Annotated in this window: 54 protein-coding genes, 2 tRNA genes and 1 riboswitch (1 of these 57 running past the window's edge); of the genes, 34 read left to right on the top strand and 22 right to left on the bottom strand. The window is 69.6% G+C overall.

What is annotated here, in order from left to right; all coding sequences use genetic code 11:
- The 5 genes from ACT3SQ_RS12420 to rpmH form a co-directional block, all read right to left on the bottom strand.
- Positions 1-801 carry the 5' portion of a Jag family protein gene (locus ACT3SQ_RS12420; RefSeq protein ID WP_444601173.1) on the bottom strand. The gene continues 6 nt to the left of window position 1, outside the view, so only the first 801 of its 807 coding nucleotides appear in the window; its start codon is at positions 799-801; its stop codon lies off the left edge, out of view.
- A 67-nt stretch (positions 802-868) separates the two neighbouring features.
- Positions 869-1978 carry a membrane protein insertase YidC gene (yidC, locus tag ACT3SQ_RS12415; RefSeq protein ID WP_442332263.1) on the bottom strand — a complete coding sequence of 370 codons (1110 nt, stop codon included), beginning with the start codon at positions 1976-1978 and terminating at the stop codon, positions 869-871.
- 85 nt (positions 1979-2063) lie between these two features.
- Positions 2064-2360: a membrane protein insertion efficiency factor YidD gene (gene yidD / locus ACT3SQ_RS12410; RefSeq protein WP_441444898.1), complete on the bottom strand. Its 297-nt coding sequence runs from the start codon at positions 2358-2360 to the stop codon at positions 2064-2066.
- Positions 2357-2725 carry a ribonuclease P protein component gene (gene rnpA / locus ACT3SQ_RS12405; protein WP_444502057.1) on the bottom strand — a complete coding sequence of 123 codons (369 nt, stop codon included), beginning with the start codon at positions 2723-2725 and terminating at the stop codon, positions 2357-2359. The genes yidD and rnpA overlap by 4 nt, the downstream gene beginning before the upstream one ends.
- Before the next feature lie 52 nt (positions 2726-2777).
- Positions 2778-2915, bottom strand: coding sequence for a 50S ribosomal protein L34 (gene rpmH, locus ACT3SQ_RS12400; RefSeq protein ID WP_442332264.1), 138 nt, complete (start codon positions 2913-2915; stop codon positions 2778-2780).
- Between the two features lie 388 nt (positions 2916-3303).
- Between rpmH and dnaA the strand changes: the two genes are divergently transcribed.
- The 11 genes from dnaA to ACT3SQ_RS12345 all read left to right on the top strand — a co-directional run bounded on the left by dnaA (position 3304) and on the right by ACT3SQ_RS12345 (position 18982).
- A complete protein-coding gene (gene dnaA, locus ACT3SQ_RS12395) occupies positions 3304-4992 on the top strand; it encodes a chromosomal replication initiator protein DnaA (protein ID WP_444601172.1) in 1689 nt (562 codons plus the stop codon).
- A 608-nt stretch (positions 4993-5600) separates the two neighbouring features.
- Positions 5601-6725: a DNA polymerase III subunit beta gene (gene dnaN / locus ACT3SQ_RS12390; RefSeq protein WP_441444902.1), complete on the top strand. Its 1125-nt coding sequence runs from the start codon at positions 5601-5603 to the stop codon at positions 6723-6725.
- 19 nt (positions 6726-6744) lie between these two features.
- The gene (gene recF, locus ACT3SQ_RS12385; RefSeq protein WP_441444903.1) at positions 6745-8004 is read left to right on the top strand and encodes a DNA replication/repair protein RecF; all 1260 of its coding nucleotides are present in this window, start codon (positions 6745-6747) and stop codon (positions 8002-8004) included.
- A 218-nt stretch (positions 8005-8222) separates the two neighbouring features.
- On the top strand, positions 8223-8894 hold the full coding sequence (locus ACT3SQ_RS12380) for a DciA family protein (protein WP_441444904.1): 672 nt from the start codon (positions 8223-8225) through the stop codon (positions 8892-8894).
- A gap of 168 nt (positions 8895-9062) precedes the next feature.
- Positions 9063-9192, top strand: a riboswitch (FMN riboswitch).
- Positions 9193-9318: 126 nt separating this feature from the next.
- Positions 9319-10377: a bifunctional diaminohydroxyphosphoribosylaminopyrimidine deaminase/5-amino-6-(5-phosphoribosylamino)uracil reductase RibD gene (gene ribD, locus ACT3SQ_RS12375; protein ID WP_444502054.1), complete on the top strand. Its 1059-nt coding sequence runs from the start codon at positions 9319-9321 to the stop codon at positions 10375-10377.
- A gap of 123 nt (positions 10378-10500) precedes the next feature.
- Positions 10501-11115 carry a riboflavin synthase gene (locus ACT3SQ_RS12370; RefSeq protein ID WP_442332266.1) on the top strand — a complete coding sequence of 205 codons (615 nt, stop codon included), beginning with the start codon at positions 10501-10503 and terminating at the stop codon, positions 11113-11115.
- Positions 11112-12362 carry a 3,4-dihydroxy-2-butanone-4-phosphate synthase gene (gene ribB, locus ACT3SQ_RS12365; protein ID WP_444601171.1) on the top strand — a complete coding sequence of 417 codons (1251 nt, stop codon included), beginning with the start codon at positions 11112-11114 and terminating at the stop codon, positions 12360-12362. The genes ACT3SQ_RS12370 and ribB overlap by 4 nt, the downstream gene beginning before the upstream one ends.
- A complete protein-coding gene (gene ribH, locus ACT3SQ_RS12360) occupies positions 12359-12868 on the top strand; it encodes a 6,7-dimethyl-8-ribityllumazine synthase (protein ID WP_441444908.1) in 510 nt (169 codons plus the stop codon). The genes ribB and ribH overlap by 4 nt, the downstream gene beginning before the upstream one ends.
- A gap of 429 nt (positions 12869-13297) precedes the next feature.
- Positions 13298-15442, top strand: a complete 2145-nt coding sequence (gyrB, locus tag ACT3SQ_RS12355) for a DNA topoisomerase (ATP-hydrolyzing) subunit B (RefSeq protein WP_444592046.1) — start codon at positions 13298-13300, stop codon at positions 15440-15442.
- Positions 15443-15526: 84 nt separating this feature from the next.
- Positions 15527-18421 (top strand): DNA gyrase subunit A, encoded by a 2895-nt coding sequence (gene gyrA / locus ACT3SQ_RS12350; protein WP_444592047.1) that lies wholly within the window; start codon positions 15527-15529, stop codon positions 18419-18421.
- A gap of 3 nt (positions 18422-18424) precedes the next feature.
- Positions 18425-18982 (top strand): DUF3566 domain-containing protein, encoded by a 558-nt coding sequence (locus tag ACT3SQ_RS12345; RefSeq protein ID WP_441444911.1) that lies wholly within the window; start codon positions 18425-18427, stop codon positions 18980-18982.
- A gap of 33 nt (positions 18983-19015) precedes the next feature.
- On the opposite strand, the gene ACT3SQ_RS12340 is transcribed toward ACT3SQ_RS12345, so the two are convergent.
- Positions 19016-19504 (bottom strand): aminoacyl-tRNA deacylase, encoded by a 489-nt coding sequence (locus ACT3SQ_RS12340; RefSeq protein ID WP_442332270.1) that lies wholly within the window; start codon positions 19502-19504, stop codon positions 19016-19018.
- 34 nt (positions 19505-19538) lie between these two features.
- Positions 19539-19979 carry a GNAT family N-acetyltransferase gene (locus ACT3SQ_RS12335; RefSeq protein ID WP_441444913.1) on the bottom strand — a complete coding sequence of 147 codons (441 nt, stop codon included), beginning with the start codon at positions 19977-19979 and terminating at the stop codon, positions 19539-19541.
- 128 nt (positions 19980-20107) lie between these two features.
- On the opposite strand from ACT3SQ_RS12335, the gene ACT3SQ_RS12330 reads away from it, so the two are divergent.
- Positions 20108-20896 carry a hypothetical protein gene (locus ACT3SQ_RS12330; RefSeq protein ID WP_441444914.1) on the top strand — a complete coding sequence of 263 codons (789 nt, stop codon included), beginning with the start codon at positions 20108-20110 and terminating at the stop codon, positions 20894-20896.
- Between the two features lie 79 nt (positions 20897-20975).
- On the opposite strand, the gene ACT3SQ_RS12325 is transcribed toward ACT3SQ_RS12330, so the two are convergent.
- The 4 genes from ACT3SQ_RS12325 to ACT3SQ_RS12310 all read right to left on the bottom strand — a co-directional run bounded on the left by ACT3SQ_RS12325 (position 20976) and on the right by ACT3SQ_RS12310 (position 24925).
- Positions 20976-22538, bottom strand: a complete 1563-nt coding sequence (locus tag ACT3SQ_RS12325; protein WP_441444915.1) for a molybdopterin-dependent oxidoreductase — start codon at positions 22536-22538, stop codon at positions 20976-20978.
- Positions 22538-23467, bottom strand: a complete 930-nt coding sequence (locus ACT3SQ_RS12320; RefSeq protein WP_444601170.1) for an anti-sigma factor — start codon at positions 23465-23467, stop codon at positions 22538-22540. Before ACT3SQ_RS12320 ends, ACT3SQ_RS12325 begins: the two co-directional genes overlap by 1 nt.
- Positions 23464-24027 carry a sigma-70 family RNA polymerase sigma factor gene (locus ACT3SQ_RS12315; RefSeq protein ID WP_441444917.1) on the bottom strand — a complete coding sequence of 188 codons (564 nt, stop codon included), beginning with the start codon at positions 24025-24027 and terminating at the stop codon, positions 23464-23466. The genes ACT3SQ_RS12320 and ACT3SQ_RS12315 overlap by 4 nt, the downstream gene beginning before the upstream one ends.
- Before the next feature lie 160 nt (positions 24028-24187).
- Complete coding sequence (locus tag ACT3SQ_RS12310) at positions 24188-24925, bottom strand: fasciclin domain-containing protein (protein WP_444601169.1); 738 nt, start codon at positions 24923-24925, stop codon at positions 24188-24190.
- Positions 24926-25150: 225 nt separating this feature from the next.
- Here ACT3SQ_RS12310 and ACT3SQ_RS12305 point away from each other — a divergent pair.
- The 5 genes from ACT3SQ_RS12305 (at position 25151) to nagE (ending at position 28681) form a co-directional block, all read left to right on the top strand.
- A tRNA-Ile gene (locus ACT3SQ_RS12305) sits at positions 25151-25224 on the top strand.
- Positions 25225-25245: 21 nt separating this feature from the next.
- The gene (locus ACT3SQ_RS12300; protein WP_441444919.1) at positions 25246-25431 is read left to right on the top strand and encodes a DLW-39 family protein; all 186 of its coding nucleotides are present in this window, start codon (positions 25246-25248) and stop codon (positions 25429-25431) included.
- Positions 25432-25480: 49 nt separating this feature from the next.
- Positions 25481-25553 (top strand) — tRNA-Ala (locus ACT3SQ_RS12295).
- Between the two features lie 82 nt (positions 25554-25635).
- Positions 25636-26544: a MurR/RpiR family transcriptional regulator gene (locus ACT3SQ_RS12290; RefSeq protein ID WP_441445967.1), complete on the top strand. Its 909-nt coding sequence runs from the start codon at positions 25636-25638 to the stop codon at positions 26542-26544.
- Between the two features lie 187 nt (positions 26545-26731).
- The gene (nagE, locus tag ACT3SQ_RS12285; RefSeq protein WP_441445966.1) at positions 26732-28681 is read left to right on the top strand and encodes an N-acetylglucosamine-specific PTS transporter subunit IIBC; all 1950 of its coding nucleotides are present in this window, start codon (positions 26732-26734) and stop codon (positions 28679-28681) included.
- 166 nt (positions 28682-28847) lie between these two features.
- Here nagE and ACT3SQ_RS12280 read toward each other — a convergent pair whose 3' ends face one another.
- Together ACT3SQ_RS12280 and ACT3SQ_RS12275 are read right to left on the bottom strand one after the other, a co-directional pair.
- Positions 28848-29984 carry a glucose-1-phosphate adenylyltransferase family protein gene (locus ACT3SQ_RS12280; RefSeq protein WP_444592049.1) on the bottom strand — a complete coding sequence of 379 codons (1137 nt, stop codon included), beginning with the start codon at positions 29982-29984 and terminating at the stop codon, positions 28848-28850.
- Positions 29985-30021: 37 nt separating this feature from the next.
- Positions 30022-30630, bottom strand: coding sequence for a flavodoxin family protein (locus ACT3SQ_RS12275; RefSeq protein ID WP_442332632.1), 609 nt, complete (start codon positions 30628-30630; stop codon positions 30022-30024).
- A gap of 269 nt (positions 30631-30899) precedes the next feature.
- Here ACT3SQ_RS12275 and ACT3SQ_RS12270 point away from each other — a divergent pair, with 269 nt between their 5' ends.
- From ACT3SQ_RS12270 to ACT3SQ_RS12260, 3 genes are read left to right on the top strand one after another with little or no spacing between them, the layout of a single operon-like run.
- The gene (locus tag ACT3SQ_RS12270; protein ID WP_444502049.1) at positions 30900-31679 is read left to right on the top strand and encodes a hypothetical protein; all 780 of its coding nucleotides are present in this window, start codon (positions 30900-30902) and stop codon (positions 31677-31679) included.
- A 1-nt stretch (position 31680) separates the two neighbouring features.
- Positions 31681-32454, top strand: a complete 774-nt coding sequence (locus ACT3SQ_RS12265; RefSeq protein WP_444601168.1) for a class F sortase — start codon at positions 31681-31683, stop codon at positions 32452-32454.
- Positions 32455-32463: 9 nt separating this feature from the next.
- The gene (locus tag ACT3SQ_RS12260; RefSeq protein ID WP_441445961.1) at positions 32464-33960 is read left to right on the top strand and encodes a PepSY domain-containing protein; all 1497 of its coding nucleotides are present in this window, start codon (positions 32464-32466) and stop codon (positions 33958-33960) included.
- Here the strand turns inward: ACT3SQ_RS12260 and ACT3SQ_RS12255 are convergent.
- Entirely contained in the window at positions 33938-34366 is a 429-nt protein-coding gene (locus ACT3SQ_RS12255) for an Lrp/AsnC family transcriptional regulator (protein WP_441445960.1), read from the bottom strand. The two genes, ACT3SQ_RS12260 and ACT3SQ_RS12255, sit on opposite strands and share 23 nt — an antisense overlap.
- Before the next feature lie 160 nt (positions 34367-34526).
- Between ACT3SQ_RS12255 and ACT3SQ_RS12250 the strand changes: the two genes are divergently transcribed.
- Entirely contained in the window at positions 34527-35147 is a 621-nt protein-coding gene (locus ACT3SQ_RS12250) for a LysE family translocator (RefSeq protein ID WP_441445959.1), read from the top strand.
- Positions 35148-35332: 185 nt separating this feature from the next.
- Positions 35333-35722: a barstar family protein gene (locus ACT3SQ_RS12245; RefSeq protein WP_345075928.1), complete on the top strand. Its 390-nt coding sequence runs from the start codon at positions 35333-35335 to the stop codon at positions 35720-35722.
- Positions 35723-35734: 12 nt separating this feature from the next.
- On the opposite strand, the gene ACT3SQ_RS12240 is transcribed toward ACT3SQ_RS12245, so the two are convergent.
- Entirely contained in the window at positions 35735-37252 is a 1518-nt protein-coding gene (locus tag ACT3SQ_RS12240) for a helix-turn-helix domain-containing protein (RefSeq protein ID WP_345075929.1), read from the bottom strand.
- A 269-nt stretch (positions 37253-37521) separates the two neighbouring features.
- On the opposite strand from ACT3SQ_RS12240, the gene aceA reads away from it, so the two are divergent.
- The 3 genes from aceA (at position 37522) to ACT3SQ_RS12225 (ending at position 42188) form a co-directional block, all read left to right on the top strand.
- Positions 37522-38799: an isocitrate lyase gene (aceA, locus tag ACT3SQ_RS12235; RefSeq protein ID WP_444502074.1), complete on the top strand. Its 1278-nt coding sequence runs from the start codon at positions 37522-37524 to the stop codon at positions 38797-38799.
- Positions 38800-38896: 97 nt separating this feature from the next.
- Positions 38897-40606, top strand: coding sequence for a malate synthase A (gene aceB / locus ACT3SQ_RS12230; RefSeq protein ID WP_444601167.1), 1710 nt, complete (start codon positions 38897-38899; stop codon positions 40604-40606).
- Positions 40607-40706: 100 nt separating this feature from the next.
- The gene (locus tag ACT3SQ_RS12225; protein WP_444601166.1) at positions 40707-42188 is read left to right on the top strand and encodes an Hsp70 family protein; all 1482 of its coding nucleotides are present in this window, start codon (positions 40707-40709) and stop codon (positions 42186-42188) included.
- A 103-nt stretch (positions 42189-42291) separates the two neighbouring features.
- Here ACT3SQ_RS12225 and ACT3SQ_RS12220 read toward each other — a convergent pair whose 3' ends face one another.
- From ACT3SQ_RS12220 to fdxA, 4 genes are all read right to left on the bottom strand, one after another.
- Positions 42292-43428, bottom strand: coding sequence for an RNA polymerase sigma factor (locus ACT3SQ_RS12220; protein WP_444601165.1), 1137 nt, complete (start codon positions 43426-43428; stop codon positions 42292-42294).
- Positions 43429-43438: 10 nt separating this feature from the next.
- Positions 43439-43846, bottom strand: coding sequence for a YciI family protein (locus ACT3SQ_RS12215; protein ID WP_441445954.1), 408 nt, complete (start codon positions 43844-43846; stop codon positions 43439-43441).
- Between the two features lie 178 nt (positions 43847-44024).
- Positions 44025-44414, bottom strand: coding sequence for a MerR family transcriptional regulator (locus ACT3SQ_RS12210; RefSeq protein ID WP_441445953.1), 390 nt, complete (start codon positions 44412-44414; stop codon positions 44025-44027).
- 116 nt (positions 44415-44530) lie between these two features.
- Positions 44531-44860, bottom strand: a complete 330-nt coding sequence (fdxA, locus tag ACT3SQ_RS12205) for a ferredoxin (RefSeq protein ID WP_441445952.1) — start codon at positions 44858-44860, stop codon at positions 44531-44533.
- A 136-nt stretch (positions 44861-44996) separates the two neighbouring features.
- On the opposite strand from fdxA, the gene soxR reads away from it, so the two are divergent.
- From soxR to ACT3SQ_RS12180, 5 genes are all read left to right on the top strand, one after another.
- Positions 44997-45485 (top strand): redox-sensitive transcriptional activator SoxR, encoded by a 489-nt coding sequence (gene soxR / locus ACT3SQ_RS12200; RefSeq protein ID WP_441445951.1) that lies wholly within the window; start codon positions 44997-44999, stop codon positions 45483-45485.
- A gap of 58 nt (positions 45486-45543) precedes the next feature.
- Complete coding sequence (locus ACT3SQ_RS12195; RefSeq protein ID WP_444598861.1) at positions 45544-46173, top strand: superoxide dismutase; 630 nt, start codon at positions 45544-45546, stop codon at positions 46171-46173.
- A gap of 252 nt (positions 46174-46425) precedes the next feature.
- Positions 46426-46596: a hypothetical protein gene (locus ACT3SQ_RS12190; RefSeq protein ID WP_441446042.1), complete on the top strand. Its 171-nt coding sequence runs from the start codon at positions 46426-46428 to the stop codon at positions 46594-46596.
- Between the two features lie 99 nt (positions 46597-46695).
- Positions 46696-48069, top strand: a complete 1374-nt coding sequence (locus tag ACT3SQ_RS12185; protein ID WP_442332878.1) for a sensor histidine kinase — start codon at positions 46696-46698, stop codon at positions 48067-48069.
- A complete protein-coding gene (locus ACT3SQ_RS12180) occupies positions 48066-48707 on the top strand; it encodes a response regulator (protein ID WP_444502040.1) in 642 nt (213 codons plus the stop codon). Before ACT3SQ_RS12185 ends, ACT3SQ_RS12180 begins: the two co-directional genes overlap by 4 nt.
- 155 nt (positions 48708-48862) lie before the next feature.
- Here the strand turns inward: ACT3SQ_RS12180 and ACT3SQ_RS12175 are convergent, their stop codons facing one another.
- Complete coding sequence (locus ACT3SQ_RS12175) at positions 48863-49411, bottom strand: AMIN-like domain-containing (lipo)protein (protein WP_444601164.1); 549 nt, start codon at positions 49409-49411, stop codon at positions 48863-48865.
- Between the two features lie 253 nt (positions 49412-49664).
- Here ACT3SQ_RS12175 and ACT3SQ_RS12170 point away from each other — a divergent pair, with 253 nt between their 5' ends.
- Positions 49665-50165 (top strand): flavodoxin domain-containing protein, encoded by a 501-nt coding sequence (locus tag ACT3SQ_RS12170; RefSeq protein ID WP_444601163.1) that lies wholly within the window; start codon positions 49665-49667, stop codon positions 50163-50165.
- Positions 50166-50203: 38 nt separating this feature from the next.
- Here ACT3SQ_RS12170 and pdxT read toward each other — a convergent pair whose 3' ends face one another.
- Both pdxT and pdxS read right to left on the bottom strand, forming a co-directional pair.
- Positions 50204-50842, bottom strand: a complete 639-nt coding sequence (pdxT, locus tag ACT3SQ_RS12165) for a pyridoxal 5'-phosphate synthase glutaminase subunit PdxT (RefSeq protein WP_444601162.1) — start codon at positions 50840-50842, stop codon at positions 50204-50206.
- Between the two features lie 32 nt (positions 50843-50874).
- Complete coding sequence (gene pdxS, locus ACT3SQ_RS12160; RefSeq protein ID WP_441446048.1) at positions 50875-51783, bottom strand: pyridoxal 5'-phosphate synthase lyase subunit PdxS; 909 nt, start codon at positions 51781-51783, stop codon at positions 50875-50877.
- Between the two features lie 165 nt (positions 51784-51948).
- Between pdxS and ACT3SQ_RS12155 the strand changes: the two genes are divergently transcribed.
- The 3 genes from ACT3SQ_RS12155 (at position 51949) to ACT3SQ_RS12145 (ending at position 56014) form a co-directional block, all read left to right on the top strand.
- Complete coding sequence (locus ACT3SQ_RS12155; protein WP_444601161.1) at positions 51949-53286, top strand: aminotransferase class I/II-fold pyridoxal phosphate-dependent enzyme; 1338 nt, start codon at positions 51949-51951, stop codon at positions 53284-53286.
- A gap of 66 nt (positions 53287-53352) precedes the next feature.
- Complete coding sequence (locus ACT3SQ_RS12150) at positions 53353-54114, top strand: TSUP family transporter (RefSeq protein WP_442332626.1); 762 nt, start codon at positions 53353-53355, stop codon at positions 54112-54114.
- 658 nt (positions 54115-54772) lie between these two features.
- Positions 54773-56014: an ROK family protein gene (locus tag ACT3SQ_RS12145; RefSeq protein ID WP_442332625.1), complete on the top strand. Its 1242-nt coding sequence runs from the start codon at positions 54773-54775 to the stop codon at positions 56012-56014.
- The last annotated feature ends 4 nt before the right edge of the window (positions 56015-56018 follow it).

Raw genomic sequence — 56018 nt, 5'->3', positions numbered from 1 at the left:
TGCCGGGTAGATCACGACGTGGCGGTTCTTGCCATCACCATCGGACTCCGAGCGCAGACCCTCGCGCTTGGCCACGTCATGCACGACCTTGCGCTCGAACGGGTTCATCGGCCGCATCGAGACCGGTTCGCCGGACTCCTTGGCCTCGGCGATCGCAGTCGCGGCGAGTCCCTCGAGGCTGCCCTTGTGCTCCGCACGGAAGCCGCCGATGTCGAGCATGAGGCGCGAGCGGTTCCCGGTCCGGGTCTGCACGGCCAATCGCGTGAGCTCCTGCAGCGCATCGAGCAGCTCGCCCTTGGGCCGGTTCAGGCGGGCCAGCTTGTCGGCGCCGGCGATCTCCACGGACGCCCGGTCGCCATCCACGTCGATGTCGATGTCGCCATCGAGGTCGGCGATGTCCAGCAGCTCCTCGAGGTAGTCGGCGGCGATGTCGCCCTCCTCCTCGAGCCGTCGCATCCGCTCCTCAGTGGTCTCGACGGTCGCCTCCGGATCCTCCGGGTCCTCCGAGGACTGTTCGTCGCCCTCCACGGGGGTGCTGTCAGCAGACGCACTCCCGGAAAGTGCGGCCTCGGCCTCCACGGCGTCGTCGGCCGCGGATTCGTCGGCCGCGGATTCGCCGGCCACGGATTCGTCGGGTGCAGTCGCGTCGGGTGCGGACATGTCGGAGGCTGGCGCGTCAGCCGCAGCCTCGTCGGGCGAGGACGCAGTGGCAGCGGGCGCAGCCGCCTCGAGCGGCGCGGTCGACGCCTCCCCGCCCTCGTCGGTCACAGGAGCATCAGCGATGGGGTCATTCAGGTTCATCAGGAGTCCTCCGGAAATGCGGGATGTGGGGTGCTCCCCGGGAGCGGCTGTGCTCCCGGGGGCGAGGTCACTTCTTTCGCTTCTTCTTCGCGCCCTTGTTCAGGGCGTTCGATCCCTGCGAAGGAGGGGGCGGAGTCTCGCCCGCGGCCTCCAGCGCCTTCCGACGCTCCTCGGCGGCCTGGGCACGCAGAGCCCGAGCACGTTCGAGCTTCTCCTCGTCGGAGAGCTTCTTGCCGCTCTTGCCCTTCGAGGGCTGCACCCGGATCGGAGCCTCGGGCTCCGGCTCGGCGGAGATCTTCTTGGGCGGGGTGAAGTCCAGCGGCTCGAGGCCCTTCTTCGCCCGCTTGGCGTTGATGCGCTCGTGCTTCGCCTTCTCGGCCTCGGTGCCGGGAGTGGGGGTCGCACGGATGACGATGTACTGCTGGACGAAGGTCCACACGTTGGTGGTCAGCCAGTAGACGAGCACACCGATCGGCATACCCGGCCCCGTGATCACATAGATGAACGGGAGCATGTACAGCATCATCTTCTGGGTGCTGGCCATGGGGCCCTCGAGGGCCGCCTTGGGCATGTTCTTCATGGTCAGCGACTTCTGGGTGAAGAACGTGACTCCGGACATGCACGCGATGATGAGGCCGGAGACGATCATCGTCGTCATCCCGCCGTCACCGGGCTTCAAGAAGGAATTGGCAATGGTGACGTCGCCGAAGAAGGTCGCGGTGCTCGCGCTCTCCGCGAGCGACTGGGTGAGCGGGCCGAAGCCGTCGCTGCCCTCCGCAGCGGCCTCGGGAAGCTTGTTGAACAGCACCCGGAACAGGCCGAAGAAGATCGGCATCTGCAGCAGCACCGGCAGGCACGAGGAGAACGGGCTGGCGCCGGCGTCCTTGTAGATCGCCATGGTCTCGTTCGCCATCTTCTGGCGGGAGTCCGGGTCCGTCTTTCCCTTGTACTTCTTCTGGACGGCCTGGAGCTCCGGGGAGACCATCTGCATCGCGCGCGAAGCACGGATCTGGCGCACGAACAGCGGGATGATCAGCGTTCGCACCACAACGGTGAGGCCGACGATCGAGAGCACCCAGGTGATGCCCGCGTCCTTGTCCATGAACAGGGACAGCAGCGCATGGAACTTCACCATGAGCCATGCGACGGCCCACTCGATGGGATACAGGGGGTTCATCGGCCTGGTCTTCCTGCCGCACGGATGCGCATGACGTTCATACGAGGTGTCGGCTGTGGTCGGGAATCTGAGATAAGGGTAGGCCCTAGTGGGCCGGGTGCCGCAGTCGGCGTGGATTCGTCCACATGCCGGGGGCGGGGACCGGGTCGGGGCCCCCGCGGGTGAAGGGGTTGCACCGCAGGATCCGCCAGCCGGTGAGCAGCGTTCCCTTCAGCGCACCGTGCACACGCAGGGCGTCCATGCCGTACTGCGAGCACACCGGATCGTAGCGACAGGCGGGCGGCGTATAGGGCGAGATGCCCACCTGATAGCCGCGCACCGGGAGCATCAGCAGCCGGCGAGGCAGGCGGGTGAGGGCATGAATCCCTCGCCGCTGGCTCATCCGGCGTGCTCCAGGCGCCGGGCGAGCTTGCGCTCGGCGGCGGCGAGGGCGGAGTCCACGTCGTCCTTGAGTGCAGCGAACTCCTGGTCCTGGATGCCGGGCAGGGTGCGCAGCACGATCGCCGACCCTGCCGGAAGGGTCTCGAAGTGCGGGCGGACGATCTCCCGCAGCCGCCGTGTGACGCGGTTGCGCACCACGGCGTTGCCGACCTTCTTGGACACGACGAATCCCACGCGGGGTGCTTCTCCTCCCTGCGTCAGCAGGGCGAGATGCACGACCACGTGGGATCGGGCGCTGCGCACTCCACCGCGGGTGACCGCTCGGAACTCGTCACCGGAATGGAGCCGGTGACTGGACCAGCTCACGGTGCCACGAGTGTCACGAGGAGTGCGCCGGGAATCGCCTCGACGAGTCGCCTCAGGCGGAGAGCTCGGCGCGGCCCTTGGAACGACGGGCGTTCAGGATGGCGCGGCCTGCACGGGTGCTCATGCGTGCGCGGAAGCCGTGCTTCTTGGCGCGACGACGGTTGTTCGGCTGGAACGTGCGCTTGCTCATGGTTCTCCTCGATCGTGGGCACGGACATGCCCCTCGCGGTGGTCTGTGGTCTGCTGCACGAACGGGAAGTCCGGGCGCACCCGCCGAGGCGGGGCGGCTGCCGAGGTCCGATCCGATGCCGGAGTGGGCCCGCAGTGGATCCGGGAAGCGTATCGGGACGGCGCGCAGCGCTGACTGCACGATGTTAGGCGCGGGGGTGCGTGGGGTCAACGGCTTGAGCCCTCAGGAGGCCGGTTGTGGCCGGATTCTCACTCTTCCCGGGCGTTTCGGGGTGATCGGGCCCGTGGGAGGTGTCTCCCGTCCCGTTGTCCACATCCTCGATCCACAATACAGAAGCTATTGTGGAAAACTGTCCCGACCGCCCGCTCTACCTGTAGGGAGAGACCTGATGAACGAGGCGAATGCCGACGCGATCTGGGAGCGCACGCTCCAGACCCTGCGCCGCGACGACACGGTGTCCCAGCGTGTCATCGCCCTGCTCACGCTCTCCCGGCTGATGGCCGTGGTGGCGGACACCGCGCTGGTCGCAGCGCCTTCTACCTCGGCGAAGGAGCTGTTCGAGCATCGGGTCGCCGGGTCTCTCAAGGCTGCCCTCAGCGAGGCCACCGGGCGTGACATCCGCTTCGCCGTGACGGTGGACGAGTCCCTGCTGCTCGAGGAGGACACCGATCAACCGGCCTCCCCGCCGCTGACCTCCTCCTCCACTGCTGGCAGTGCACATTCTGTGGACAGAAATGTGGACAACGCCCCTCACGACCTCCACAACGCCCCGTTCCGCCGCAACGAGGGCTCGATCCTGCCCTCGACCGGGCACGTCGGGCGGCCCGCCCTGCCGGGCAGCAGCTCGGCGAGCTCCGCCGGAGGTTCCTCCGCTGCGGACCGCTTCGCCACCCACCCGGGCTACCGCGGCCGCGCCGCAGACGATCCCAGCGCCTACTCCGGTCTGACCGGCCCCTCGGCGCCCTCTCCCGGGCCTGCGCCGCGCCGTCCCACCCGCAGCGGTGCTTCGCGGATGGGCGAGGATTCGCGGTTGAACAGCAAGTACACCTTCGACACCTTCGTGATCGGTGCCTCGAACCGGTTCGCGCAGGCAGCAGCGTCGGCAGTCTCGGAGACTCCCGCCAAGGCCTACAACCCGCTGTTCATCTACGGCGGCTCGGGTCTGGGCAAGACCCACCTGCTGCACGCCGTGGGCCACTACGCCCAGAGCCTCTATCCCGAGGTGGTGGTGCGTTACGTCAACTCGGAGGAGTTCACCAACGACTTCATCAACTCGGTGCAGTCCGGCCAGTTCGGCAAGGCTCAGGAGTTCCAGAGCCGGTACCGGGACATCGACATCCTGCTGATCGACGACATCCAGTTCCTGCAGCGGGCGCCGGAGACCATGGAGGCGTTCTTCCACACCTTCAACACGCTGTACAACTCGGACAAGCAGATCGTGATCACCTCCGATCTGCCGCCGAAGGAGCTGGGCGGGTTCGAGGACCGCATGCGCTCGCGCTTCGAGATGGGCCTGATGACCGACGTTCAGCCACCGGACCTCGAGACCAGGATTGCCATCCTGCGCAAGAAGGTCGCGCAGGAGAACACTGGGGAAGTGCCCCATGACGTGCTCGAATACATCGCCTCGCACATCGCCACCAACATCCGTGAGCTGGAGGGGGCGCTGATTAGGGTGCAGGCGCTGCACTCCCTCTCACGGCAGCCGATGGACGTCACCCTCGCCGAGACCGTGCTGAAGGATCTGCTCTCCCACGATGACGGTGCGCAGATCACCGCGTCGACGATCATCGTCCAGACGGCGACCTACTTCGGCCTGTCCGTCGAGGAGATCGTGGGCACCGGTCGCTCCCGCCGCCTGGTCTCCGCGCGTCAGATCGGCATGTACCTGTGCCGAGAGCTCACAGATATGCCGCTGATCCGCATCGGTGACGAGTTCGGTGGCCGCGACCACACCACTGTGATGCACGCGAACAAGAAGATCAGCGAGCTGATGAAGGAGCGTCGGGCGATCTTCAACCAGGTCACCGAGCTCACAGCCCGCATCAAGAGCTCGAGCTCCGCGTCTCGTCAGTGAGGCGGCGCCCGCTTGGAGCGGGCAGCTGGGCGAGGAGAAGAACAGGGCAGGTCAGCACGGAGTTCTCCCCAATTGTGGATAACTCTGTGGAAACTGTGGAACTACAGCTGTTCCTGCAGGAGCCGATGTGCACGGGCGAATGACAAGAATTCCCTCGATCAGTGCCTCCATGCACAGCCGACGCACGACGCGCTGACACTCCTCAACGATCCGTCCACGCCGATGGAGATCGTAGTGACCTGCAGTGATGACGGTTATCCACCAGATCCACAGTCGTGAAGAAGAGGACTGTAAGTACTTGCTCGACGGGGATGTGGACGGGGAGGGCTGCTCGGGAGCGACCGCAGAGCCTGTGATTCTGGGTGCTGGGGAACGACAGGAAGCCGGGACCAGGAGGGGTCGGCTCCCGGGGAACACGGCGGGATGAGTGCGCGAGCAGAAGTTCTCATTACGGCTGAAGCGGGGTCCGGTGACCATGGAAGTCAAGGATCCTTCCCGGTGTGTCGGCGGGAGTCCTCAGGAACCGATACGCTGTGCTCGGTTCGGCCGCGGCACATGACGCGGTCGATCTGATTCCGTCATTCGACCACTGCGAAGGAGTGGCAACGGTGAAGTTCCACCTCGATCGCGGCGTCCTCGGCGACGCCGTCTCCTGGGCCACCCGTACCCTCCCCGTCCGTCCGGCGATGCCGATCCTGCAGGGGGTGCGGATCGTTGCCGAAGCCGGCGGCGAACTGCAGTTCTCGACCTTCGACTACGAGGTCAGCGCCCAGATCCGGCTCGAGGCCGAGATCGAGCAGCCCGGTGAGGTGCTCGTCCAGGGACGGATGCTCTCCGACATCGTCCGGGCCCTGCCGAACAAGGACGTCTCCATCGCGCTCGAGGGGACCAAGCTCCAGGTCCGCTGCGGCAGCGCCCGCTTCGCCCTGGCGACCCTCCCCGTCGAGGAGTACCCGCAGCTTCCGAGCATGCCCCCGGTGGCCGGCTCCGTCGCGGCGGACGTGTTCGCCGAGGCGATCTCGCAGGTCACCGTCGCGGCTTCGAAGGACGACACCCTCCCGCTGCTGACCGGCGTGAAGGTCGAGATCTCCGGCGAGACGATGACGCTGATGTCCACCGACCGCTACCGCCTGGCATTGCGCGAGCTGACCTGGAACCCGTCGACCCCCAGCACCGAGCTCACCGCCCTGGTCCGAGGCCGCACCCTCCACGAGGTGGCACGCTCGCTCTCCACCGGCGGCAGCGTCGAGATCGCACTGTCCGATGACTCCTCGGCGAACCTCATCGGTTTCGAGGCCGGCGGTCGTCGCACCACCTCCACGCTGGTCGACGGCGATTACCCGCCCGTGCGTCGCCTGTTCCCGGACACCTCGGCGATCACCGCCGTGGTCTCCACCGGCAGCCTGATCGACGCGGTCAAGCGCGTCTCCCTGGTCGCCGAGCGGAACACCCCCGTGCGGCTGTCCTTCACCGAGGGTCAGGTCGCCCTTGAGGCCGGCGCCGGCGACGACGCCCAGGCCAGCGAGGTGCTTGAGGCGCATCTCCAGGGCGAGGACCTCGTGGTCGGCTTCAACTCCGGGTTCCTGCTCGACGGCCTCGGTGCCCTGGGCACCGAGTTCGCCCGGCTCACCTTCACCGACTCGATCAAGCCCTCCGTGATGACCGGTCAGGACTCCCTCGAGGGTGAGCCCGACAACTCGTACAAGTACCTGATCATGCCGATGCGGATCTGAGGGAGGGAGTGCTCCCTCCGTGCAGCTGACCTCGCTCGAACTCACCGATTACCGCTCCTACCAGCGGCTCTCCCTGCCGGTTCAGCCCGGCATCACCGTGCTGGTGGGGAAGAACGGGCAGGGCAAGACCAACATCGTCGAGGCCCTGTGGTACCTCGCGACCCTGTCCAGCCATCGGGTCCCGCACGACGCCGCCCTCGTCCACCGCGGCGAGAGCACCGCGATCATCCGTGCGAGTTTCCTGCGTGCGGGTCGGCCGCTCCAGATCGACCTCGAGATCACGCCGGGCAAGTCCAACCGGGCACGGCGGCAGGGACAGAACATCTCCCGCCTGCGCGATCTGCTCGGCGAGGTCCGGGCGGTGCTCTTCGCCCCCGAGGACCTGGGCCTGGTGAAGGCCGATCCCGAAGGCCGCCGCCGATTCCTCGATGAGCTGCTGTTCGTCATCGCCCCGCGCTACGCCTCGGTCAAGGCCGATTACGACCGGGTGCTCAAACAGCGCGGCAACCTGCTCAAGCAGATGCGGTCGATGCGCCGCGGCGGAAGCGGCCGCAGCGTCGGCGGGCTGGATCCCGCAGACACCGCTGCCTCGACCCTCGAGGTCTGGGACCAGCAGCTCGCCCGCCATGGCGCGGAGCTGCTGCGCGCCCGCCTCCATCTGGTCAACCGCCTGCGCCCCCACCTCGGCTACTCGTACCTGCGCGTCGCCACCGACGAAGGCGCAGACCAGGCGCTGGATCTCCCTCCTGATCAGCGGGGCGAGGTCAGTTCCCCGGCGGACATCCTCTACCGCTCCGAGGTGCTCGACGGACTGGGCACCCTGCCGGGCACCCTCCCCGCCACGCGCGAGATCCACGACCGGATGCTGGAGATGCTCGCCGCCCGGCACGACGAGGAGATCGATCGCGGGGCCACCCTCACCGGACCCCACCGCGACGACATGGAGATCCGGCTGCACGAGTTCCCGGCCAAGGGCTATGCGAGCCATGGCGAGTCCTGGTCGCTCGCCCTCGCCCTGAGGCTGGCCTCCTACGATCTGCTGCGTCTCGAAGAAGGGGATCTCGGTGACGGCGAGCCGATCCTGATCCTCGATGACGTGTTCAGCGAGCTCGACGCCTATCGCCGCGAGCGGCTGGGTCGGATCGTCACCGGTGCCTCCCAGGTGCTGATCACCACCGCCAACGATTCCGACATCCCAGATTCTCTGGACGGCGAGATCCACGTGGTCGAGGTGAGCCTGGGAGAGGCAGTGCCACGTCAGAACGGCGGCGGGCTGTGACGGGCCGTGCCGGTGGAACGAGCCGAAAAGGCGGTGCTGGCCGCGGTGACGGAACTGCCCGTCCCCGCCTCGCGAACCCCTATGACCTGGGCACCTGGTCCGGCGGGAACAGCTCAGCCGCCGAGACTGAGCGCGGATCCACGCCTCCGCCCGCGCGGCGATCTGCGGCGGATCAGTCCGCGACCCGGCCGGGTCGTGACCGCCCGGAGGTCCGCCGGATGCCGGACCACGAGCCGGATCGTGCATCTGGATTCGAGCCGAGCATCCGCTCGTTCGATCCGTACGACGCCGACGACCACACCGCCGACGATTATGCGAACCGCTCTGGCGCTGCCGTCGAGGTGCTCTTCGATCCGCCGCAGCTTCCCACCCCGCAGGATCCCTTCGAGCTCGCCCGGCGCACGGTGAACCGCTCTCGGGCCGCGGCTCGGGACCGCGGACTGTTCCCCATCTCCGCGAAGACGCAGGCCAGGGACGTGCGAGACCGTTCCGGCCGGGCCCCAGGCTATTCTGGATCCCGGCCCGACCCGCGCGATCCGCAGGGGATCGAGAACGTGCTGAAGAAGGTGCTGGGAAACCTCGGCTGGAATGCGGGGATGAACGCCGGGCGGGTGCTCGAGGAGTGGGACGAGATCGTCGGCGAACGGCTCGCCACCCACTGCCGCCCGGTGTCCCTCGACGACGGTGTGCTGGTGGTCAGCGCGTCCTCCTCTGCCTGGGCCTCGCAGCTGCGGATGCTCACTCCCCAGCTGATCACCACGATCGAGGAGCATGTGGGCTCCCATGTGATCTCCGAGCTGAAGGTGACCGGTCCCGCCGCGGCCGAGCGCACCTGGAAGAAGGGCCGCCGCACCGTGACCTGGCGCGGCCCCCGGGACACCTACGGCTGATCGACGTGCTGTGAGGGACGAACGGCAGGAGATCAGCGGATGAGGCAGTGCCTGATCGACCTGCTGTGAGGGAAGGGGACGATGTCCCGGCTGATGTGATGCGCAGTTCACGCCCCGTCATCTCCCGGCGGCGCCCTGCTACGGTGGCTCCTGACGAGCTGATGAAGCTCGCGTGCACTGGGGTCGGTGAAATTCCGAGCCGGCGGTGATAGTCCGCGACCCGATGGCCTCTGGCCCTCGGCTGACCAGGTGAAACTCCTGGACCGACGGTCAGAGTCCGGATGGGAAGCGCACGCGAACGACGTCCTCGGGCGATCCGTCTTCGCGCACCCCGGCGCGCCGTACGGTGACCCCTGGGTGACGTCGTCTCCGCACACCCTTCCTCTCCCTCCGGGACCGCGAGCAGCGGACCGGAGGAGAGACCATGTTGAAGGATGCCGAGCGGCAGGCTCTGCGCCGAGCCCTCGAGATCGCGGCCGATCCCGTGGTGCCCCTGGGCCCGAACCCCCGTGTGGGCTGTGTGCTGCTGAGCCCCGCCGGAGAGGTCCTCGCCGAGGGTCACCATCGAGGCGCCGGCACCCCGCACGCCGAGGCCGACGCCCTCTCCCGCGCGACCGTCCCCGTGACCGGTGCGACCGCCGTGGTCACCCTCGAGCCCTGCAACCATGTGGGCCGCACCGGCCCCTGCGCCGAGGCGCTGATCGAGGCCGGCATCCACCGGGTGATCATCGCCCGCCGCGATCCGAACCCCGTCGCGAGTGGCGGCATCCAGCGCCTGCGCGAGGCCGGGATCGACGTCGTGCTCGACGTACCGGACGATCTCGCCGGCGCTGCGGCAGCCCTCAACCGAGGCTGGGAACACGGACTGCGGCACGAGCGTCCCCTGGTCACCGCCAAGATCGCCCTCACCCTCGATGGCCGCGCGGCCGCCGCCGACGGCACCAGCCAGTGGATCACCGGCCCCGCAGCCCGCGAAGAGGTCCACCTCCTGCGCACCACCTGCGACACCGTGCTGGTGGGCACCGGCACGGCCCGGATCGACCACCCAGCCCTCACGGCCCGTCGGCCCGACGGGACACTGCATCCGCGACAGCCGCTGCGGGCCGTGATGGGCATCGGCGAGGCGCCCACGCTGCCCGCCATCGACGGTGCCGGCGAGGAGATCCGGCTGCTCACCCGCGACCCGTCGGCCGCCCTCGCGGAGCTGTTCGATCGCGGTGCCCGGCATGTGCTGCTCGAAGGAGGGCCCACCCTCGCCGCCGCCTTCCTGCGGGAGGGCCTGGTGGATGAGCTGATCCTCCACCTCGCCCCGACGCTGCTCGGGACCGGCCGCCCCGCCGTCGCGGACCTCTCCATCACCACCCTCACCGACCGGCTCGATCTGGACCTGGTCGATGTCACTCCGCTGCGCTCACCGGAGGGGCCGACGGATCTGCGCCTCACCCTCCGCCCCCGCATCCGGCCCTCTCCACCAGCCAACTAGCGCCGTCTGACGTGCAACGCCCGAACCGCAGCGCCCGAACCGCAGCGCCTGAACCGCACCGTCTGATCCCCACCGTTTGATCCCCATCGTCTGAACCACCCCGCCTGACCTGGAAGGATCCTCATGTTCACCGGCATCATCGAAGAGCTCGGCACCGTCGAGTCGCTCACCCCGGGCGCCGATCCCACCCGCCTGCAGATCCGTTCCCCGCACGTGCTCGACGGCATCGCCCTCGGCGACTCGATCGCCGTGAACGGCTGCTGCCTGACCGTGACCGCGCACGAGGGCGAGCTCTGGAGCGCGGACGTCATCTCCACCACCCTCGCCGCGACCTCCCTCGGCGACCTCGCGCCCGGGGACCGCGTGAATCTCGAGCGATGCGTGCGGGCGGGCGGCCGCCTGGACGGCCACATCGTGCAGGGCCACGTCGACGGCGTCGGCGAGGTCAGCGGGCGTGAGGAGGCGGAGGGGACCACCCTGCTGCACCTCGCGCTGCCTGCCGGTCTGGCGCGTTACGTCGTGGCGAAGGGCTCCCTCGCCGTGGACGGCGTGAGCCTCACCGTCGCCGAGATCGAGGGAGACCAGGTCACGATCGGCCTGATCCCCGAGACCCTCGCCCGCACCACCCTCGGTGGCCGCGACGTCGGCGACCGCGTGAACCTCGAGGTGGACGTGCTGGCGAAGTACGTCGAGAAGCTCACCGCAAGCCTGCTGCCCACCACTGAGGAGACCCGATGACCGCCCTGCGCCTGGATCCCGTCGAGGAGGCGATCGCCGCGATCGCCGCCGGTCACGCCGTGGTCGTCGTCGACGACGAGGACCGCGAGAACGAGGGCGACCTGATCCTGGCCGCCTCCGCCGCGACCCCCGCCCTGATCGGCTTCGCCGTGCGCCACTCGAGCGGTCTGCTGTGCGCCCCGATGAGCGGAGAGCGGGCCGACGCCTTCGAGCTGCCGCTCATGGTGCGGGAGAACGCCGACCCGCTGCGCACCGCCTACACCGTGAGCGTCGACGCTAGCGAGGGCGTGACCACCGGCATCAGCGCCTCCGACCGTGCCCGCACCCTCCGGGTCCTCGCCGGAGCGGACACCGTGGCCGGAGACCTCATCCGTCCCGGTCACGTGCTCCCTCTGCGCGCGAAGCCCGGCGGCGTGCTCGAACGTCGCGGCCACACCGAGGCGGCCGTCGACCTCACCCGCCTCGCCGGCCTGCCCGCGGTGGGGATGATCGTCGAGCTCGTCCACGACGACGGCGAGATGATGCGCGGCCCCGCCCTGCGCGAGTTCGCCGACCAGCACGGTCTGGTGATGATCTCGATCGAGCACCTCGCCGCATACCGCAGGCGGGAGGATCAGCCAGCCCTCGAGATCACGGCGCCGGTCCCGCTGCCCACCCCTCACGGCACCTTCCAGGCGCTCGCCGTGCGCGAGGGCACCGCCGAGCACCTGGTGCTGGTGCGCGGAGACGTCACCGCCGGTGGCCCGGTGCTCACCCGGGTGCACTCCGAATGCGTCACCGGGGATGTCTTCGGCTCCCGCCGCTGCGACTGCGGTCCCCAGCTGCAGGAGTCCCTGGCCCGCATCGACGCGGCCGGGCGAGGGGTGCTGATCCTGCTGCGCGGCCATGAGGGCCGCGGCATCGGCCTGGTCGAGAAGCTGCGCGCCTACGCCCTGCAGGACGCAGGGCGGGACACCGTCGACGCGAACCTCGACCTCGGCCTGCCGGTGGACGCCCGCTCCTTCGCCGCGGTCCCCGGCATCCTCGCCCACCTCGGGGTGCGCGCCGTCGAGTTGCTCACCCACAACCCCGAGAAGGCCCACGCCCTGGTGGGCGGGGGCGTCGAGGTCGCCGGCACCACCGACCTCACCACCCATCCGACCCCTGAGAACCTCACCTATCTGACCACCAAGCGGGACCGACTGGGACATCGCCTCCGCGATCTCCCCGACCTCCCCACCACCCACCTCGAAGGAGAGACCGCATGAGCGGCCACGGAAGCCCCACCACCCAGATCCCCCACCAGCCCACCACCCGGCTCGCGATCGTCGCGGCGTCCTGGCATGAGCAGGTCATGGACGGACTGCTCGCCGGCGCTCTGCGAGGCGCCGCCGAAGCCGGCATCACCGCCCCGACCGTCGTGCGTGCCCCCGGCTCCTTCGAGCTGCCGGTGATCGCGGACGCCCTGGCCCGCGAGCACGACGCGGTCGTGGCGCTCGGCGTCGTGATCCGCGGCGGCACCCCGCACTTCGAGTATGTGTGCTCCGCGGCGACGGACGGCCTGAACCGGGTCGCCCTGGATCACGGCGTGCCGATCGGATTCGGCCTGCTGACCTGCGACGACGAGGAGCAGGCGCTCGATCGGGCGGGGCTTGCGGACTCGCGCGAGGACAAGGGCTACGAGGCGGTGGCCGCTGCGCTGATCACCGCGAGCGTGCTGAGAGAGCTGAACGGGAGCGGCGCCGGAGCCTCCTCGGAGCTCCCGCGAGGCTGAGGGGAGCTCCCGCGAGCCCGAGGCTATCGGGGCGTCTGGTGCGAGCACGCCAGGCGCCCCTGTGCCGCGACAGGACCCGGGGAGGGGTACGGGACCCCGTCCCACGGAGGTTGATGTCGAAATCGAGGGGGTTCCAGGCCATCTGAGGGCCGTTCCGGGTCGCGTTGTCCACAGAACTGGCCATGAGAATAGGTTCAGGAGACGATTTCCGCTAGAATCAGGGAGGTTCGGCCGACGTCCTCCGACGTCCTCGTGGACTCGATGCTGTCGGCTCGATCGCCGTGGCCTACGGATGTCTCACGCGCGCACGCGCGCGGGCATCAGTGGGCCGCCTGTGCGAAGAGTCGGCGGTCCCGTCCGCCTGGTCTGCTGAACCACCCTCGGCGCTCTCCCGACCGAGGGACCCTGGACTGCGAGGAGCCACATCAGGTGAGCGACAGCGACCGCCCCATGCCCGATCAGGACGTGCCCGTGGGCACGACGGACCCAACCCCCGTGCCGGGCGAGGGTGCCGTGCCGGTCGAGTCCGGCTCGACGGAGCCCACCGCCGGAGAGCGTGCGGCCCGTGCGCCCGAGCACTACGAGGCCTCGGACATCACGGTCCTCGAGGGCCTCGAGGCGGTCCGCAAGCGTCCGGGCATGTACATCGGCTCCACTGGTGAGCGCGGCCTGCACCACATGGTCCAGGAGATCGTCGACAACTCGGTGGACGAGGCGATGGCCGGTCACGGCGACACCATCGAGGTCACGCTGCTGGCCGACGGCGGCGTGCGCGTGGTGGACCACGCCCGCGGCATCCCGGTGGACATGCACCCCACCGAGGGCAAGCCTGCGGTCGAGCTCGTGCTCACCGTCCTGCACGCCGGCGGCAAGTTCGGCGGCGGCGGCTATGCGGTCTCCGGCGGTCTGCACGGCGTCGGCTCCTCCGTGGTCAACGCCCTGTCCATCCGGATGGAGGTCGAGATCCGCCGCCAGGGTTACGTCTGGCGCCAGGCGTACAGCCGCGGCGTCCCGCTGGCCCCGCTCGAGAAGGGCGAGGAGGCCACCGAGACCGGCACCACCATCAGCTTCTGGGCCGACGACGAGATCTTCGACGAGACCGTCTACGACTTCGAGACGCTGCGCAAGCGGTTCCAGCAGATGGCGTTCCTGAACAAGGGACTGCGCATCACCCTGACCGACGAGCGCCTCCCGGAACAGGGAGACGACGGCGAGGACGACATCGTCGACGTCGAGCTCGAGGCGGAGGGCGCCGAGAAGGACAAGGGCCCCCGCACCATCTCGTACCACTACGAGCGCGGCCTGCAGGACTTCGTCGAGTTCATCAACACCTCCAAGCGGGCCGAGGTGATCCACCCCGACATCATCTCCTTCGAGTCCGAGGACACCGACGCGCACATCAGCGTCGAGGTCGCGATGCAGTGGACCGGCGCCTACTCGGAGTCAGTGCACACCTACGCCAACACGATCAACACCCACGAGGGCGGCACCCACGAGGAGGGCTTCCGCTCCTCGCTCACCTCGATCGTGAACCGCTACGGCCGCGCCCAGGGCCTGCTCAAGGAGAAGGACGCCAACCTCACCGGCGAGGACATCCGCGAGGGTCTGACCGCGGTCATCTCCGTGAAGCTCGGCGAGCCGCAGTTCGAGGGCCAGACCAAGACCAAGCTCGGCAACACCATCGCCCGCACCTTCATGGTCAAGGTGATGACCGATCAGCTGCAGGACTGGTTCGTCTCCCATCCGCAGGAGGCCAAGTCCATCGTCATGAAGGGCCAGGCCGCCGCGGCCGCCCGCGAGGCGGCCCGCAAGGCCCGCGACGCCACCCGTCGCAAGTCCCCGCTGGAGACCGGCGGCATGCCCGGCAAGCTGCGCGACTGCGCCTCGCGCAACCCCGCCGAGTCCGAGATCTTCATCGTCGAGGGCGACTCCGCCGGCGGCTCGGCCGTGATGGGCCGGGATCCGCGCACCCAGGCGATCCTGCCCATCCGCGGAAAGATCCTGAACGTCGAGAAGGCACGCCTGGACCGAGCCCTGGACAACCAGGAGGTCAGGTCCCTGATCACCGCCTTCGGCACCGGCATCGGCGAGGACTTCGACGCCACCAAGCTGCGGTACCACAAGATCATCCTGATGGCGGATGCCGACGTCGACGGCCAGCACATCTGCACCCTGCTGCTCACGCTGCTGTTCCGCTACATGCGGCCGCTGATCGAGCTGGGCCACGTGTTCATCGCGATGCCGCCGCTGTTCCGCCTGAAGTGGACCAACGCCCCGCACGAGTACGTCTTCAGCGACGTCGAGCGGGACGAGCGCCTCGAGGCCGGTCGCGCGGCGGGCCGTCGGATCCCCCGGGACAACGGCATCCAGCGCTACAAGGGTCTGGGCGAGATGGACTGGAAGGAACTCCAGTCCACCACCATGGACACCAACACGCGCACGTTGAAGCAGGTCACGGTCGATGAGGCCGCCGATGCGGACACCATCTTCTCCGTCCTGATGGGGGATGACGTCGAGTCCCGGCGCCGCTTCATCCAGGAGAACGCCAAGGACGTCCGCTTCCTCGACATCTGATCGTCGGACCCCGGGGCGGCGCCGGCCGCCGTGCGCCCCCGGGGGCCCTGACCCATCGGCCCCATCTGAAAGGCCTTGTGCCCCATGAGTGACACCCCGCAGAACCCAGACGAGACCCCGCGCCCCGACCAGGACCCGAGCCCGGAGCAGACCCCGGGCGAGGAGACCACCCCCGCGCAGAGCGCCGGCATCGGTGGCCAGGAGACGCCCGAGGGCGCCCACGAGATCTCCGCCGAGGAGGCCGCCTCGCGCACGGTCACCCTGGTGGATCCGTTGGACGAGCACGAGGTCGACCGGATCACCCAGGTCGACCTGAACCAGGAGATGCAGCGCTCCTATCTCGACTACGCGATGAGCGTCATCGTCTCGCGCGCCCTGCCGGACGTGCGCGACGGGCTCAAGCCCGTCCACCGCCGCATCGTCTACGCGATGTACGACGGCGGCTACCGGCCCGACCGCTCCTTCTCGAAGTCCGCGAAGGTCGTCGGCGAGGTCATGGGCAACTACCACCCCCACGGCGACAGCGCCATCTACGACGCCATGGTGCGCCTCGTGCAGCCCTGGTCGATGCGCTACCCGCTGATCCTGGGACAGGGCAACTTCGGCTCCGCCGGTGATGACGGCGCCGCCGCCCCCCGGTACACCGAGTGCAAGATGGCCCCGCTGGCCCTCGAGCTCGTGCGTGACATCGACCAGGAGACGGTCGACATGCAGGGCAACTACGACAACACCGTCGACGAGCCCACCGTGCTGCCCGCCCGCTTCCCGAACCTGCTGGTCAACGGCTCTTCCGGGATCGCCGTCGGCATGGCCACGAACATCCCGCCGCACAACCTGCGCGAGGTGGCCGAGGCCGCCCAGTGGCTGCTGACCAACTACGAGGCCACCAAGCCTGAGCTGCTCGAGGCCTGCCTGCGCCTGATCAAGGGCCCCGACTTCCCCTCCGGCGCCACCATCGTGGGCACCTCCGGCATCGAGGATGCCTATCGCACCGGGCGCGGCTCGATCACCCAGCGCGCCGTGGTCTCCACCGAGGAGATCAACGGCCGGATGTCCCTCGTGGTCACCGAACTGCCCTACCAGGTCAACCCCGACAATCTTGCGCGGAAGATCGCCGAGATGGTCAAGCTCGGCAAGATCCAGGGCATCGCCGACATCACCGACGAGACCTCCGGCCGCACCGGCCAGCGCCTGGTCATCACCCTCAAGCGCGACGCCGTGGCGAAGGTGGTGCTGAACAACCTCTTCAAGCACACCCAGCTGCAGGAGAACTTCTCCGCGAACATGCTGGCGCTTGCGAACGGGGTGCCGCGCACGCTGTCGATCGACTCCTTCGTGCGCGAGTGGACCAAGCACCAGATCGACGTCATCGTGCGCCGCACGAGGTTCCGTCTGCGCAAGGCCGAGGAGCAGATCCACGTCTTCCGCGGCTACCTCAAGGCGCTCGACGCCCTGGACGAGGTCATCGCGCTGATCCGCCGCTCTCCGGACGTCGACGAGGCCCGCACCGGCCTGATCGACCTTCTCGAGATCGACGAGATCCAGGCCAACGCGATCCTCGCGATGCAGCTGCGCCGCCTGGCCGCCCTCGAGCGCCAGAAGATCATCGAGGAGCACGACAAGCTGCAGGCCCTGATCGAGGAGTACACCGCGATCCTGGCCTCGCCCGAGCGGCAGCGCGAGATCGTCTCCGAGGAGCTCGCCGAGATCGTGGACCGCTACGGCGATGACCGTCGCACCCAGATCCTCCCCTTCGCCGGAGACATGGCGATGGAGGACCTGATCCCCGAGGAGGATGTGGTCGTCACCATCACGCGCGGCGGCTACGTCAAGCGCACCCGTGAGGACCAGTACCGCGCCCAGAAGCGGGGCGGCAAGGGGGTCCGCGGCGCGTCGCTGCGCGAGGACGACGTGGTCGAGCACTTCTTCACTACGACCACGCACCGCTGGCTGCTGTTCTTCACCAACCAGGGCCGTGTCTACCGCTCCAAGGGCTACGAGCTGCCCGAGGCGCCGCGGGACGCGAAGGGCCAGCACGTCGCGAACCTGATGGCCTTCCAGCCGGACGAGCACATCGCCTCGGTGCTCGCGATCGACAGCTACGAGGACGCCCAGTACCTCGTGCTCGCGACCGAGTCGGGCCTGGTCAAGAAGACGGCTATGTCGGCCTTCGACTCGAACCGCACCGGCGGCATCATCGCGATCAACCTGCGCGAGGTCGACGGCGTCGACGGCACCCGCCCGGACCGCGTGATCGCGGCCCGCGCCGTGAACGCCGACGACGAGATCCTGCTGGTCTCCCGCAACGGCCAGTCCGTGCGGATGCCTGCGGATGACGGCACGATGCGCCCGACGGGCCGCGCCACCAGCGGCGTCACCGGCATGAAGTTCCGCCATGACGACCAGCTGCTGGCCATGGACGTGGTGCGTCCGGACACCTTCGTGGTCACCGTGACCGACGGCGGCTTCGCCAAGCGCACCAGCGTCGACGAGTACCGCCTGCAGGGTCGTGGCGGCCTGGGCATCCGGGTCGCGAAGCTGCCCGACGACCGCGGCCACCTCGTCGGTGCCGCCGTCGTCGAGGAGTCCGACGAGCTGCTGGTGGTCATGGAGCGCGGCCGCGTGGTCCGCTCCAAGGTCGCCGAGGTCCCGGCCAAGGGCCGCACCACCATGGGCGTCGTCTTCGCCAAGCCCGACAAGGGCGACCGCATCCTGCTGGTCACCACCGGCCAGGAGACCGAGGTCGACGACGAGGACGCCGAGGCGCCCGAGATCATCGATGCCGACGCGAGCACCGACGCAGCTGGAGTTGCCGAGGCTGCTGAGGTGGCCGAGGGCGCTGTCGACGGCGCAGGCGAGGATGCTGTGGAGATCTCCTCGCAGGGCGCGCCCGAGGGTGTGGCCGACGAGGCTGATGTTCTAGGCTCTGACGAGTCCGACCAGTCGCCGCAGGGCGACGCCGACCCGAACCAGGAGTGACCCGTGAGCACCAGTGAGTCCAGGACAGCCTCCGGGTCCCCCAGCCCGGCCGAGTCCACGACCAAGCTCCCGGCCTTCGAGGACACGTCCTCGCCGGCCGAGTCCCCGATGGGTGCGGGCCGTGGCTCCGCGGCCAAGGGCGCGAGCCGCAGCCCGAAGAAGACCAGTGGGATCGCGAATCCGGCGGAGAAGGAACGTCGCGGCCCCCGCCGTGTGCGCCTGACCCTGGCCCGGCTCGACCCGTTCTCGGTGATGAAGCTGTCGTTCCTGGCCGCGATCGCCATCGGCATCGCGACCGTGGTCGCCGTGGTGCTGCTGTGGAACCTGGTCGAGGCGATCGGCATGTGGGACCAGATCGAAGAGCTGGGTCGCTCCCTGAACGGCGGCGATCCGCTGCCCTTCATGGAGTTCTTCAGCTTCTCGAAGATGACCAGCTACGGCACCATCGTCGCGGTGGTGAACGTCGTGATCATCACCGCCCTCGGCACCCTTCTGGCCTTCCTCTACAACCTGGTGGCGGCGCTGCTGGGTGGATTGAAGATGACCTTTACCGACGAGTGAGGCTCATGGCGGGCCCCGCGTGAGACCGGTGGCTCAGGCGCCCTGAGGGTCGGTGAGGTCGGTGATGTCGGCGAGCTGGGCGGCGAGGTGGGAGAGTGCCGCCTCGGCGGGAACAGTGACCGCGACCCCGTGGGCGCCGGCACCGAGGGAGATCGTGCGCTGTGGGTCACCGGTGAGGTCCATGTCGGCGATCACGGGCCAGGCGGTGATCGACCCGAAGGGTGTGATGGTGCCGCGCTCATAGCCGGTGACCTCCTGGGCGACGTCCTTGTCCGGCATCGACAACCGGTTCACCCCCAGCAGCGCCCGCAGCTTCGGCCAGGAGATCTCACGATCACCCGGGACCAGCACGAACAGGAAGTCCCCCTCGCCGCGACGCACCACGAGGGTCTTGATGATGTCGCGAGGCTCCACCCCGCGAGCGGCCGCCGCCTCGGCGAGGGAGCCCACCCGGCCGTGCCGGGTGATCTCGTAGGTGAGGCCGGAAGCCTCCAGGGCGTCGATCGCACGCTGTTCGCTCATGGTGCCAGGGTAGGCCCGGCTCTCAACCTCGCTCTCAACCTCGGCGGCGCTCCATCCAGTCCTCGGGGCCGTCGAGGGGAGTCCAGCCGGCGCGTTCGTAGAGAACTCGGGCCTCGGCGGAGGCTTTCAGCACGACCCTCGTGAGGCCCAGGGGTGCGAGGTCCTCGAGCACGCCGTCGACGATCGCCGCGCCCAGGCCGCACCTGCGGTGGGCGGGATCCACGACCACGTCGGCGAGCCAGGCGAAGGTCACCCCGTCGGTGACGACTCGGGCGTAGGCGACCTGGTCACCGGTGCGCCCCTGGTAGATCCCGTAGTTCCGGGACCCGGCGATGATCGCCTCCTGAGTCTCCCGGTCACGGCCCTGCGCCCAGTGCGCGTGCTCGAGCAGCAGCTGGTGCACGCGCACCGCGTCGATCCGCCCGGAATCCGTGGAGAACTCGTAGCCGGAGGGGAGCTGGGGAGGCGTGACCATGGGAAGAAGTGTGGGTGCTCGGGCGCCGTGTGTCCCAGGTGTCCTGCTCTGCGGACCATCTCTGCGACGGGCGTGAGGGTGATCGCGGTTCCCTGGGCGGGGTGCACAGACCTCGCTATGGTCGAAGGATGTCTTCCTCCACGATGACCGCCGTCGCTGCTCCCTCTGCCGCTCCCGAGGACTACCCGTGGCTCGGTCCGGCCGTGCGCTCGGCCCTGCTGCGGAGCGAGGGCGTCGTGGAGCTGGATCCGAGCGGCGGCGTGGACGCCCCGAGCGAGCAGCTCGAGGAGGCGCTCATCGACACCGCGGCGATCGAGCAGGCCCTCGCCGCCGACGGGGTGGCCCCGCTGGCCGAGCGCACCCTGGTGGTGGCCGTCGGCTCCAACCAGACCCCGCAGACGATCGCCCGCAAATACCACCGCTCCGGCCGCCGCATCCCGGCGACCACGCCGTTCGTGCGATGCACCGTGCACAACCTCGCCGTCGGGCACGTCGCCCACACCGCTGCACCGGGGTATGTGCCCGCAGCCCCGTACCTCGCCCCAGGGGAGCGGATGGAGCTCGTCGCAACCTGGTTCGACGACGAACAGCTCGAGGTCGTCGACGCCACCGAGCCGAACTACGACCGGGTGCGGCTGTCCACCGACGACTTCCCCCTCACCCTTGCCACCGGTGTGAGGCCTGCGCATTTCGATGTCTACGCCTCGCTCTGGGGCGTGATCGCCCGGGAGGAGCAGCCGATCCCGCTGCGCCATCGCCAGCAGGAGATGTTCGACGAACTGGTCGGGCTCACCGGAGATCCGCTGACCCACGGCGAAGCCGCTGAGGTGTGCGCAGCGCTGGCCGCGTCCCCGGAGGCGCTCCATGAGCTGGTCACGGTGCACGAGCTGGTCGTGGGCGACGGCCTGCCCCGCTGAGAGGCGGCTGACTCGCTGAGAGGCGCCTGCCCGTGGGTGCCGCGCAGGCCACGAAGCCGCTCAGGCCACGGTGCCGCGCTCAGACCACGGTGCAGCGCACCGTGTGCCAGCCGCTGGACCCGTCGGGTGCGGGGTTCGCCCGCTCCTCGGTCTGCACCTCGCCCTCGCCGTCGGTCGCGCGGACCATGATGCTGTGGTCGCCGGGGGACGCATCCTCCCAGCGCAGGGACCACTGGACCCAGGTGTCCTCGGAGACTTCCGCGCCGAGCTCGGCCGCGCGCCAGTCGCCGTCGTCGATCCGTACCTCGACCGCCGCGATGCCGCGCTGCTGAGCCCAGGCGGTGCCGCCGAGCATCACGGCACCGCTGGCGTCGGGGCGGAGATCCCCGAAGGAGCGGGGAACGTCCACGCGGGAGGCGATCTTGATCGGCCCGCGCTCGGACCAGCCACGGGTGGACCAGTAGGCGACGTCGTCCGCGAAACGGGTGACCTTGAGCTCGGTGAGCCATTTGGTCGCGGAGACGTAGCCGTACAGGCCCGGCACCACCATCCGCACCGGATAGCCGTGCTCCGCAGGCAGCGGCTCGCCGTTCATGCCCACCGCGATCAGCGAGTCGCGGGAGTCGGTGAGCGCCTCGAGAGGGGTGGAGGCGGTGAACCCGTCGATCGAGCGAGAGAGGACCATGTCGGCCCCGTCCTTGACCCCTGCGCGCTCGAGCAATGTGCGCACGGGGACCCCCAGCCAGATCGCGTTGCCCACGAGATCCCCGCCGACCGCATTGGAGACGCAGGTCAGCGTCAGATTCGTGTCGATCATGGGCTCCGCGAGCAGCTCCTCGAAGCTCAGCGTCAGCTCCCGGTCCACGAGCCCATGTATCCGCAGCTGCCAGGTGGTGGGGTCCACCCGAGGCACCGCGAGAGCGGTGTCGATCCGATAGAAGTCCCCGTTCGGGGTGACGAAGGGCGGCATGCCCTCGAGGTTCACCTGGGCGCCCTCCGGGATCGGGTCCGCGGGGGTGCGCGGAGCGGGGAGCATGAACTGCGCCGCACGCTGAGCCACCTCACGGCTCGCGCTCACCCCGCGGGCGGTGGCGGCGGCGATCACTGCCAGGACGCCCACGGCGCCGATGCCCACCAGTGAGCGGCGCCGCGTCCAGCCGTCGCCGCGCTCCTCGACGGGGGCGTGGACGGTGCGCAGCAGGAACAGCAGAGTGGGCGCGGCGATCACGGTGCCAAGCAGAGTGGGGATGACATCGAGCGCAGAGTTCTGCGCGCGGGTCAGCACGATGATCATCGCGAACACCCCGAGAACCGCGAGGAGGCCGGCGGCGAGGCGCGGCCGGGCATCCCCGAGACGGCCGATCAATGCCGTGAGCACGAGGTACACGGCGATCATCGAGGCGAACAGCACCACCTTGTCCCAGGTGCCGAACAGACCCACCACCAGGTCCTTCACTGCAGGCGGGATGATGTCGACGAAGCCACCTCCGACGGCCACGAAGGGCGCGGAGGAGGAGCTGAAGGCCAGGGAGACCAGCTCCGCGACGGCTACCAGCACCACCCCGGAGATGGTCCCGGCCAGCATCGACCACAGGGGCTGTCGGGCCCGGCGAGGAGCGGCGGGCTGTGTGGCGGCGGACATCACAGCACACCCATCGCGATCGGGGTCATCGTCGGCTGGTCGGAGCCCCCGGCCGGCTCGATGGTCAGGCCGATGCTCGCGCCCTCGCTGATCTCGCCGGTCCTCATCACCGCCGTCGCCGGGTCCTCGATCGTCCCCGCGCTGTGGATGCTCTCGGGACTCTCGATGACCCACAGCTGGTAGTCCTCATCCGCGGGCAGCGCGGGCAGTCCGGCGGACTGGATGATCATGGCCTGCTGATCCTTCGAGTACATGAGGTTCAGGCTGCCGCCGTGCTGGGAGGGGACCGTGAGGTGGGCGGCGTCGGAGGAGGCCATGATCGTCGAGACCAGCTGGCTCTCCTGCTCCGCACCGGCCTGTGCGGATTCCATCGCCGCGAGGGCCTCCAGGGTCTCCTGCTGTGCGCCCCGCTCGGTGCCCCACAGGCCGAAGCCAACGATCGTCGTGACCATCAGCGCCGCGGCCGCGACGGCGAGCCAGCGAGTGCGGGAGCGATAGCGGTCCAGGGGGATCACAGCAGCGTCGTGCCCGGCAGAGTTGTGCTCAGCGGCGTCGCGCCCAGTGGGGTTGTGCTCCGCAGCGTCGTGCTCGGCCGCGGAGGCGCTCTCCGTGCGGGTGTCCGGCTCGACGGCTGAGTGCGTGGCTGTGCCTGTGCCTGTGTCTCTGTCGCCTGTGGAGACGTCCTCAGCCGGCTCCGGCGAGAGCTGGCGGGTCTGGGAGATCTGCGCCATCAGTGCGCGCTTGAGCTCGGGTCGGGGAGCCTCGCGCTCGAGGCTCCCGGCCAGCTCGCCGGCGGTCTCCTCGAAGGAGCGTGCCTCGGCCGCGGCCTCGGGATCCTTCGCGAGGAACTCCTCGAGCAGGGCGCGCTCCTCGGCATCCAGGGCGTTCAACGCCCAGGCACCAGTCATGTCATGCTGCTGATCGTTCACGAGGTCACCCCCAGGCTGTCGCGGAGGACGATCATTCCGTCCCGGATTCGTGTTTTGGCCGTCCCGACGGGGATGTCCAGAAGTTTCGCCACCTCCGTGTGGCTGTAGCCGCCGAAGTAGGCGAGGCGGATCGCATCGGCCTGCAGCCCGCTCAGCGAGCCCATCGCTGCCTGCACGCGCTGTGCCTCGACCCTCATGATGCCCTCCTCCTGCACGTCGACGACTTCGTCCTGGATGATCCGCAGCCCCTCCTGGGAGTCGCGGCGCCGAGCGGCGGCGCTGGAGCGGACCGTGTCCACCGCGCGGCGGTGGGCGATGGTGCAGATCCATCCGTGGGCGGATCCGCGCCGAGCATCGAACCGCGGGGCCTGCTTCCAGATCTCCACGAACACCTCCTGGAGCACTTCTTCGCTGATCGACACATCCCTCACCACGCGCTTGATCAGTGAGAACAGCAGCGACGAGGAGTCGTCGTAGAGACGGGAGAAGGCATCCTCGTCACCCCGAGCGACGCGGGGCAACAGCTCGGAGAGAGTGGGCGCGGCGGGAGCTTCCGCCACGTACCTTCCGCTATTGGTCTCCGGCGGTCGCCGTCGCTCGGCTGATGTCTCGGGAGGGTCGTGCACCATTCACAGCTCCTTCGAGGACCGGTCGAGCGGGCGGAGGTCATCGGGTCGATGCTCCCGCCCGCTCACCGCGTCTCCACAGTGTGCGCTGATATCAGCTGGCGTCCGCCATCGACGGAGGCATCAGAACGGTATCGACCAGGTAGACGGTCGCGTTCTGGGTCTTCACGCCGCCGCAGATCACGGTGGATCCATTGACCATCAGATCGTCGCCGCTGCCGGTCACCTCGACCTCTTCGCCCTGCACGGTCGTGTGCGTGCCGGCGATCTCGTCGGGGGAGAGCTGCCCGGGGACCACGTGGTAGGTGAGCACGGAGGAGAGACCCTCGGCGTCACCGGCCAGGGCGTTCAGGTCCGCCTCGGGGACTGCCGCGAAGGCGTCGTCCACCGGCGCGAACACGGTGAACTCGTCTCCATCGAGGGTATCGACGAGGTCCACGTCCGGGTTCAGCTCGCCGGAGACCGCTGAGGTCAGGGTGGTGAGGATCGGGTTGTTCGAGGCCGCCACGCTCAGCGGGTCCTGGGACATGCCCTCCACGGAGCCGGCGCCGTCCGGCACCATCGCGGCATAGTCCGCGCAGCCGGCGCCGACGAGATTCGCCGCGGGGTCCATGTCTCCGCCGCCGTCGGACGTCATCCCGCTGTCCTCGCTCTGCGTGGACGCGGGCTGCTCTCCGCCGTCGGCAGAGGTCGGATCATCGGTCATCCCGCCGGAGCATGCGCTCATCAGCGCGACGGTCGCCGCCAGTGCCCCGAGTCGGGGAAGGATCATGCGAGTGTTCATGGCGATCTCCTTGGTGATCCTGCTGTCGAGCTCGGAGGACCCGAGCACCGGACCTCCTCGGAAGGGGGTCATGCCGGAAGTTCGGAGCCGGACGGCGACCGGATTGGAGGTATTTCGCCGAGGCGTGCGGTGTCGTTGCCCGGACCGGTCCAGCGATGGGTCCGCTGTGACCTCGGAAACACCCGGTCGGACGGGTTGGACGCGGTGGCCTGCGTCGCGGTAACGTAGTCCGTCGGTGGCTGACACCGGTACGCTTCGGAGATCAGCCCCCATGGGCCTATAGCTCAGTCGGTTAGAGCGCTGTCCTGATAAGACAGAGGTCACTGGTTCAAGTCCAGTTAGGCCCACTTCGAGGATCGGAGGAACGTATGAAGAAGTTCATCACCGCCGCCGTCGTCCTTCTCGGGACGTCGATCGCCGGGATCCTCACCTGGCGGAAGGTCGAATCTGACCGCATCCGCAATGATCTGTGGAGCGAGGCGGAGCGCGTTTCCGCCGAGCAGGACGCGTCTGCTGCGAAGCAGGCTCAGCCGGCTCCCGCAGCTCGCGCCTGATCCACGGCCTGCCGCTGCGTGCGGCGGTAGGATCGTGACAACCGAATATGGGGACTTAGCTCAGTTGGTAGAGCGGTAGCTTTGCAAGCTTCAGGTCAGGGGTTCGACCCCCCTAGTCTCCACCCATAGACGACCCCCAGCTGAGATATCAGCTGGGGGTCGTTGCTGTCCGGGGGTCCGTCGCCGGCCCGGTACTCTGAGCGGATGCTTCCGCCCTCCGACGTGCTCGCACTGCTGCGTGCGAGGAGGAGCTCGCTGCCCCCCGCGCTCATGCGCGTGACGGACTACGTCCTGGAGTACCCCTCCGCGGTGGTGGGCATGTCCACCTCGCAGCTCGCGCATGCCGCCGAGACCTCGGAAGCCGCCGTGTCGCGTCTGTGCGAGCGGGTGGGGCTGTCCGGGTACCCCGCGCTGAAGTCCGGTCTCGCCGTGTCACTCTCGCGTGTGGCGGACCGTCCCTCGGTGAACGTCGCCACGATCGATGAGAGTGCGGGTCCGAGGGCCATCATCGACGTCGTCGCCCGCTCCCACCGGGACGCGATCCTGCTGACGGCCGAAGGGCTGGACCCCGACGAGATCAGCGCGGTGTGCGAGATCCTGCGGGAGACGCGTACCGCGATCGTCTACGCGCTCGCATCGTCCGCCCCGGTGGCCGAGGACCTCGCGACCAAGCTGGTGATGGCGGACGTCAGCGCGACCGCGACCTCCGACCGCCACCTGGCGGCCGCACTGCTGGCGAGGTACCGGGGACGCTGCGGTCTCGTCATCATCAGCACCACCGGGTATACCCAGGACTCCGTCTCGCTCGCCGAGGTCGGCCGGTCCCATGCCACTCCCGTCATCGCGGTGACCTCCGATCCGGAATCCCGACTGGCGCGCGCCGCCACCCATGTGCTGCGGACATCCGCCTACGAGGCGGGGCTGCGCTCGGGCGGCACCTCGGACCGGATCGCCCAGCTCCTGGTGGTCGACGTCCTGGTCACCGTGCTGCGCACCGCCGATCATCAGGCGGAGGTCGCGGTCATGCACCGGATGGACGAGGCGGTGTCCCCGTGGAAGCTGCCGCGGCTGGGACCGTCGGCCTCTCCGGGCACACCGTCCGACGGGGAGTGAGGATCCGGACACATCCCGCCGAGGGGTGAAGGATTCCTTCATAACACCGTCGGCCAGATGATATGTTCCGTCGCGATCTGCGGGGCCGTGCCCGCAGTCCTCGCCCCACCACCGAACGCCGACTCCTCGGCTCCCCGGCTCTGCATCGCTGCCGTCCGGGCGTGAGCCGTCGGCATGAGAGGTTCCGATGAAGTTCTTCCAACGCCTGGGCAGATCGCTGATGCTGCCCGTGGCCGTGCTGCCGGTCGCCGCGATCCTCAGTGGTCTCGGCTACTGGATCCTGACCGCGACCGGCGATGACGGCAATCTCGCGGGCGTGTTCCTCAAGCTTGCCGGTGGCGCGCTGCTGGACAACCTGCCGCTGCTGTTCGCGATCGGCGTGTCCATCGGCATGGCGACCAAGCCCGACGGCACCTCCGCGCTGGCGGGTCTGGTGTCGTGGCTGATGGTGACGACCCTGCTGGCCCCCGCGAACGTGGCCCTGTTCAAGGGCATCGAGGAGTCACAGGTCAACCCCGCATTCTCCAACCTCGAGAATGTGTTCGTGGGCATGCTCTGCGGGTTGATCGGTGCCTGGGCGTACGACCACTTCAAGGAGACCGAGCTTCCGGACGCGCTGTCCTTCTTCTCGGGCCGCCGCTCGGTCGCGATCATCACCGCCGGCGTCTCCCTCGGCTTGGCCCTGGTGCTGTTCTTCGTGTGGCCGCTGGTGTACTCGGGCCTCGTGGGCTTCGGTGAGTTCATCCTGACCCTCGGTCCCGTGGGCGTCGGGATCTACGGCTTCCTCAACCGCCTGCTGATCCCGCTGGGCCTGCACCACGCACTGAACTCGGTGTTCTGGTTCGATGTCGCCGGGATCAACGATCTGGGCAACTTCCTGGACGCCGAGGGGACCTACGGGGTCACCGGCCAGTACATGACCGGCTTCTTCCCGATCATGATGCTCGGCCTGCCCGGTGCGGCGCTGGCGATGTACGTGACCGCGAAGACCGCGCGACGCAAGGTCGCAGCTGGTGTGCTGCTCTCCAGTGCGATCGCCTCCTTCTTCGTCGGTGTCACCGAACCGCTCGAGTTCTCCTTCATGTTCCTGGCGCCGGGCCTCTACCTGGTCCACGCCGTGTTCACGGGCATCTCCATGGGCATCAGCGCGCTGCTGCCGGTGAGGATGGGCTTCGGGTTCTCCGGCGGCTTCATCGACCTCGTGCTGGGCTGGGTGAACCCGATGGCCCAGAACCCGTGGGCGATCCCGGTGATGGGCGTGTTCTGGTTCGCGGTCTACTTCGTCGTCTTCCGCGCCATCATCCTGCGCTTCGACCTGAAGACCCCCGGCCGTGAGGACGACGAGGATCTCCTCGAGGACGAGCAGGGCGGGGTCGCCATCGGCGGCGACAAGTACGCGATCACCGCAACCGCGTTCCTGGCAGCCCTGGGCGGCAAGGACAACATCGTGGATCTGGAGAACTGCGCGACCCGGCTCCGGATGGAGATCGCCGATACCTCCAAGGTCGACGAGGCTGCGCTGAAGCGTGCCGGCGCTGCCGGGACGATGAAGCCGGGCGGCCAGTCGGTCCAGGTCATCTACGGCACCAGCGTCCAGTTCGTGAAGGACGCGATGGAGCGGATCATCACCGGTCAGGCCGAGCCCGTCGCCGCCGTCGCTGCTGTCGGCGACGTGGACGGCGCGGCTGCGGTGGAGAGCGCCGGCGGCACCGTGACCGCGGTGCGGGCGAGCACGCTGGTCCGTCTGCGCCAGCCCCTGGCCGGGAACGTCATCCCGCTGTCGGAGGTGCCGGATGCGACCTTCGCACAGGAGATCATGGGGCCTGGCGTCGCGATCGAACCCACCTCCGGAGAGGTGGTCGCGCCGGCCGCCGGGACAGTGACGCACGTGTTCCCGACCGGGCACGCGGTCGCCCTGACCCTCGATGACGGCACCGAGGTGCTGATCCACGTCGGCCTGGACACCGTGAAGATGCAGGGCGAGGGCTTCACGACGCTCGTGGCCTCCGGGGAGCGGGTCAGCGCGGGCACCCCGCTGCTGCGCGCGGACCTCGCGGCGATCCAGAACGCCGGATATCCCGTCGTCACGCCGGTGATCGTCATGAACGACAAGGACGCCCGCATCGAGCTGGTCTGAGAAGTTCCCCGGCGACGCTCCCCGATGGCAGAGGCCCTTTTCCGGCGAGGACGGGGCGAGCACGGGACTCATCTGTGGAACGAGGCGGCCCTGGCGAAGGGTTCCACGGATGAGTCCTGCACTTCCGAGGCCGGCCCAGGGCGCGTGACGCGGATGACGACCGGCGTCACTCCCGCGAGACCGCTTCCGCCGCCGTGCCGTCGGCCGCCACGAGCGTGACCATCTCCTCGGTCCCGAGCCGGGCTCCCGCCGGAACCTGCGCCCCGTCCTGCACCAGGCAGCCGTGCAGACGTGCACCGGCGGCGATGCGCGCGCCGTCGAGCACCACGCAGTCCACCAGCTCGGCGCCGGCCTCGATCACCGCTCCCGGGCAGATCACGCTGTGAACCACCGTGCCCGCGATGTCGCTGCCCTGGGCGAGCAGCGCGTCGCGCACGTGCGCGCCGTCCCGCACCCGGGAGGGCAGCAGCTGCGGCTGGGCGGAGAAGATCGGCCAGTCGGGATCATCCAGCGTGACCCCGTCCCCGTCCAGCAGATGCATGTGAGCCTCCCAGTACGAGGCGAGCGTGCCGATGTCCCGCCAGTAGCCCTCGAGGCGGTGCTCGACGGTGCGACGGTGCTCCACGAAGTGGGGGATCAGGTCATCGCCCCAGTCCTGCAGCTCACCCACCTGATCGGGCAGGGTCTCGAGCGCATCGAGCAGTGCCATGGCGTCGAAGCAGAAGATCTCCGTGGCGACCAGGTCGGTCGGTGGATTCTCCGGCTTGTACCAGAACCGCTCGATGGCCCCGTCCTCCGCGGCGCGCACCACCCCGTGGCGGGACGCGTCCTGCGGGAGGCGGGTGGTGACCATGGTGAGGTCCGCGCCGGCGGCCGCATGCGTGTCGAGCACGTCCAGCAGGTTGATCGTGTAGAGGTGATCGGCGCTGAGCACCACCACCAGCTCGGGATCGAACTCGGCGATCAGCGCCCTCTGCCGCCACAGGGTGTCGCTGTTCCCTGCCGCGAAGCCCTCACCCTCAGCTCCCTCGAACGGGGCCAGGGTGCGCAGGCCACCGTGATTGCGATCCAGGTCCCAGGGCCGGCCCGCTGCCAGATGCGCATTCAGGGAGTGGGGGAGGTACTGCTCGATCACCCAGACGGTCGACAGGTGGCTGTTGGCGAGGTTGGACAGTGCCACGTCGATCAGCCGGTAGGAGCCACCCATCCGCAGGGCGGGCTTGGCTCTCTCGTCTGTCAGGGCGCCCATTCGGGAGCCCTGACCGCCGGCGAGGACGATCGCGAGGGTACGGGGTATGCGCATGCGGGTCAGGGTACGTCCGTGACGGAGCCGGCGGGCCTCAGTCGAGCGCCGGGTACGGGGTGCCGCGCAGCAGCCGTGCCAGGTGGGCGGCGTTGCGGGCGGCTGTGGCCATCGTCGACGCGACCGCTTCGGGCACCTTCTCGAGGTCCTGGTAGTCCGTCGAGCCCATCGCCTCGCCCACCCAGTAGGTGGCGCCCTGCGCGGGCAGGGTGAAGCCCACGTCGTTCAGACCCTGACCGAGATCCGCGGTCACCTTGTGCGCGCCGTCCTCGTTGCCGACCACGCCGATCAGAGCGACCTTGTCGAAGACGCGGGGACGACCTCCCTCGTCCGTCTCCGAGTCGCCGTTCAGTCGCTCCAGCACGCGCTGGGCGATGCTGCTGGGGTGGCCGAGCCAGATCGGGGTGGACAGCACCAGGATGTCCGCCGCGAGCACCTTCTCGTACAGGGCCGGCCACGCGTCTCCGGCGCCCATGTCGACCGCCACGCCCGGCCTGACGTCATGGTCGACGACCCGCACGGAGAAGGTGCTCACGCCGTGCTGCTCGAGCTCGTCCAGCAGCTGTCGGGCGAGACGATCGCTGCTCGAGGGCGCGGGGGAGGGCGTGAGCGAGCAGGTGAGGGCAAGGGCGGAGAGGTCGGTCATCGGTGGTTCCTTCCATCGAGGGGCGGACTGCCGGTCCTGCCGTGCTGGCCTCCGCGGGTGGGCCTGTCGAGATTCTCGACCGATCAGTCGGGCCGACGCGGTCGGCGCCGGTGACCAGCGGCTTCTGCGCCCGGGGCCTCCGGTCACGAGCCCTCCCCGCCGCGCCGGGAAATTCCCTCCCATCCGATCCGCCCTGGGTTCCGAACCACGTGATGGAACGCCGCCCACGACGGCTGCATGGTCGTCCGGCGTCCGACGAAGGAGTCATGATGCGCACGACGACGAAGCGACTGCTCCCCCTGTTCGCGGCCACGGCCGTGCTCGGCATGTTCGGGGCCTCCGGTGCCGCCCTGGCCGAGGGGCATGACGGCGGACACGGATCCACCACCCTCGAGGCCCACCTCACCGAGCTGAACGACTCCGGGGCCTCCGGCACCGCCTGGGTCACGGTCGAGGGCAATGAAGTCACCGTGAACCTGGAGAACACGGGCCTGCTGGCCGGGTCCCCGCATGCCCAGCACATCCACGTCGGCGGCAAGAACCAGTGCCCCGATCCGAACATGGAGGGAAGCGGCGAGAACGGGGCCATCCAGGTCTCCGACGCCCACGACGACTATGGACACATCGTCACCTCGCTGACCACCGAGGGCGACACCAGCCCGGACAGCGGCCTGGCCGTGGACCGGTTCCCGGTGGGCGACGATGCGTATGAGCGGACCATCGAGGTCAGCGACGAGGTCGCCGCGGATATCGCCGCCGGCGACGGCGTGATCGTCGTCCACGGCGTCGACCACAACGGCAGCGGGGCGTACGACGGCGATGTCGTCTCCGACCTCGACCCGAACCTGCCCTCCGAGGCCACCGATCCGGCCGCCTGCGGAACGCTCGACGTTGCCCAGATGGAGCAGTGGCCCGAGGGTGGTGCCGAGACCGGTGACGGCACCACTGCCGGGATCGAGCAGTCCGGTGCGATGCTCGCCGGTGGTGGGCTGCTGACCGCAGCGGCCGCCGGTGCCTTCGCACTGCGTCGTCGTCAGACCCAGAAGTGAGATGACCTCTCACGGAGAATCCCGACAGAACGGCGGCCGTCGCACGGCGGCCGTCGTTCTGGCGGCCCTCGCCCTGCTGGGTGCGGCGCTCCTGGTGTTCGCGCTGACCAGTCAGGTCGGCGCCCCGCCGGAGCCCGCGCTGCGCACGACCGGTGCGAGTGCGGACGGCACAGTTTCGGACGGCGCAGGTTCGGACGGCGGCGGCGCGGAGCCGTCGGACGCCGGAGGTGACGAGTCGTCGGCCGCTCACCGCGCCGAGACCGCCGAACCTTCGCAGCAGCCGGCGACCGCGGCGCCGGAGACGGCCGCCGCGGCTGCGCTCCCGGCGTCCGAGCCGACTGGCCTGCGCATCGATTCGATCGGCGTCGACGAGCGGGTCTTCCCGATCGGTCTCGGCGAGGACGGGAAGCTGCTGGCCCCCCGTGGGGAGCAGGCGGATCTCGCGGCCTGGTTCGACGGCTCTCCCACCCCGGGGGAGTCCGGGCCCGCCGTCATCGAGGGTCACGTGACCTGGGGCGGTGAACCGTCGGTCTTCTTCGAGCTCGGGGCCCTGCAGCCAGGAGACCGCATCGAGGTGGACCGGGAGGACGGCACCGTCGCGACCTTCGAGGTGTACGACGCTGCCCGGTACCCGAAGGACGAGTTCCCCACGGTGGCCGTCTACGGGCGGACCGACGGGCCGGAGCTGCGCCTGATCACCTGCAGCGGTGACCTCAACGCGGACGGGCACCACCTGGACAACACCGTGATCTCCGCACGACTCATCGAGAACTGAGGACAGACCATGGCCGCCTCCCGCACTTCGCAGGGCTGGCTCGGTCCGCTGCTGCTGCGCCTGCACTTCTACGCCGCGATCCTGGTGGGCCCGTTCCTGCTGATCTCCGCCGCCAGCGGGGCTCTCTACGCGGTGAGCCCCCAGCTCGAGAAGGTCGTCCACGCCGAGGCGCTCACCGCCCCGGCCGACGCCGCCCCGCTTCCGCTCGCAGACCAGGTGGAGGCGGCGCAGGCCTACATCGGGCCGGACGCACAGCTCGCCGCCGTGAGACCGGCACCGCAGCCCGGGGACACCACCCGGGTGATGTTCGTCGACGAAGCGCTCGCCGAGGGCGAGTCCCGGGCGATCTTCCTCGAACCCGCCTCCGGCGAGGTGCGCGGTGACCTCACCGTGTACGGCACCAGCGGGGCCCTGCCGCTGCGCGGCTGGATCGACCAGCTCCACCGGAACCTGCACCTCGGGGACGCGGGACGGCTCTACAGTGAGCTCTCCGCCTCCTGGCTCGGAGTGATCGCCCTGGCCGGGCTGGGGCTGTGGATCCGGCGGGCTCGGCGCTCCCGGCGAAGGCGCGACCTGGTGCGACCGGATCTGCGGGCGCGCGGCTACCGACGCACCCTCTCCCTGCACTCCTCGGCCGGCATCTGGGTGCTGCTGGGCGCGCTCTTCCTCGCCGCCACGGGGATCACCTGGTCGCAGTACGGCGGCGGGAACATCGGCACGATCAGGGAGGCCTTCGGATTCACCACCCAGGCCGTCAGCTCCGAGCTGCCCGCTGCCGGTGCTGGGACGGAGGTGGCGGCCGACGGACAGGGGGCGCATGAAGGCCACGGAACCGCAGCCGGGGGCGAGCAGGGGGCGCACACCGAGCACGGCGAGCACGGGGACGGGGATGGGGCCGATGGCGAGCAGGACGCGCACGGTGAGCACGATATGTACGGCGAGGGGGCCGGGGAGCCCGGTCACGGCTCCGACGGGGCGTTGGGCGATGCGCCGGGCGCGGTGTCGGGCGAGGCGCCGACGACCGGGCCGACGGACCGCACCGATCCGGCGGCGATCGACGACGTTCTCGCTGCCGGCAAGGCCGTCAACGTCGACACCGGCCTGGTCGAGATCCTTCCCCCGGCCGACGCCGACTCGGCCTGGGTGGTGCAGGAGATCCAACGCAGCTACCCGACGAAGGTCGACGCCGTGGCTGTCGACGGCGCCACTCTCGAGGTCATTGACCGGACCGACTTCGCCGAGCAGGATCTTGCCGCGAAGCTCACGCGCTGGGGCATCGACCTGCACATGGGGACGATGTTCGGCCTCGTCAACCAGATCGTGCTCTTCCTGATCGCCTCGACCTTGGTCGCGATGATCCTGTGGGGCTACGCGATGTGGTGGCAGCGGCGCCCGACCCGTGGGGGCCGCGGGCCGGGCAGGCCCCCACACCGCGGAGCATTGCACCGCGCCCCCTGGTGGGGCCTCCGGTGCCGACGCGTGACTACGCGGTCCGCAGCGAGCTGAACAGCAGGCTTGTCTGCGTGGAGTTGACCCCGGGGATGGCCCGGATCCGCTCGAGCGCCAGATCGAACTCGGAGAGGTTGCGGCAGCGGAGCTGGATCACGAGGTCCCAGGTCCCGGTGGTCGAGTGGAGCAGCTCGATCTCCGGGTAGCCGCGGATCTCGTGGACGATGTCGTGGTTGCGCCGGGTCTCGGTGGACACGAGCATGACGCCCTGGACCGAGTCCTGCTCGAGATCGCTGCTGACCCGGATCGTGAATCCCTCGATCACGCCGGTGTCCACGAGCCGGTCGATCCGCGAGGTGACGGTCGAGCGATTGATCCCCAGCTCCCGCGCCAGGACCGCCACCGGGGTGCGGCTGTTGGAGCGCAGAAGGGCGATGAGGCGGTAGTCCAGGTCGTCGAGCACGCAATCAGCGTAACGCCACCCGACAGAGTGCGGAAACATCGCGCATTCTGCCCGCAAGTCGGCGATTGCGCCGCCACATCGCCGAGCTCTACCGTCTCTCTTGGCCCAGGTGAGGGCGTGGTTCCGGGAGTTCCTCCCGCTGAGAGTTCGAGGTAGCGAAGTGCTCGATGTGTCCGTCCTCCCTGCCTTCCTGGTGGCGGTGCTCGTGATCCTGGTGACCCCCGGACCGGATATGGCCTTCCTGGTCGCGACCGGGATCAATCAGGGCCGCAGAGCGGCGGTGCGCGGAGCTTTCGGTGTCACCTCGGCGATGACCATCTGGGTGCTCGTCGCGGCGACGGGGCTGGGGGTGGCGCTGACGCAGCTGCCGTCGGCCCTCGATGCGATCCGGATCGCCGGCGCGGGCTATCTCCTCTTCCTCGCCGTCACCACCTGGCGGAACGCGGGGGCGGCGATGGCAGACGCGCAGACGGTCCCCCACGTGTTCCGTCGCGGCTTCCTGGTGAACCTCACCAACCCCAAGGTCGCGCTCTTCTTCGTGGCCTTCCTGCCCCAGTTCCTCGGCTCGGCGGATGAGCACCCCTTCGGCCAGATCCTCATGCTGGGCCTGCTGCTGCAGGCCACGGGGCTCATCGCGGACATCGCGATCGGCAGCGCGGCCGGACTGTTCCGGGATGCTGTGCTGGGCCGCCGCAAGGTGCGCCTGGCGCTCGACGGCGCGGCCGGCACGGTCTACGCCGCACTCGCCACCCTCCTGGTCGTGGGGGTCGCCCGCTCGTAGCGGCGAGATGCTGCCCCTCGGCATCGCTCGCGGTGTCGGCGCACGGGCCGGCTCGGTCATGATGGTGCGCGGACATGATGGTGCCCAGGCATGCCGGTGCACGGGCATGCCGGTGCCCGCGCGTCATGCGCCGGAGATCCCGGCGCCCTGCCCCGGATCCGCACCGAGTTGCGAGGAGGGACCCGATGATCACTCTGCACATCGACGGCCGACGGGTCGAAGACATCGCCTCCTTCTACGAGGAGGTGAACCGCGTCTTCATGCAGGGGGAGGACTGGCGCCTGGGGGAGAGCCTCGATGCCCTCGACGATCTGCTGTACGGCGGGTACGGTGCCCTGCACCGGCACGAGTCGGCCCGGGTGGTGTGGGAGGAGCACGAACTGTCCGCCGCCGCACTCGGTCTCCGCGCCACCCGCGAGCAGCTGCTCACGAAGCTCGCGACCCCGCAGCGGTATGACCAGGACCTCCTCCGTCGCCGACTCGAGCAGCTCGACGCCGAGGGCGGCCCCACCTACTTCGAGACGGTGCTGGAGATCTTCGGGTCTCACCCGGGGATCGAGCTCGTGCTGGCCTGAGCGGAGTGCAGCTCAGTCCTCCTGCCCCTGAGCGCTCCCGTCGGCCACCGGGGCGTGCCGCTCGAGGAACTCGAGCATCGAGACCCGGTCCACCCCGGTGAAGGTGCCCGTCGGCATCGCGGCCAGCAGCGAGGCGTGCAGCCGCGCGACCGGCCACACCGACCCCTCCCAGCGCTCCACGAGCGTCGGATCCGGCTCTCGGCAGCAGACCGGATCGGGACAGGAGGATGAGTGGCGCACCGTCGTCTCCCGGCCCCGGAACCACTTCGTGTGCTGGTAGGCGGTGCCCACCGAGATCGAGAACTCCCCACCCGGACCGGATTCGATGTGCGAGGTGCACCAATAGGTGCCACCCGGCTTGTCGGTGTACTGGCAGTACTGCCCCATCCGGTCCTCGCTGCGGAACACCCGCCGCGCGCTCCACCAGCGGCACACCCGCTGCCCCTCCACCGCGCCGAGCGCATCGGTGGGGAAGCGGACCTCGTCGTTCTGGTAGGCCTTGAGGATCGTGCCGGAGGAGTGGACTTTCAGGAAATGCACGGGGATGCCCAGGTGATGGGTGGCCAGGTTCGTGAAGCGGTGCGCAGCCATCTCGTAGCTGACAGCGAACTCGTCCCGCAGATCCTCGACCGACAGCTCCCGTTCCGCCTTCGCCCGGTGCAGGAAGTCCAGTGCCCCCGCCTCGGGCAGCAGCAGCGCGCAGGCCAGGTAGTTCGTCTCCACGCGCTGACGCAGGAGGTCCCCGTAGTCCGCGGGCTCGCCCTTCTGCAGCACATGGGCGGCGATCGCCTGCAGCACCGTGGTGCGAGGATCCGAGGTTGCCCTGCCCAGCGGCAGGTAGATCCGCATATGCTCCGAATCCGTGATCGACCTGGTCGAATGCGGCAGGTCGGGCACCGAGTGCAGGGAGAAGCCGAGCTTCGCGGCCAGCAGTGACACCTTCGACTGGGACAGCGGCCCGCCTCGATGCCCGATCTGCTCCAGCAGCTCCCGGGCCGCCTCCTCGAGCTCGGGATAGTAGTTCCCGCCCTCGGACTGCTCCTGGCGGAGCTGTCCGTTCACCCGCCGCGCCTCCTCCGGGGTCGCGGCCCGCTCTTCGTGCAGGCGCCGCAGCTCCTCGTGCAGGGCCAGGATCGTCTCGATCGCCGCATCGGAGAGAGACTTGCGCACCGGCAGCTCGGGCAGTGGGAGGCTCTGGTAGAGGGTGCCGGCCTGGGCTCTCTCCAGCGCGATCTCCAGTGCCGCCCGACGGGACGGCGGCTCGGGCTCCAGCAGGTCATCCACGCCCACTTCGAGCGCGCGGGCGATCCTTCGCAGCTCGCCGAGCTTCAGCTCCCGCCTGCCGTTCTCGATCACGGACAGCTGGGAAGGGGCGCGCTCGACCCGCTGCGCCAGCTGGGCGAGGGAGAGACCACGCTCCAGCCGGCGCGCACGGATGCGCTGACCGATCAGCAGCGGGTCGAAGGAGTCATCCTCGACATCTGTCGCAGGGGTCGTCGCCGGGCCGGGAGCAACCTCGTCGTGCACCATGCGCACACGGTGCCATAGAAAAGTTCTGATCGACAGAAATATCGAGAAAGTTCTTCGAATCGGGGGGTTCTAGGGGGCTTACGTGGGCTGCAGAGTGTGACTACTCGATGAAGTTCGTCGAGAGCGACGGTGGACCCACCGCCCCGCACACCCCGATCGATCCCGAGGAGCCGACGATGACCACGCCCATCCCTCCCACCACCCCCATCCCTCCCGCAACCTCTCTCCCTCCTACCGCGCCCGGCACCCCCCGTGCCGGAGACCAGACCATGACCGCCGAGGAGCTCGCCCGCGATTGGGAGATCGACCCCCGCTGGCGGAACGTGCGCCGCGACCACACCGCCGAGGACGTCATCGCGCTCGCCGGGCCCGTCCGCGAGGAGCGCACCCTCGCCCGCCGCGGCGCGGAGACCCTGTGGGACCTCATCGAGCTGAACACCTCCGATCCGGAGCAGTGGGTGCGGGCCCTCGGTGCTCTGACCGGCAACCAGGCCGTCCAGCAGGTCCGCGCCGGGCTGAAGGCCATCTACCTCTCCGGCTGGCAGGTCGCGGCCGATGCGAACCTCTCCGGGAAGACCTACCCCGACCAGTCCCTCTACCCCGTCAACTCGGTGCCCGCCGTGGTGCGCCGCATCAACAACGCCCTGCAGCGCGCCGCGCAGATCGAGCACGCGGAGACCGGCACGACCAGCCGCGAGTGGATGGCGCCGATCGTCGCCGACGCCGAGGCCGGCTTCGGCGGCCCGCTGAACGCCTACGAGCTGATGCTCTCGATGATCGAGGCTGGCGCCGCGGGTGTGCACTGGGAGGACCAGCTGGCCAGCGAGAAGAAGTGCGGCCACATGGGTGGCAAGGTCCTGGTCCCCACGTCGCAGCACGTGCGCACCCTCAGCGCCGCGCGCCTCGCCGCGGACGTCGCTGGCGCGTCGACGGTGATCATCGCCCGCACCGATGCCCTCGCCGCGAACCTGCTTACCAGCGACATCGACGAACGGGATCAGCCCTTCCTCACCGGGGAGCGCACCGCGGAGGGGTTCTACGCGGTCCGCCCCGGGATCGAGCCGGTGATCGCACGGGGCCTGGCCTATGCGGAGTACGCGGACCTGCTGTGGGTGGAGTCCTCCGAGCCGGATCTGGAGCTGGCCCGCACCTTCGCCGAGCGGATCCACCGCGACTTCCCCGAGCAGAAGCTCGCCTACAACTGCTCGCCCAGCTTCAACTGGAAGCGCCACCTGGACGACGCCCAGATCGCCACCTTCCAGCGCGAGCTCTCCGCCATGGGCTACGCCTTCCAGTTCATCACCCTGGCCGGCTTCCACTCGCTGAACCACGGCATGTTCGAGCTGGCCACCGGCTACCAGGAACGCCAGATGAGCGCCTACGTCGAGCTGCAGGAGGCCGAGTTCGCGGCAGCGGACCGCGGCTTCACCGCCCACCGCCACCAGGCCGAGGTGGGCACCGGCTACTTCGACCGGGTCGCCACCGCCCTGAACCCGTCCTCCAGCACCCTCGCGCTCGTCGGCTCCACCGAGACGGCGCAGTTCTGAACGACGCAGCTCTCCTCGAGGGAGCAGCTGACCCTCACGTACCGGCCCGCGCACCACCGCCGGCCCCCTGCACGACCGCCCACGAAGGAGCAGGATCATGACTCTCACCCAGCAGTCCCCACCCACCCAGCAGTCCCGACCCACCAGCGGCGCCCCGGCGAGTCCCACCACGGCGAGCCTCAGCTGGATCGAGCAGCTCGGTCCGATGGAGCACCGATTCGACGAGATCCTCACCCCGGAGGCGCTGAGCTTCCTCGCCGCGCTGCACGACCGCTTCACCAGCCGCCGCTCCCAGCTGCTCACGGCGCGGGCCATGCGGCGCGAGGCGATCTCCGGCGGCGCGATGTTCGACTTCCGCCCCGAGACCGCCGCGATCCGTGACGACCCGACCTGGCGAGTGGCCGGCCCCGGCCCGGGCCTCGAGGACCGCCGGGTCGAGATCACCGGCCCCACCGACCGGAAGATGACCGTCAACGCCATGAACTCCGGTGCGAACGTGTGGCTCGCCGACGGGGAGGATGCGCTGAGCCCCACCTGGCACAACGTCATCACCGGGCAGCTCAACCTCCACGACGCGATCCGTCGGAGGATCGACTTCGTGACCGACGAGGGCAAGGAGTACCGGCTGGGGGAGCAGACCCCCACCATCGTGTTCCGGCCCCGCGGCTGGCACCTCCCCGAGCAGCAGCTGCGGTATCAGCGGGCCGATGGCCGCTCCTGCCGAGCCTCCGCCTCGCTGGTGGACGTGGGCCTGTACCTCTTCCACAACGCCCACGAGCTGATCACCCGCGGCACCGGGCCCTACCTCTACCTGCCGAAGCTGGAGTCCCATCTCGAGGCGCGGCTGTGGGACGAGGTGTTCACCATCACCGAGCAGCACCTGGGCCTGGAGCACGGCACCATCCGCGCCACGGTGCTCATCGAGACGCTCCCCGCAGCCTTCGAGATGGACGAGATCCTCTATGAGCTGCGCGATCACTGCGCGGGGCTGAACGCGGGCCGCTGGGACTACCTGTTCTCGATCATCAAGCAGTTCCGCGATCGCGGCCGCAACCAGGTCCTGCCTGACCGCTCGCAGCTGACCATGACTGTCCCGTTCATGCGGGCCTACACGGAACTGCTGGTGCGCACCTGCCACCGCCGCGGCGCCTACGCGATCGGCGGGATGAGCGCCTTCATCCCGAACCGTCGGGACCCTGCGGTCACCGCGAACGCCTTCGCGAAGGTCTCCGAGGACAAGGCGCGGGAGGCGGCCGACGGATTCGACGGCACCTGGGTCGCGCACCCCGACCTGATCCCGGCGGCGCGCGCCGAGTTCGACGCGGTGCTGGGGGAGCGACCCCACCAGCTCGCACGCATGCGGGAGGACGTGCAGGTCACGGCCGCGGACCTGCTGGACCTGCGGGTCGAGGGCGGCCGCATCACCACCGCCGGGATCCGCCAGAACATCCAGGTGGCGCTGCGCTACCTCGACTCCTGGCTGCGGGGCCAGGGCGCCGCGGCGATCGACAACCTGATGGAGGACGCGGCGACCGCCGAGATCTCCCGCTCTCAGCTGTGGCAGTGGATCAACCAGGGGATGCTCACCGAGGAGGGCATGCCGATCGTCAAAGAGCGGATCGAGTACTTCATCGACCGCTGCGCCGAGGAGCTCGGCGGTGCCGAGGGTCTCTCGGGCGCTGAGGCGCTCCCGAGCGCCGAGGGCAGCCGGATCCCCGAGGCGGCCGAGCTGCTGAAGGACGCGGTGCTCGGAGAGGAGTTCCCGGCCTTCCTCACCACCGCCGCATACGAGCAGCACCTGCGCTGAGCGCGCGGGAGGCCCTGAGGGCGGGTGGAACCCCATGGCACCCCGTGGAGCCCCATGGAACCCTCGCCCTCAGAGATCCCCCCGGGGGTATCTTCAGGACATGCGGATCGGTATAGATGTGGGCACGACCAGGACCATTGCGGCAGGCGCCGACCGAGGGAACTACCCGGTGCTGAGCTTCCAGGACCCCGACGGGGACCCGCACGACCACTTCCCCTCGGTCATAGCGCTCGACGGAGACGCCCTGGTCCACGGCTTCGAGGCCGAGCGTGCCGCCCGAGCCGGTGCGCCTCACCTGCGCTCCTTCAAACGGCTGCTCGGGGACCCGACCACGCATCCCGGGACCATGGTCGAGCTCGGCGGGCGCGAGTTCGCCCTGCTGGACCTGCTCACCGGCTATCTCACGGCGGTGCGCACCGCCCTGCCGGTGCCGGTGGGGGAGGTGGCGGTCTCCGTCCCGGCGCACGCCCACTCGGCCCAGCGGGTGATGACCCTCGAAGCATTCCGACGGGCGGGCATCGACGTGATCGCGATGATCAACGAGCCCTCCGCCGCAGGCTTCGAGTACACCCACCACCAGAGCCGCTCCCTGACCTCGCGCCGCACCCGCATCGCGGTCTACGACCTGGGCGGCGGCACCTTCGACAGCTCCCTGGTGGAGGCCGACGGCGCCAGCCACGTGGTGCTCGGCAGCCGGGGCGAGAACCGCCTGGGCGGGGACGACTTCGACGAGGTCCTCGCGGAGCTCGCGCTCGAACGGGCGGGGATCCGTCCCGAGGACCTCTCCGCGGCCCAGCATGCCGCGCTGCGTGAGGAATGCCGGGAGGCCAAGGAACGCCTCACCCCGCAGACCCGCCGGGTGATGATCGAGATCACCGCGGAGCAGGACCCGGTGATCCTCCCCGTGGACGACTTCTACGCTGCGGCGGCACCGCTGGTGGAGCGCACCCTGGAGGTGATGGCGCCGTTGGTCGGCGCGCTCGACGCGGGCTCCGGCATCGCCGGCATCTACCTGGTGGGCGGAGGCTCGGGGCTGCCGCTGGTGGCCAGGCTGCTGCGGGAGCGCTTCGGCCGACGGGTCCATCGTTCCCCCTATCCCGCCGCGTCGACCGCGATCGGGCTGGCCATCGCCGTGGACCCTGACGCCGATGTCTCCCTCACCGATCGGCTCTCGCGCGGCATCGGGGTGTTCCGCGAGGCGGATTCCGGCGAGGGAGTCACCTTCGACCAGGTCCTCACCCCGGAAGCACCCCTGCCGCAGACCGGCAGCACCAGCGTGACCAGGCGCTACATGGCCGCGCACAACCTGGGCTGGTTCCGCTATGTCGAGCATCCTGCGCTCGATGACGCCGGGGAGCCGCGCGGCGACCTGGTTCCCTTTGCGGACGTCCTGTTCCCCTTCGATCCGGCGCTGCGTGAGCTCGGCGCTGCGGAGCTCGCCGCCGTCACGGTCGAGCGCCGCGAGGGCGGGCCGGAGATCGAGGAGACCTACACGGTGGACACCGCGGGCATAGTCACCGTACGGATCACAGATCTGAGCAGCGGCTTCAGCCGCGAGTACGGACTGGCCCGACGGGGCTGACGAAGGGACCGGCCCGAGGGGTGTGGGCGGGGGATCCCGTCGACGGGGCACACGAGGGTGCCGGCTCGGCGGGGCAGCCGTCGATGGGGGACGCACGCGCTGGTCAGGTCGAGTTTAGCCGTGCCGCTCGGCGCACCAGATGATCACGTTCGGCGGTCGAAGCCGCAGAGCGCGCGGCGTCGGCGAACAGGGCGGCGGCGCCGGCTCGGTCCCCGTCAGCCTCGTGCAGGTGGGCCGCCACGGCGGCGTAGCGAGGCAGCGTCGGGTCCAGCTCGGCCAGAGCGGCCAGCCCGGCGCGCGGTCCGTCGGCCTCTCCGAGGGCGACCACCCGGTTGAGCCGGGCGATCGGGCTGCCCGTCAGGCGCACCAGCTCGTCGTACCACTCGAGGATCTGCACCCAGTCCGTCTCCGCGACGGTGGCGGCGTCGGCATGCAGTGCCGCGATCGCCGCCTGGACCTGGAACTCCCCGAGCCGGTCCTGGCCGAGAGCGGACTGCAGGATCACCACCCCCTCCGCGATCAGCGTCGTGTCCCAGCGCGCACGGTCCTGCTCCGCGAGCGAGACCAGGGCTCCTTCGGCCGTGAAGCGGGCAGGGCGGCGCGCATGGTGAAGCAGCATCAGCGCGAGCAGGCCCATGACCTCCGGGTGAGTGATGGCGGCGTGCAGCTGCCGGGTCAGACGGATCGCCTCGGCGACGAGATCCACGTCCCCCGAGAATCCCTCGTTGAAGATCAGGTAGAGCACCCGCAGCACCGTGGCGACGTCCCCGGGGGCATCCAGTCGCTGCCCGGCCAGGGTGCGCTTCGCACGGGAGATGCGCTGGGCCATGGTCGCCTCAGGCACCAGATACGCCTCAGCGATCTGGCGGGTGGTCAGCCCGCCTACCGCTCGCAGCGTGAGGGCGACGGCGGAGGCCGGGGTCAGGGCGGGGTGAGCGCAGAGGAAGAGCAGCTGCAGGGAATCGTCGGCGGCTGAGACCACGCCGGGGTCGATATCGGATCCGAGGCGCTCCTCCCGGAGGTGTCGAGCCTGCTCCGCACGGACCTGATCCAGGAACTTCCGCCAGGCCACCGTGACCAGCCAGCCCTTCGGATCCCGAGGTGGGTTCTCCGCCCAGGAGCTGAGCGCCTCGATCAGCGCTTCCTGCACGGCATCCTCCGCCGCCGCGAACTCGGCGCCGCGGCGGCGGAGGATCCCGATCACTGCGGGGACCAGCTCCCGCAGCAGCTCCTCATTCATCCGATCGTCCTCATCCGGTCGTCGGAGCGTTCACGCCGTAGAAGGGGCGCAGCTCGAGCCACTCGTGGATCGGTGCGCCGTCCTTGCCCGGCGCCGCCGAGAGTTCACCGGCGACCGCGAGGGCCCGCTCGTAGCTGTCGACGTCGATGATCATCCATCCGGCGATGAGGTCCTTGGTCTCCGCGAACGGACCGTCGGTGACCGGCGGCTTTCCCTCGCCGTCGAATCGCACCCAGGTGCCCCCGGGGGAGAGCGCCTGGGAGTCGACGTACTCACCGCTCTCGGTGAGCCGGTCGGCGAGGTCGTTCATGTACTGCACGTGCGCGGTGACCTCGTCCGGACTCCACCGGTCCATGGGGACGTCGTTCTCGCCCTTCGGGGCACCGCGGTAGTGCTTCAGCAGCAGGTACTTGGCCATGGTTTCTCTCCTTCGAGGTGCGACCCATTGTGGTCGCGTGCACCCCTGGGACGGAACCGGCCGACGAATCTCTACATCCTGCGACATCCCGGTCGTCATCCCGTGCGCGGGCGATCCTCAGGGAGCCGGTGCCGGGACGGTTCTGCGATCGTCTGCTCCAGCCGGGGGACGGTGCTGTTCAGGCGAGTTCGTGCCCCTCGATGACCTCATCGAGGATCTCCGCGGTGTCGCGCAGCCTGTCGATCTCCTGCGCCAGCCGCTGCCGGTGCGCACGCAGGGATGCCAGCGAGTCCACGCCCTGCCCCTGGACTCCGATCAGTGCCGGCATCACGGGCTGGATCTCCGCGCTCGAGAGCCCGGCGGCGAACAGTCGCTGCACTAGCAGCACCTGGTCCACCGCCTCGGCATCGAAGCGGCGGTGCCCGGCGGCGGTGCGGCGCGGGGTGAGCAGGCCCTGCTCCTCGTAATAGCGCAACGAGCGCGCGCTGACCGAGGTGCGGGCGGAGAGCTCGCCGATGCTCAGGGAACTCTCGGCAGCAGCCCTCACATGAATGTCAACAGCGGTCATGCACGAACCCTATGATCACCGCCGCCGGGATCTGCGCAGGTCACGGGCGTGTCGCAGGAAGTGACATCCATGTCATGCACGGGTCTGATGTGGGGCGGGACGCCGGGCCGCGATGCTCAGGCCAGCGGGTTCGGCTGCGGAGGCAGGGCCGCGACGAGCGGGTGGTCCTTGTCGATCACGCCCAGCTTGGCTGCACCCCCGGGTGCGCCGAGGTCGTCGAAGAAGTCGACATTGGCGTTGTAGTACTCGGCCCACTGGTCAGGGGTGTCGTCCTCGTAGAAGATCGCCTCGACGGGGCAGACGGGCTCGCACGCACCACAGTCCACGCACTCGTCCGGTTGGATGTAGAGCATCCGATTGCCCTCGTAGATGCAGTCCACGGGACATTCGTCCACGCAGGCCCGATCCTTGACGTCCACGCAGGGCAGAGCGATCACATAGGTCACGGTGTGCGGTCCTTCCAGTCGATGCTCCCTGGAGCGTAGGATCTCAAGTGCACTTGAGGTCAAGAGGGCGCGCGGCGATGAGCGCGGCCCGGCGAACGACGATGCGGCCCGAAGAGCGACGAGAGGGGGCGTCAGAGTGAATCCCGCCCATGAACCCGATGATCTGCTGACGATCGGGGAGATGAGCCACCGCACGGGAGTCGCCCCGTCGGCGCTGCGCTATTACGAGGAGCTCGGCCTGGTGGGCTCGGTGCGCACCGGCGGCAACCAGCGCCGCTATCCCCGCCACATGCTGCGCCGGGTCTCCCTGATCTCCGTCGCGAAACGACTCGGCATGCCGCTGTCCGATGTCAAAGAGGCTTTCGGTGATGTACCGATGGCGAGCACGCCCTCGCATTCAGACTGGCAACGCGCCTCCCGGCGCTGGAAGAGGCGCCTCGAGGAGAGGCGCCGAGCCATCGAACGGCTCGAGCATGAGCTGACCGGCTGCATCGGCTGCGGCTGCCTCTCGCTCAAGGCCTGCGCATTGTTGAACCCGGACGACGCCCTCGCCGAGATCGGCCCGGGCCCGCGCCGACTCGAGGATGTGGCCGAGTTCCCCGAGGGTGACGACGAGACGGCTTGACCTCAAGTGCGCTTGAGGTCTTATTGTCGTGGCAACACCACCAACGAAAGGACAGCTCATGGCTGAGTACACCCTTCCCGATCTTGATTACGACTACGGCGCGCTGGATCCCTCGATCTCGGGCAGGATCATGGAGCTGCATCACTCCAAGCACCACGCGACCTACGTCAAGGGCGCGAACACGGCGCTGGAGAAGCTCGCCGCGGCTCGCGAGGCGAATGATTTCGGGACCGTGAACCAGTTCTCGAAGGACCTCGCGTTCAACCTCGGTGGTCACACGAACCACTCGATTTTCTGGAAGAACCTCTCGCCCGAGGGTGGCGACAAGCCCACCGGTGAGCTCGCGCAGGCGATCGATGAGTTCTTCGGCTCGTTCGATGCGTTCCGTGCGCACTTCACGGCGGCGGCGCTGGGCATCCAGGGCTCGGGCTGGGCTGTGCTGGCGTATGAGCCGCTCGGTGGGAACCTCGTGATCGAGCAGTTCTACGATCAGCAGAACGGTGTGCCGGTGGCGACGATCCCGCTGTTCCAGCTGGATATGTGGGAGCACGCGTTCTACCTGGATTACCAGAACGTGAAGGCGGAGTACGTCAAGGCGGTCTGGAACATCGTGAACTGGGCGGATGTTCAGGCGCGGTTCGAGAACGCGACGAGCAACGCCTCCGGCCTGGTCATCCCCAAGGCCTGATCCGCTCCGGCGCCTGACCCGCCCCGGCGCATGATCCGACTGAGCGTCTGATCCACCCCGTTGCGCGGGCCCTCACCGGTCCGCGCCCCGGGTGACAGCGGCCGGTTCCTCTACGGAGGAACCGGCCGCTGCCCTGTGACGGGGCGGCCTGCGGGTCAGCTGTGGCGGTGATCTGTCGCAGGCACGGACGTATCCTGGAGCCTCGGGAGGCGGGCGTTCCCGCGACAGCAGAACACGGCAGAGGAGGTCCCCATGGACGTCTCGGTCCTCGGCATCTTCTTCGTCCTGGCCATCCTCGTGGTGCTGGCGATCGCAGCGGTGGCCCTGGTCGCGGTGGTGGTCGGGAGCGTCCTGCTGGTGCGCAGGTCCACCGCACGCCCCGCGCCGACGACACCCGGCGATCCTGACCGGCCGCGCCGATAGCAGACTCGGCCGGCGCAGGCGGCGCCGCCCCGTCGGCTCGCACCGCAGCGGACCTTTCGGACGATGTGGCGGCGCTGTCGCCCCCTCTACAGTGACGGGGTGGATGTCGATCGTGCCCCCTCTCCGGAAGTGCCCCATGCGGCGGCGTCAGTCCCGGCCCCGGCCCCGGACCTGACGCCTGCCGTCGGCCGAGCGGTCGCGGAGGGCGACACCGCCTCCGCCCTCGCCACCACCCTGCGCGGCGCGATGCACGTGGCCTTCCTGGTGCTGCCGAGCGTCGGCGCGCTGCGAGCCATCACCGCAGACGCCGTGGCGCCGGCACTGGCGATCCTCGCCGCCGCCGTGATCGCCGCGATCTACCTGCTCGGATCCCAGCGCGCCCTGGCCCGCGGCGCGGCGGGACGCTCCGCCCACACCGACCTGCTGCTGCCCTCGCGCGGCTGGGTTCTCACCCTCTCGGTGGCCTGGATGGCCAGCACCTTCGTCTCCGCGGCCTTCGTATGGGTCGCCTTCCCCCTGTTCTTCCTGGTCCTGTTCTCCCTGGGCCGCATCGCCGGACCGCTGGTGCTGTGGGCGGTCGCGCTGTGGGCGGTGGTCGCCCCGGTGATCGCTCGCGAGCAGTGGTCGCTGGGAGTCGGCGAGATCCTCGGCCCGCTGGTCGGGGCCGCGTTCTCGCTGATCGCCCATGCCGTCCACCGTCGGCTGCTGCAGGAGACGGACCGCAACCGGGAGCTCGTCGTCCAGCTGCGGGCCGCGCAGGCAGAGCTGGCCGACTCCGAGCGGCGCAAGGGCATCGCCGAGGAGCGTCAGCGCCTCGCCCAGGACATCCACGACACCCTCGCCCAGGGCCTGAACTCGATCGTCATGCTCAGTCGCGGCGCCCGCAACGCCCACCCGTCGGCCGGCGTCGAGTTCGCCCGCATCGAGGACACCGCCCGCGAGAACCTCGCCGATGCCCGCCGCCTGGTGCGGGACCTCGCCGACCGCGCCCCGCAGACCACCCTCGAACAGGCGCTGCGCGCGGTGATCTCCCGGGCCGAGGCGCTCGGGGTCCTGGGGGAGCAGCCCCGTTGGGAGCTGCGCATCGACGGCACTCCGCGCGAGCTGGATCCGGCACAGGTCGAGACCCTCCACCGTGCCGCCCAGTCGCTCGTCGCCAATGTGCAGCGGCACGCCGAGGCGCAGCGCTGTGTGCTCACCCTGGCCTGGTGGCCGGACCGGGTGAGCCTGGACGTGGTCGACGACGGCCGTGGCTTCGACCCCTCTGCCGCTCCCCGCCGGGGTGAGGGCGAGGGCGGTGACGGGCTGCGTCTGCTGCGCGCTCGGATGGAGCGCGCCGGCGGCGCGATAGCGATCGAATCGGCGCCCGGGGAGGGCACCACCGTCGGCCTCACCCTGCCGACGCGCGCCCCGCTCGGCCTCACCCCTGCAAACCCCACTGAGTCGCACCCCACCGAGGAGCCAGGCGCATGAGCATCCGCATCATGATGGTCGATGATCATCCCGTGGTCAGGGCCGGGCTGCGCGCTCTGCTCGAGGCCGACGACGGGATCGAGGTGGTCGCCGAGGTCGGCTCCGGGACCGAGGCCCTGCGGGTGCTCGAAGAGCTCGCCGCCTCTCCCGCTGGGGCGCCGGACCTGGTGCTGATGGACCTGAACCTCGGTGACGGGATAGGCGGCATCGAGACCACCCGCACCCTGCGCGCCCGGCACCGGGAGGTGCAGGTCCTCGCAGTGACCACCTTCGATGCGGAGGCCGACATCGTCGGCGCCCTCGAGGCGGGTGCCACCGGCTACGTGCTCAAGGATTCGCCCATCGAGGCGCTGATCGCCGCCGTCGGCGAGGCCGCTGCCGGGCGCAGCATCCTCTCGCCCGAGGTGCAGCAGCGGCTGGTCGCCCGGATGGCCAACCCGGCCACCGCCCTGTCACCGCGCGAGACCGAGATCCTCGAGACGCTCGCCACCGGCGCGACGAACCGGGAGGTCGCCAAGGCCCTGTTCATCTCCGAGTCGACGGTGAAGACCCATCTGGTCCATCTCTACGACAAACTCGGCGTGGACAGCCGCACCTCCGCGCTGCGCGTGGCCAGGGAGCGTCGGCTGATCCGCTGACGCTGTCGGAAACGCTGCTGAACGCCCGGCCGACGGGCCACCTCGGTGTCGCTGGCAGTGGCGCCGACGGACCCATCCGCGCAGCGGAGGACCGGCGGTCCTCCCCTGCACGGAGGAGGACCACCGGTCCCAAGAGTTCCCGGTCAGAGGGGTTCTCACCAGCGATGGGCTACATCGATCACCAGGCGGGATCCGTCACCGGGGCCGTCGAGCACGAACGTCCTGATCGGGAGCCGGGCGCGCACGCCGAGCCCGATCAGGGTCTGTCCCTCGAAGGTGCCGCTGAAGGCGACCTGGCGGAAGGTGCGGTAGCCGTCGACATTCACGGCCTGCGAGCGATTGCGCGGGGCGTAGGTCGCCCGGTAGTCGGCGTCATGGGCGGGGGCGTAGACCAGGACCTCCAGGTCAGCGGCGCCGCTGAGCGGAACGGTGAAACCGGAGCCCAGCGCGGAGACGCGGTTGACGTACTCCACCGAGTACCCCGAGACATCGCCCTTGAGGTCGACCACGAGCCTGTCGAAGCAGGTGTGCCGGCCGGAGCGGAGGTTCTTGATCTGGGCCGAGGACATCCCGGCGGCGGACTCCGGGAGCGAGCCCCAGGTGATGCCGCAGTAGGGGGCGGCGGTGGCGGTGGCCGGGGCGAACATCCCCAGGCCGAGCAGCAGCGCGCATGCCGCGAGGACGGATAGGACTCTCTTCTTCATGGCTGGCTCCTCGAGGAGGCGGCCGGGGCCACGGCGGCCGGGCCGTATGCCGCGATTGTCTGCCTATCTCGGGGCGGGATCCAGTGACCGGACGGTCATGACAGCCGGATCGTGATCTGCCGCTGACCGGGGATTTTGTCGGCATCTGTGCGGAAAACGGGACCATCAGCGGAGGTGCTCGGAAGGGCCCGCACGAACACCCCGAGACCTCGGTCCCGAGCGCAACGGGAGAGTGACTGACAGGATGGGCCCCATGACCGTGCTCGTCGCCTACGCGACCCACTCCGGAGCCACCCGCACCCTCGCCGAGACTCTCACCGCCGCACTGCGCGCCACCGGGCTCGAGGTGGACCTCACCGATATCGCGGACTCGCCCGATCCCACCGGCTACGACGCCGTGGTGCTCGGCTCAGGGGTACGAGTCGAGGCGATCGAGAAGCACGCGGCCACGTGGGCGCAGCACCATGCGCAGGCGCTCGGCCAGCACCCCTTCGCGTTCTTCTCCTGCTCCGGCTCGGCCGCCGACCCGGCCAAGGGCGGAAAGCAGAAGGCGACCGACACCTTCCTCGAGAAGCTCCGGGTCACCCCGGTCGCGGTGAAGAACTTCCCCGGCTGGGTGCTGATGGACCGGATCCCCATGCATGAGCGGCTGCTGCTGAAGTCGATGCGCACGCCGACGGGCGACTTCCGTGACCTGCCCGCCGTCGAGGCGTGGGGCGGAGAGATCGCGCCGCTGCTGAGGCCCGCCCCCTAGCTCGCCAGCACCCTAGCTCGGCCGAGGCGTCAGGCAGCTCAAGGCGTCGTCGTCCGTCGTGCGGCGGCGCTCTCCAGCAGCAGGGCGTGGAGGCGCAGCTCCCCGGAGATCTCCGGGTGGAAGGCCGTGGCCAGCAGATTCCCCTGCCGGACAGCCACGATGCGCCCGTCCTCGAGGCGCGCGAGCACCTCGACCTCCGGGCCCGCCCGGACTACTTCCGGGGCACGGATGAAGGTCGCTGCGACCGGCTCCTCGCCGAGCATGGCGAGGGGCAGTGCCGCCACGAAGGACTCCTGCTGCCGGCCGAAGGCATTGCGGCGCACGGTGATGTCGAGCCCGCCGAAGGTCTGCTGACCCGCGATGGCATCCTCCAGCTCCTCCGCCAGCAGGATCATTCCGGCGCACGTGCCGTAGACCGGGAGGCCGGCAGCGATCCCCGCCTGCAGGGGCTCTCGCAGCCCGAAGGCTCGCGACAGCTTGTCGATCACGCTCGACTCGCCACCGGGCAGCACCAGGCCGTCGAGGCCGACGAGATCCGCCGGTCGGCGCACCCGCACCGTCATGGCGCCGAGGGTCGCGAGCGCGCGCTCATGCTCACGGACGTCGCCCTGCAGGGCGAGGATGCCGATCCGCAGCGCGGGCGACTCCGCGGGCCCCCCGTCCGCGACGGCAGCCATTTCCGCAGTTGGCGACGGTGCGGGGGCGCTGGTCACCAGCCGCGCTCGGCCAGGCGGTGCGGAGCGGGAAGGTCGGCGACGTTGATGCCCACCATCGCCTCACCGAGCCCGCGCGAGACCTCCGCGATCACGGAGGGGTCGTCGTAGAAGGTGGTGGCCTTGACGATCGCCGCGGCACGCTGGGCCGGGTTGCCGGACTTGAAGATCCCGGAGCCGACGAACACCCCGTCGGCCCCCAGCTGCATCATCATCGCGGCATCCGCCGGAGTGGCCACGCCGCCCGCGACGAACAGCACCACGGGCAGGGCGCCGGTCTCGGCGACCTCCTTGACCAGCTCGTACGGAGCCTGGAGGTCCTTCGCAGCGAGGTAGAGCTCGTCCTCGCTCTTCGCCGCGAGCGCGCGGATCTCGGAGGAGATGGTGCGGATGTGCTTGGTGGCCTCGGAGACGTCACCCGTGCCGGCCTCGCCCTTGGAGCGGATCATCGCCGCGCCCTCGGTGATGCGGCGCAGGGCCTCGCCGAGGTTCGTCGCGCCGCACACGAAGGGCACGGTGAAGCGGTGCTTGTCGATGTGGTGGAGGTAGTCGGCGGGGGAGAGCACCTCGGACTCGTCGATGTAGTCCACGCCGAGCTCCTGGAGGATCTGCGCCTCGACGAAGTGGCCGATGCGGGCCTTGGCCATCACCGGGATCGACACCGTCTCGATGATGCTGTCGATCATGTCGGGGTCGCTCATGCGGGAGACCCCACCCTGGGCGCGGATGTCCGCGGGGACCCGCTCGAGGGCCATGACCGCGACCGCGCCGGCGTCCTCGGCGATCTTCGCCTGCTCGGCGGTGACGACGTCCATGATGACGCCGCCCTTCATCATGTCGGCCAGGCCGCGCTTGACGGTGCCGGTGCCGGTGGTGGGGGAGTGGGTGGATGCAGCGGTGTTCATGGGATGTCCTCAGTCGCTCTCGCGGCGCGGGCCGACGGCATCCAGCACGTCGACCCTCCCTGCACCACATTGGCCTAGGCCAAAACGTAGCACGGCCCAGGTCGAAGTGCGAGGACAGGTCCGGGGAGTGGCCCGGGATCGACGGGGCCCGCCTAGACTCGCAGGGTGAGCACGGACAGCGACGTGGTGATCAGCGGCGGGACCGCAGCGGAGATCGCCGACAGCGTGCGGGCCCTCGTGGACCGCGGCGAGTTGGTCCCCGGGCAGAGCCTGCCCCCGGTGCGCGCCCTGGCCGAGCAGCTCGGGATCAACCGCAACACCGCCGTGGCCGCCTATCGCACGCTCGCCCGCTCCGGGGTCGTCGTCTCCCTGGGCCGCGCCGGCACCCGAGTCGCGCAGCGGCAGGCCGTCGCGCAGGAGGGCTTCGCCGCTGCCGGGTCTCTCCGGGACGTCGCCACCGGGAACCCCGATCCGCGCTTGATCCCGGACCTCGGCCCGGCCCTGACCGCCGCGGCCGGACGCCCCGTGCTCTACGGAGAGCCCGTGATCGACCCCGGTCTCGAGCAGTGGGCCAAGGAATGGATGAGCCCCGACGCCCCCGCGGAACCCACGGACCTGCATCTGACCCTGACCAGCGGTGCCGTCGACGCTGTCGAGCGGCTGCTCGCCCAGGCCCTGATGCGGGACGACGCCGTGGCGCTCGAGGATCCCTGCTTCCTCGCCAGCATCCAGATCGCCCGGCACGGAGGCTACCGGGCCGTTCCGGTCCCGGTCGACGCCGAGGGGATGACCGCCGACGGCCTCCGGGCTGCGCTTGAGCAAGGGGTGCGGGCGGTCGTGTGCACCCCGCGCGCCCAGAACCCCACCGGGGCCTCGCTCAGCGAGCGTCGCGCCGCCGAGCTGCGCGAGGTCTTCGCCGCGCACCCGTACGTGCTGGTCATCCAGGATGACTACTACTCGCTCCTCTCCCATCAGCCCTTCCACTCGATCGTCGGCCCCGCGCATCGGCGCTGGGCGCTGCTGCGCTCGGTCTCGAAGTTCGCCGGCCCCGACATGTGCCTGGCGGTCACCGCGACCGACCCCGAGACCGCAGGCCGACTCGCCCAGCGGCTCAGCCCCGGCACCACCTGGGTCAGCCACCTGCTGCAACGGATCACCCACGCCGTGCTGACCGACCCCGCCGCGCTCGCCCTCATCGACCGAGCCGGGGCCCACTACGCCGCGCGGAACACCGCCTTCGCCGCCCAGCTCACGGCGCAGGGCCTGCCGGTGGAGGCGGGGGACGGGATGAGCCTTTGGGTCCCCGTGCCCGCGCCCGCCCGACTCGTCGCCGAGCGGCTCATGCGCCGAGGTTGGCTGGTGCGCACCGGAGACGACTTCCAGCTTGCACCCGGCGCGGAACCGTCCCAGCACCTGCGGCTGACCGTGCACGACCTCGACAAGCAGGCCGCTGAGCGGCTCGCCGCCGATCTCGTCGCCGCAGTGGGGGAGAGCGCCGGCTGAACTGCCGCCCCGTATCGTGAGGCCGGTGGCACAGCGCCTGCGTCGCGACGAGGTCAGGAGGCGACAGTGCAGATCGAGCTGGCCCTCCTGATCGTGATCGGCGCGGTGCTGCTCGGCGTCACCCTCCAACGCACCAGCGGCATGGGCACGGGCCTGGTGCTGTCACCGGCGCTGGTGCTCGCGATCGGGCCGGTGACCGGGATCCTGCTGACGAACATGACGACCGTGGTCTCGGCGGCATTCCTGACTTTCGCTGTGCGCGCCGACATCGACTGGGGTCGCTATCTCCGTGTCGCGCCCGCCATCGTGGTGGGTGCCGTCCCGGCTGCTGTGCTGGTGCACTCGGTCGAATCGGGCTGGCTGGAGGTGATCATCGGAGTCACGCTCCTGGCCTCCCTCGCCGTCACCCCGCTGCTGCGCGGTCGCGAGGCCGCAATGCCGGCCACGCCTGCCGGGCTCCTCGCCGGGGCGCTCGGCGGCTTCCTGAACACCGCCATCGGGGTGGCCGCCGCGGCAATGCTCGCCTATGCGCATGTGACCCGCTGGGACCAGCGTTCCTTCGCCGCGACGCTGCAGCCGATCTTCCTGACCATGGGCCTGATCTCGGTGATCTCGAAGCTGGTGGTGGGGGCCAGCGGATCAGCGGAGCCCCCGCCCTGGCCGCTGATGGTGGCCGCCATCGGCTCCGTTCCGTTCGGGGTGCTGATCGGCGGGGTCGTGGTCAAGAAGGTGTCGGCGAGAACTGCTCGGCGGGTGGCGGTCGGAGTCGTCCTGCTCGGATCCATTGCAACTCTGCTGCGGGGGATCGGCCAGGTCATCGGCCTCTGATCGTGCAGGTGGGATCGGGACAGCCCGCTGTGGTGCTGGACGTGCAGCTGGCCTGAGCTGACGCCGCCGAGCTGGCGCTGCTGCGGTGAGGCCAGCTCGCACGGGCCCGAAACGCATCGATCCCCTCTCAGCTGTCGTGACGAGGGGTTCGTGGCGACAGCTGAGAGGGGATGGACGCTCCTGGCGTCTGGCGATGGACAGCCAGGGAAAGAACAGCCAGGGAACGGACAGCCAGGGAAGGATCAGCCAGGGAAAGAACGGTCAGACAATGAACAGCGGCCCCGGCGCGAACGCCACCAGGAGCACCACGATCAGCCCCAGCCCGTAGAAGGGCAGCAGCGCTCGCGCGGTCTCCAGGATCGGGGCCTTGCCGATCGACGCGGAGATGAACAGCGTGGGGCGGGCTGTTCGACACCGTCGCCCGCACCGTGGTCTCCCACGGGATCGAGCTGTGATTCCGGCGCGTCACACGTGTTCAACCAGGGTGTGACCCGCGTCGACGGCAGCAGGCTTCTGCGGTCGGTCAGGAACTCGCTTGACAAGCAGGTGATCTGCGGCATACCTTCTGCAAACAAGTTTCATAACTACGCGGAGCACGGCAGAGGAGCCGGCGACCGCGTGCCCAGTCCCTGCTTCGATGTGGAAGGTGTGGCCTGCCATGGTGCAGCGAAAAGTCGATGACGACGACCGCCCACAGGACCGGACTGCTCCGGTCGAGGCGGGCGACCAGGGGCTGCGGCCCGAGGCTCAGCGCCTGTACGCGACCGCACTCACCTGCATTCTCAAGGAGGTCTGCGACCGCGGCAGCGCCACCATCGGAGAACTCTCCGAGATGGCCGGCGTGAGTCGGCCGACGGTGCAGCGTGCACTGGGCGAGCTCGATTCGCTCGGTCTGGTGCGCGAGAGCGAACTGCGACACACGGGGTCGGGACGGCCCGCGCGCACCTGGGGCCCGACCGAGGGCCCGCAGATGGTCCTGGGCGTGGACATCCGGCGGACCGAGACCCGTGTGACCGTCTCCAGCTTGACCGGAAGATCTCTCGTCGATGCCGTGACCAGTCATGACACGCTCCTGGCCGCCAGCGCCGGACCTTCTTCACAGCCGGTCCTGCATGACGAGGATCATTCCGTGCCCCGGCTCGTCCTCGAGCATGTGGCCGCACTGCTCGTGCAGCACGACATCGACCCTGCCGACGTGCTCGATGCGGTGATCGGGGTTCCGGGCATCGTGGCGAAGGACGGCGAAGTGCTCCTGTCCAACGGCGTGCCCGAGCTGACCGGATATCCCCTGGGGCGCCGAGCCGGCGAGATCATCCCCCTGGCCTCCGTCCAGGTGGAGAACGACATGAACCTCCGAGCGATGGGGGAGCTGCGTATCGGCGTCGCGCAGGAGTTCTCCTCCTTCGTCTATCTGACCAATCACGATTTCCACCGGCCCGCGATCGTGCTGGATGGGACCTTGTGGCATGGCCATCACCGAGTGGTCGGCGAGGGCGACATCCTCTCCCGCAGCGGCGCGATCTCGACTGAGCTCACCGCACACGGCAGGACGGTCGAGTACTTCGAGGTCGCACAAGGCATCGAGGACGGAACGCTCGACGCCTCGTGGCTGCCGGTGCTGCACGACCAGTTGGCCACCGTGCTCGCACTCCTTAGCTACACCATCGACCCCGAAGCGGTGATCGTCCACGGCGGAGCGATCACCACGGGAGAGCCGGCCCTCCAGGACCTCGAGGAGCGCTTCCACGCCTATGCGGTGACCGAGGACGCGCCGACGGTGATCGCCGCCAGCCACGGCGCGGACCTCACCATGAGCGGCGCTCTGGCTCTGGCACTTCGTGACGCGCTGATCAGGGTCCTCGGAGTATCGAACCCGCTGATTCCGATGATTCGTCGCTGAAACC

It is taken from the genome of Brachybacterium sp. AOP42-C2-15 (genome assembly GCF_052377065.1).
Classification (GTDB): Bacteria; Actinomycetota; Actinomycetes; order Actinomycetales; family Dermabacteraceae; genus Brachybacterium.
Note: the sequence above shows the minus strand (reverse complement) of the source record. Positions and strands in the feature narration are given on the sequence as shown.

Bases quoted from the DNA above. Each gene is read 5' to 3' on its own strand.
- pdxT (WP_444601162.1), bottom strand. From the start codon at position 50,842: ATGGCTGCCGTCGCGGACGGGGGGCCCGCGGAGTCGCCCGCGCTGCGG.
- ACT3SQ_RS12330 (WP_441444914.1), top strand. From the start codon at position 20,108: ATGTCTTCCTCCACGATGACCGCCGTCGCTGCTCCCTCTGCCGCTCCC.
- aceB (WP_444601167.1), top strand. From the start codon at position 38,897: ATGACTCTCACCCAGCAGTCCCCACCCACCCAGCAGTCCCGACCCACC.
- gyrA (WP_444592047.1), top strand. From the start codon at position 15,527: ATGAGTGACACCCCGCAGAACCCAGACGAGACCCCGCGCCCCGACCAG.
- ACT3SQ_RS12260 (WP_441445961.1), top strand. From the start codon at position 32,464: ATGGCCGCCTCCCGCACTTCGCAGGGCTGGCTCGGTCCGCTGCTGCTG.
- ACT3SQ_RS12175 (WP_444601164.1), bottom strand. From the start codon at position 49,411: ATGAAGAAGAGAGTCCTATCCGTCCTCGCGGCATGCGCGCTGCTGCTC.
- ACT3SQ_RS12380 (WP_441444904.1), top strand. From the start codon at position 8,223: ATGCCGGACCACGAGCCGGATCGTGCATCTGGATTCGAGCCGAGCATC.
- ACT3SQ_RS12265 (WP_444601168.1), top strand. From the start codon at position 31,681: ATGACCTCTCACGGAGAATCCCGACAGAACGGCGGCCGTCGCACGGCG.
- ACT3SQ_RS12280 (WP_444592049.1), bottom strand. From the start codon at position 29,984: ATGCGCATACCCCGTACCCTCGCGATCGTCCTCGCCGGCGGTCAGGGC.
- ACT3SQ_RS12325 (WP_441444915.1), bottom strand. From the start codon at position 22,538: ATGTCCGCCGCCACACAGCCCGCCGCTCCTCGCCGGGCCCGACAGCCC.
- ACT3SQ_RS12370 (WP_442332266.1), top strand. From the start codon at position 10,501: ATGTTCACCGGCATCATCGAAGAGCTCGGCACCGTCGAGTCGCTCACC.
- ACT3SQ_RS12210 (WP_441445953.1), bottom strand. From the start codon at position 44,414: ATGACCGCTGTTGACATTCATGTGAGGGCTGCTGCCGAGAGTTCCCTG.
- ACT3SQ_RS12290 (WP_441445967.1), top strand. From the start codon at position 25,636: ATGCTTCCGCCCTCCGACGTGCTCGCACTGCTGCGTGCGAGGAGGAGC.
- dnaA (WP_444601172.1), top strand. From the start codon at position 3,304: ATGAACGAGGCGAATGCCGACGCGATCTGGGAGCGCACGCTCCAGACC.
- ACT3SQ_RS12195 (WP_444598861.1), top strand. From the start codon at position 45,544: ATGGCTGAGTACACCCTTCCCGATCTTGATTACGACTACGGCGCGCTG.
- ACT3SQ_RS12180 (WP_444502040.1), top strand. From the start codon at position 48,066: ATGAGCATCCGCATCATGATGGTCGATGATCATCCCGTGGTCAGGGCC.
- ACT3SQ_RS12245 (WP_345075928.1), top strand. From the start codon at position 35,333: ATGATCACTCTGCACATCGACGGCCGACGGGTCGAAGACATCGCCTCC.
- ACT3SQ_RS12335 (WP_441444913.1), bottom strand. From the start codon at position 19,979: ATGGTCACGCCTCCCCAGCTCCCCTCCGGCTACGAGTTCTCCACGGAT.
- ACT3SQ_RS12190 (WP_441446042.1), top strand. From the start codon at position 46,426: ATGGACGTCTCGGTCCTCGGCATCTTCTTCGTCCTGGCCATCCTCGTG.
- ACT3SQ_RS12225 (WP_444601166.1), top strand. From the start codon at position 40,707: ATGCGGATCGGTATAGATGTGGGCACGACCAGGACCATTGCGGCAGGC.
- ACT3SQ_RS12215 (WP_441445954.1), bottom strand. From the start codon at position 43,846: ATGGCCAAGTACCTGCTGCTGAAGCACTACCGCGGTGCCCCGAAGGGC.
- ACT3SQ_RS12145 (WP_442332625.1), top strand. From the start codon at position 54,773: ATGGTGCAGCGAAAAGTCGATGACGACGACCGCCCACAGGACCGGACT.
- pdxS (WP_441446048.1), bottom strand. From the start codon at position 51,783: ATGAACACCGCTGCATCCACCCACTCCCCCACCACCGGCACCGGCACC.
- ribH (WP_441444908.1), top strand. From the start codon at position 12,359: ATGAGCGGCCACGGAAGCCCCACCACCCAGATCCCCCACCAGCCCACC.
- ACT3SQ_RS12170 (WP_444601163.1), top strand. From the start codon at position 49,665: ATGACCGTGCTCGTCGCCTACGCGACCCACTCCGGAGCCACCCGCACC.
- ribD (WP_444502054.1), top strand. From the start codon at position 9,319: ATGTTGAAGGATGCCGAGCGGCAGGCTCTGCGCCGAGCCCTCGAGATC.
- ACT3SQ_RS12300 (WP_441444919.1), top strand. From the start codon at position 25,246: ATGAAGAAGTTCATCACCGCCGCCGTCGTCCTTCTCGGGACGTCGATC.
- rpmH (WP_442332264.1), bottom strand. From the start codon at position 2,915: ATGAGCAAGCGCACGTTCCAGCCGAACAACCGTCGTCGCGCCAAGAAG.
- ACT3SQ_RS12220 (WP_444601165.1), bottom strand. From the start codon at position 43,428: ATGAATGAGGAGCTGCTGCGGGAGCTGGTCCCCGCAGTGATCGGGATC.
- nagE (WP_441445966.1), top strand. From the start codon at position 26,732: ATGAAGTTCTTCCAACGCCTGGGCAGATCGCTGATGCTGCCCGTGGCC.
- ACT3SQ_RS12340 (WP_442332270.1), bottom strand. From the start codon at position 19,504: ATGAGCGAACAGCGTGCGATCGACGCCCTGGAGGCTTCCGGCCTCACC.
- yidD (WP_441444898.1), bottom strand. From the start codon at position 2,360: ATGAGCCAGCGGCGAGGGATTCATGCCCTCACCCGCCTGCCTCGCCGG.
- ACT3SQ_RS12275 (WP_442332632.1), bottom strand. From the start codon at position 30,630: ATGACCGACCTCTCCGCCCTTGCCCTCACCTGCTCGCTCACGCCCTCC.
- aceA (WP_444502074.1), top strand. From the start codon at position 37,522: ATGACCGCCGAGGAGCTCGCCCGCGATTGGGAGATCGACCCCCGCTGG.
- ACT3SQ_RS12270 (WP_444502049.1), top strand. From the start codon at position 30,900: ATGCGCACGACGACGAAGCGACTGCTCCCCCTGTTCGCGGCCACGGCC.
- ribB (WP_444601171.1), top strand. From the start codon at position 11,112: ATGACCGCCCTGCGCCTGGATCCCGTCGAGGAGGCGATCGCCGCGATC.
- ACT3SQ_RS12240 (WP_345075929.1), bottom strand. From the start codon at position 37,252: ATGGTGCACGACGAGGTTGCTCCCGGCCCGGCGACGACCCCTGCGACA.
- yidC (WP_442332263.1), bottom strand. From the start codon at position 1,978: ATGAACCCCCTGTATCCCATCGAGTGGGCCGTCGCATGGCTCATGGTG.